This is a genomic window from Ruegeria sp. YTSC192 (assembly GCF_059609705.1).
Genome location: NZ_JBXWMG010000006.1, coordinates 1 through 56396 on the forward strand (window position 1 = coordinate 1; position 56396 = coordinate 56396).

Sequence of the window (56396 nt, forward strand, 5' to 3'; positions counted from 1 at the left end):
CGGTTGTAGCTCAGTTGGTTAGAGTACCGGCCTGTCACGCCGGGGGTCGCGGGTTCGAGCCCCGTCAACCGCGCCATCGCTGCCAGACTTGGTCCAGTTCAAAGGCCACGAAAATAGATGCGCGGTTGTAGCTCAGTTGGTTAGAGTACCGGCCTGTCACGCCGGGGGTCGCGGGTTCGAGCCCCGTCAACCGCGCCATTTTCCCTCGAATGTTCCGAAAATCATAGGTACTTGGCGCGAGGCCGGCGTTGTTTCGGGCTGATGTCAGTATCTGTCGGCAATAATCGGTACGTTCACAGTTTGTTCTAACTTTTCTGTTGGAGACTCAGCGCCGCTCGCCTATCTCTGAGGGACGTGTTTGTTGGGGGCCAGAATGGCTGAGCTGAAGAATATCGAGGTGCGCGGCGCGCGCGAGCATAACCTCAAGAGCATTGACGTGGATATCCCGCGTGACCAGCTGGTGGTGATCACCGGTCTGTCTGGCTCGGGTAAATCCTCGCTGGCCTTTGACACGATTTATGCCGAGGGCCAGCGCCGTTATGTCGAAAGCCTTTCAGCCTATGCGCGGCAGTTCCTGGATATGATGGAAAAGCCGGATGTGGATCACATCAGTGGGCTGTCTCCGGCAATCTCTATCGAACAGAAGACCACGTCCAAGAATCCGCGCTCGACCGTTGGAACGGTGACCGAGATTTACGACTATCTGCGTCTGCTGTTTGCCCGTGCAGGCACGCCCTACAGTCCCGCGACAGGTCAACCGATCGAAGCGCAACAAGTGCAGGACATGGTCGACCGGATCATGACGATGGAGGAGGGCACGCGCGGTTATCTGCTGGCGCCCATCGTGCGCGACCGGAAGGGTGAATATAAGAAAGAGTTCCTGGAACTGCGAAAGCAGGGTTTTCAGCGCGTAAAGGTGGATGGTGAGTTCCATGAACTGGATGAGCCGCCGACGCTAGACAAGAAATTCCGCCACGATATCGATGTGGTTGTGGATCGTCTCGTCGTTCGCGAAGGGATGGAGACGCGACTGGCCGATAGTTTGCGCACCGCTCTGGATCTGGCTGATGGCATCGCAATTCTGGAAACAGCTCCGCGCGAAGGAGATCCTGAGCGGATTACTTTCAGTGAGAATTTTGCCTGTCCGGTCAGCGGGTTTACGATCCCTGAGATCGAACCGCGGTTGTTTTCGTTCAACGCGCCGTTCGGGGCCTGCCCGGATTGTGATGGTCTGGGTGTTGAGCTGTTCTTTGATGAACGTCTTGTGGTGCCGGATCAGACGCTAAAGCTGTATGACGGGGCACTGGCGCCGTGGCGCAAGGGAAAATCTCCGTATTTCCTGCAAACCATCGAAGCCATCGCGCGCCACTATGAGTTCGACAAGAACACGCCTTGGAAAGACCTGCCCAAGAAGGTGCAACAGGTGTTTCTGCGCGGCTCTGGGGATGAGGAAATCCAGTTCCGCTATGATGAGGGCGGGCGTGTCTATCAGGTGACGCGCAACTTTGAGGGCGTCATTCCGAATATGGAGCGCCGCTATCGCGAGACTGACAGCGCCTGGATTCGGGAAGAGTTTGAGCGCTACCAGAACAACCGTCCGTGCGGCACCTGCGAAGGCTACCGTCTGCGCGCCGAGGCTCTGGCGGTGAAGATCGCTGGCCTGCATGTGGGGCAGGTGGTCAAGATGTCGATCCGTGAGGCTCTGGCCTGGGTTGAGGACGCGCCGAACCATCTGAGTGTTCAGAAGAACGAGATCGCGCGGGCGATTCTGAAGGAGATTCGAGAACGTCTTGGATTCCTGAATAACGTTGGTTTGGAGTACCTTACGCTGTCGCGTTCAAGTGGCACACTGTCCGGTGGTGAAAGCCAGCGTATCAGGCTTGCCAGCCAGATCGGATCTGGTTTGACGGGTGTTCTCTACGTGTTGGACGAGCCGTCAATCGGCCTGCACCAACGGGACAATGATCGCCTGTTGGGCACGCTGAAAAACCTGCGTGATCAGGGCAATACGGTGATCGTGGTTGAACACGATGAGGAAGCGATCCGTGAGGCCGACTATGTGTTCGATATCGGCCCCGGAGCGGGTGTTCACGGTGGGCAGGTTGTCAGCAAGGGAACGCCGGCTGAAATTACGGCCGACGCGGCCTCGGTCACCGGGCAATATCTGGCCGGTACGCGAGAGATTGCGGTGCCCGCGGAACGACGCAAAGGCAACAAGAAAAAGCTGACCGTGGTAAAAGCGACGGGCAACAACCTGAAGAACGTGACGGCTGAGTTCCCTCTGGGCAAGTTTGTCTGTGTCACGGGCGTATCGGGTGGGGGCAAGTCGACGTTGACGATCGAGACGCTGTTCAAAACGGCCTCGATGCGGTTGAACGGTGCGCGTCAAACACCTGCGCCCTGCGAGACGATCAAAGGTTTGGAGCATCTGGACAAGGTCATCGATATCGACCAACGCCCTATTGGTCGGACTCCGCGTTCGAATCCAGCGACTTACACCGGGGCGTTCACGCCGATCCGCGACTGGTTCGCAGGATTGCCCGAGGCCAAAGCGCGCGGCTACAAGCCGGGACGTTTCAGTTTCAACGTCAAGGGCGGCCGGTGTGAGGCGTGTCAGGGCGATGGTGTCATCAAGATCGAGATGCACTTTCTGCCCGATGTCTATGTCACCTGCGAGACCTGCAAGGGCGCACGGTACAATCGCGAGACGCTGGAGATTAAATTCAAAGGCAAGTCCATCGCCGATGTGCTTGATATGACGGTGGAAGACGCGCAGGAGTTCTTTAAGGCCGTGCCGTCGATCCGCGACAAGATGGATGCTCTGGCGCGTGTTGGGCTAGGCTATATTAAGGTCGGTCAGCAGGCGACCACGCTGTCCGGAGGTGAGGCGCAGCGGGTCAAATTGTCGAAAGAGCTGTCGAAACGCTCAACTGGGCGGACTCTGTATATTCTGGATGAGCCGACGACGGGTCTGCATTTCGAAGATGTGCGCAAGTTGTTGGAAGTTCTGCATGAACTGGTCGATCAGGGGAACACGGTTGTCGTGATCGAACACAATCTGGACGTTGTGAAAACTGCCGATCACATCATTGATATCGGCCCGGAAGGTGGCGATGGCGGGGGCGAGATTGTTGCGACCGGAACACCCGAGAAAGTGGCTGCGGCTGAGCGGAGCCACACCGGGCGTTACCTCAAGCCGATGCTTTCAGGCACCCGTGTCGCGGCTGAATAGGCTGCGACACGGATTTTGCGAGGCTCTGCCTCGCGCTCCGAGATATTTTTAGCCAGATGAATGAAGGATCCTTGCTCCTTATTCCCGGCTGCGTTTTTCAAATCTGGGCAGCATGGCTGAGAAATCCTGACCCAAGCCATCTTCGGTTTCGACGAATTGCTGATAGAGCGCGGTTGCGGCTTGCCCCATCGGGGTGTCCGCATCGGCGCTTTCCGCGGCTTGCTGACTGAGGCGAAGGTCTTTCAACATCAATTCGGCGGCGAAGCCCGGCTGATAGTCATTGTCTGCGGGGCTGGTGGGGCCAATCCCGGGGGCGGGGCAATAGGCGTTCATGGTCCAGCTATAGCCGGAGGACGTGCTGACCACGTCGAACATCTTTTGCCGGTCCAGACCCAGTTTGTCGGCCAGCGCGAAGGCTTCGCAGGTTGCGATCATGGTGACGCCGAGGATCATGTTATTGCAGATTTTTGCCGCCTGTCCGGCACCGGCCTCACCGCAATGCACGGCTTTTTGACCCATGATGTCGAACAGGGGCGCGGCTTTGGCGAAAGCATCGGATGATCCGCCTGCCATGAAGGTCAGGGTGCCGGCTGAGGCCCCTCCGATTCCGCCGGAAACTGGCGCGTCCACGGACAGAAGATGCGCAGCGATGGCTTGCTCTGCCACGGCTCGGGCGCTGTCTACGTCGACAGTCGAACAGTCTATCAACACCGCGCTTTGTTGCATGGCCGGGATGATCTGGTTTGCGACCGCGCGCAGGATGTCGCCATTCGGCAGCATGGTGATGACGGCATCGGCGCCCGAGGCGGCCTGCGTTGCGGATTGCGCTTGCGTCACGCCATCAACGGTAACGCCCGCCGTGTCAAAACCTGTCACCCGATGCCCGGCCTTCGCAAGGTTGGCCGCCATCGGCGCGCCCATATTGCCCAAGCCGATAAAACCGATTTGCATCTCTTAATCCTCCTGAAAAGTCAGTGCGTTCGCGCCAAGCGGTTGCAGCATTTTCGAGACCGCGACAGCGGGTACTTTCATATCCGGGTACTGCCAGCTTGGGCTACGATCCCTGTCTATGATCAGCGCGCGGATACCTTCGAGGAGATCTCCGTGTTCCTGCGCGCGATAGGTGAAGCGATACTCCATATCCAATGCACGATGCATGGTAAGGGACGGGCCGCGCAGGCGGTGGATCATCTCGACCGTGCAGGCCATGGAAAGCGGAGAATGCTGGCCCATCATTCCCAGCGCTTTCGACGTGAAATCAGTATCTTCCGAGCGAAGGGTAATGAGGATATCCTCGAGTGTCTCGCCTGCAAAATACTGGTCGATCTCGGTTTGCATCTGCAGCAGTTTCCCGTCGGGCGCGGCTTGGGCGTGGTCGGTGACAAGTTCGGCATTGCCCGACGCCTCGAGCAGTTCGATCAGGTCCGGCCACGTGGCCTGAGGGATGAAGTGATCGGCGAAACCGGCGTAGATGGCATCCGCCGGTCCCATCCGGAATGCGGTGAGGCCCAGATATTCGCCCAGCCGTCCCGATGCCAGTGCCAACATCAGCGAACCGCCGACATCCGGAACCAGCCCGATCGCGCATTCCGGCATCGAGATTTTCGACGTCTCTCCGACTACGCGATGGGTTCCGTGACAACCGATGCCGACACCGCCGCCCATGGTGAAACCCTGCAGAAAGCTGATGATGGGTTTGGGGTATGCGAAAATCAGCGCATTCAGGCGGTATTCATCGCGCCAGAAGGTTTGCCCATGCGAGAAATCCCCCGCGCGCCCTGTTTCATACAGTTTGGCAATGTCGCCGCCTGCGCAAAAGGCCTTGTCGCCTTGGGCGTCGAGGATGATCAGGTCGACCTCGTCGTCCTCGCGCCAGTTGCGCAAGGCGGTATCTATGGCCATGCACATCTCATAGCTCAGGGCGTTCAATGCCTTTGGGCGGGTCAGGGTGATGCGCCCGGCGCGACCGGTTGTGCGAATGTCGATGTCAGGCATGATCCCCTCAGGTTCCCGCCAAAAGGTGGCGCGCCACGATTACGCGCATGATTTCGTTTGTGCCTTCGAGTATTTGATGCACCCGCAGGTCACGCACAAGCTTTTCGATGCCATAGTCGGCCAGATAGCCATAGCCGCCATGCAGTTGCAGGCATTGGTCCACGACATTTGAGCCGGTCTCGGTCACGAATTTCTTGGCCATGGCGCAGAATTTCGATGCATCTGGCGCGCCTTGATCCAGTTTCCAGGCGGCCTGTCTCAGGAAGGTGCGCGCGGCCTGCAATTCGATCTCCATATCGGCCAGACGGAATTGCAGGGCCTGGAACTGGTCGATGGATTGGCCGAATGCTTTCCGTTCAGACATGTATTGCAAAGTCATGTCCAACCCGGCCTGTGCGGCCCCCAGCGAGCAGGAGGCGATGTTCAGACGCCCTCCATCAAGGCCCATCATGGCGTATTTGAAACCGTCGCCTTCGGTACCAACCAAGTTGCCCGAAGGGATGTTGCAATCGTCGAACTGGACCTGCGCCGTAGGTTGGCTTTTCCAGCCCATCTTCTTTTCCAGCGCGCCAAAGCTCAGCCCCGGCGTGCCGTCTTCGACATAGACGGTCGAAATCCCTTTGGGGCCATCCACACCCGTGCGGACCATGCAGACGTAAGCATCCGAATACCCGCCGCCCGAGATGAAGGCCTTGGTGCCATTCAGAGTGTAGCCCTCGTTCGTGCGCTCGGCCCGCGTCTTCAACGCGGCGGCGTCCGAGCCGGAGCCGGGTTCGGTCAGGCAGTAGCTCAGCACTGTGTTGAGGCTCAGCACATCCGGCATGACCCGCGATTTCAGGTCCTCACTGGCGAAACTGTCCAGCATCTTGGCGCACATATTGTGGATCGACAGGAACGCCGCGACCGAGGGGCAGGCCATGGACAGCGCCTCAAACACGAGGGTGGCGTCGAGACGGCTGAGGTCGGCCCCGCCGCTGTCTTCCGAGACGTAGAGCGCACCAAAGCCAAGCTCTCCGATGCGCGGCCAAAGCTCTTTGGGGATTGTGCCTTCTGCCTCCCACTGGCGGGCGAATGGGGCGATGTTGTCCTGCCCAAATCCGTAGGCCATATCGAAAATGGCTGTTTGTTCCTCGGTCAGCCCGAAATCCATTGCGCACCCTCCCACAGGCAAAGAATTGAACGATTGTTTATTTCGCAATCGTTACAGAACTATTTCAGGATGAGCAATCCTGAGAGCTGTTTGAGCATTGAGAACGCTAGAGGTCGGCGTGGAATTCTTCGATCAGGTGGCGGACAACGGCCTGTCCGGGGTCTTCGCCGTTTGCGACCGCTTCGGCATGGACACGCCGCTGGCGGGTGGCAGAGGTGCCCGTTTCAGCGATCTGACGCAGGCGGGCCAATTCGGTCATGGTCCCCAGCGCCTCGGCATCTTCGGCCAGCATCCCCATGAGTTCGCCGATCAGTTCGGCCATGGGTTTGATCGAGCGATCCCCGAAATCAATCAGCCCCTCGCCAACCCCATAGCGTTGCGCGCGCCAGCGGTTTTCACCAATCAGAAAACGATCATACTGCCGCCAGCGCAGATTCCGGGCCTTCAGACGGCACAGCATGCGGGTCAACGCCTGTACGAGGGCGGCCAGAGACAGGGTATGTTCAAGCCGCGGCTGGACATCCATGATGCGCGTCTCCAGCGTCGGGAAGCGATGTGAGGGGCGCAGGTCCCACCAAATCTTCGATGTGTCCTCGATCACGCCCAGCTCGACCAGCACACCAGTTGTACGCTCGTATTCAGACCAACTGTTGTAGTCTGGCGGCAAGCCCGTGCGCGGCAGATTGTCGAACACGGTCAACCGGTAGGAGGACAGCCCCGTATCCTCGCCCTTCCAGAAGGGGGACGAGGCAGAAAGCGCCAGAAGGTGTGGCAGGAAATAGCTGAGCTGCGGCATCAGGTCCGCGCGCAGGGCCGTGTCTTCGACGCCCACATGTACATGCATTCCACAGATCAGCATCCGCCGTGCAACGCCGCCCAAAGCGTGTTGAAGGGCATCGTATCGCTCTTTCCGTGTGTGGTGCTGTTTTTTCCAATCAGCGAACGGATGGCAGGACACGGCGATCGGGCTGAGGTTATATTCAGCGGCGCGTTTGGACACACAGGACCGCAGACGCCTGAGGTCTTCGCGCGCGCTTTTGACGGTCGTGTGTGGGCGGGTGCCAACCTCGATCTGACACTGTAGGAATTCGGGGCTGACCTGTCCTTCGAAATCGGCCTGACAGGCTTCCATCAATGCAGCGGGGGCCTCGGCCAGATGCAGGCTGTCGCGGTCGACCAGCAGGTATTCTTCTTCAATGCCGATCGTGAAATCTTGTTGCATGGGCCAACCTATAGTTCTGTGAATTGCATTCAGTGAATACGTAAATCAACGTTTTGCCAAGGGTTTGCCAGTGGTTTGTCGTGGGGCCGCTTGCAGAGCGACCACAAGCAGCGCTATGGAACGGGCAATAATGCGATAACGGAGCCGACCTCGTGAAACCCAGAAAATTCCCACAGATCAACGCTGCCCTGGATGAGCTGGGGGTAAAGCTGGTCGACAAGGTGACTGAGCAAGACGAACGCGCCCGGCTTGAGGCGTTCGAGCGGGCAGGCGGGCTGGAGCGCCCTGCTTACGCGCTGTCACCAGGGATGGAAGGCTTCGACATCGCGCAACTGGTCGCCGAATACGGCCAGCACAAGGATGCGCTGAAAGCCCTGAAAGATCCGGCCCGGAACCAGACGGGATACAAACTGGGCAATGGTTATTACGACAGCCCGGATGCCGACGCGCTATATCTGATGATCCGCAGGTTCAAACCGAAACGCGTGATCGAGGTGGGTTGCGGCAACTCAACCCGCGTGACGCGGCAGGCGATCCTTGACGGAGGGATTGATACACAGATCACAGCCATCGACCCGTATCCGCGCGCGGATATCGCTCATGTGGTCGATACGTTTGAACAAAAACGGCTGGAAGAGGTCGATCCGGCGCTATTCGAACAGCTTGAGGCCGGGGACGTTCTGTTCATCGACTCCAGCCATGTTGTTAGGATGAGCAATGACGTCGCGCATCTGTTCTGCCGCATCATCCCGACGCTGAAACCGGGTGTTGTCATCCACGTGCATGATGTTTTTTTACCTTACGAATATCCCAAGCGTTTCTTCTATGATTGCCCTGGTTGGGGTGAGCAGTACATGCTGCATGCCCTGCTACAATCCGGCGCGTTTTCAATGCTTTGGCCGGGGTATTACCTGCAACAGGACCGTCCCGACGCATGCGCCGCATTGCCGTTTCTGAATGATGGTCGGGCGCAGAGTATCTGGGTTCAGATCAACGAACAGTGATCCCAAAGTGATCCGGTGTGAAACTATCGCCGTACCCCTTTCCATAACAAGCTGGAGAGGAGAAGACAGCCATGTTTCGTCGCACATTGATGGGCGCTGCCGCCGCCGTTGCACTTGCCATGCCAATCAAGGCTCAGGCTGCTGACATCGTTGACACCGCCGTATCTGCGGGATCGTTCACCACATTGGTCGCAGCCGTTCAGGCCGCCGGTCTGGTCGACACGCTGAAAGGCAGCGGCCCGTTCACCGTTTTTGCACCGACGGATGAGGCGTTTGCTGCTCTGCCCGAAGGCACAGTGGAAAGCCTGCTGTTGCCTGAAAACAAAGACAAACTGGTTGAAATCCTGACCTACCACGTCGTGCCTGCCAAGGTCATGTCCGGTGATATCGCTGGTAAGCGTGCGAAGGTCCTGACCGTTCAGGGCGACCGTCTGAGCGTGAACGCCAAAAACGGTGTCCGCGTGAATGGCGCCGATGTGGTGCAGGCTGACATCGAAGCCAGCAACGGCGTTATCCATGTTGTAGACGAGGTTATTCTGCCCGAATAACGCTTGGCCTTACGCCAAACAAAAAGCCCCGGTCCTGATGGCCGGGGCTTTGCTGTTGTTGGGGTTTGAACCTTAGACCAAACGCACCTGCGTACCGATTTGGACCAGCGGATACAGCTCTTCCACATGCTGGTTGTAAAGGCCGATGCAGCCGGACGAACTCTGCCTTCCGATCTTGCGGGTGTCGTGGGTTCCGTGAACCAGATAAGCTGGCCAGTCCAGATACATGGCGCGGGTGCCCAACGGGTTGCCGGGGTCTCCGCCCTCCATCCGAACGGGCAGCGACGGATCACGTTCCCGCATCGAAGCGGTCGGAGTCCAAGTCGGGTATTCGGCCTTGCGCACCACCTTGGTGTAACCGCGCTTTGTCAGCTCTTCGCTCATCGGGACCGAGCTGGGATACAGTTTATACGCCCCGTCCGCCCCCCAATAGTGTACTGCGCGGCTGGTGATATCCGCCAGCAGGCAGCCGACGCCCAACTCATCAAAATGGTCCTGCCAGTTCTGCTGCGAGAAGGACGAGACGTTGCGGCGTACCGGCAGTTGCGTGCTGATCGCGTCTTCGGTTTGCGGGAACGCATCAGAACTTTGCGCGCGGACAAGGGCCGGGGTGGCCAGAACGGACGCGGCCCCCAAAAGGGCTGAACGGCGGGTCATGTTGGATTTGGACAAGTCGACCTCCGGGGTTTCGATCTGCTCGAATATATAGTTGCGCCGAAAATATTTGCCAGCCTTGGAAATTGCCAGCCTCTGCAGCTTGAATTTATCGTGAGAATCCGGGTTTTGGCGGGTACTGGCGAAACCCCGCCAACGAAAAACCCGGCCAGAGAGGCCGGGTTTGAAAGGATATGGCTTTGGATCAGTCCATCGCTTTGAAGTTGAATTCGCCACCTTCCTTGATGCCCGACGGCCAACGGGCCGTCACGGTCTTGGTGCGGGTGTAGAACTTGAAGCTGTCTGCGCCGTGCTGGTTCAGGTCTCCGAACATGGATTTCTTCCAACCGCCAAAGGTGTGATAGGCCAGCGGAACCGGGATCGGTACGTTGATACCGACCATGCCGATGTTGATCCGGCTGGCGAAATCACGCGCTGTATCGCCATCGCGCGTGAAGATCGCGGTGCCGTTGCCGTATTCGTGATCCATCGCCAGTTTCAGTGCTTCTTCATAGGACCCGGCGCGCACGGTTGACAGGACAGGGCCAAAGATTTCCTGCTTGTAGATGTCCATGTCAGGCGTCACGTTGTCGAACAGGTGCGGCCCGACAAAGAAGCCATCCTCATAGCCCTGCAGGCTGAAATCGCGGTTGTCGACGACCAGCTTCGCACCTTGCTCAACGCCCGAGTTAATCAGCCCTAGGATACGTTCTTTGGCAGCCGCGGTGACCACTGGGCCCATATCGACGTCATCTCCGGCGGTGTAGGGGCCGACTTTCAGCTTTTCGACGCGCGGGATCAGTTTCTCGATCAGACGGTCCGCTGTTTCTTCGCCTACGGGAACGGCGACCGAGATCGCCATGCAGCGTTCGCCCGCCGCACCGAAACCTGCACCGACCAGCGCATCAGCGGCTTGGTCCAGATCCGCGTCGGGCATGACGATCATGTGATTCTTGGCACCGCCGAAGCACTGCGCGCGTTTGCCGTTGGCCGTTGCGCGGCTGTAGATGTATTGCGCGATCGGGGTCGAGCCGACAAAGCTGACGCCCTGAATGATTTCGCTGTCCAGGATGGTGTCTACCGCCTCTTTGTCGCCGTTTACGACCTGGAAGACGCCCTTGGGCAGACCAGCCTCAACGAACAACTCGGCCAGCATCAATGGAACCGATGGGTCACGCTCGGACGGTTTCAGAACCACGGCGTTACCGCAGGCCAGTGCCGGACCGACATGCCACAGAGGCATCATCGCCGGAAAGTTGAACGGCATGATCGAACCGACAACGCCCAGAGGCTGGCGCATCGAGTACATGTCGATACCGGGGCCGGCGCTGTCGGTGAACTCACCCTTCAGCATTTGCGGTGCGCCGATGCAGTATTCGATCACTTCCAGACCGCGCTGCAGGTCGCCCTTGGCGTCGGGGATGGTTTTGCCGTGCTCGCGGCTCAGCGCTTCGGCCAGCTTGTCCATGTCGCGGTTCATCAGGCCGACCATGGCCATCATGACGCGCGCGCGTTTCTGCGGGTTGGTCGCGCCCCAGGCGGGTTGCGCTGCAGCGGCAGCTTCGATCGCGGCGGTGGTTTCGGCCGCGCTGGCCATTGGGCATTTGTATTGAACTTCGCCGGTCGCCGGGTTGAACACGTCATCGAAACGGCCCGAAGCTCCGGCCACGTTCTCGCCATTGATGAAATGAGTCAGATCTTGCATTGCAAACTCCTCCGATTTGTTTGCGCGCAGAATAGGCTTGCAGAAATAACCTGAACAGAGGCAATGTCTCAAAAGAGCTTTGCAAAAATGCAAAAGGTGCGAGATGACACCGAATTGGGATGATATGCGCGTTTTTCTGGCCGTCGCGCGCGAGGAAAGCCTGTCTTCGGCGGGGCGGATCCTCAAGATCGACCCGGCAACAGTCGGCCGGAGGATCGCCCGTTTAGAGGGCAGCCTGGACGCGCAGCTATTTACCAAATCGCAGCAAGGCTACGTCCTGACAACCGCAGGAGAACGCCTGCTGGATCACGGTCTGCAAGCTGAAGAAGCCATGCGCGCCGCCGCAGGTTCTTTGGTCGGGTCGACCAAATCGCTGAGCGGACAGATTCGGATCGGCGCGCCGGATGGATCGGCGAACTACCTTTTACCTCAGGTCTGCGCCAAGATCAGCGACGCCAATCCGGATCTGGACATTCAGATCCTCGCACTGCCAAGGATCATCAACCTGTCGCGGCGCGAGGCGGATATGGCTGTCGCGGTCAGCTCTCCGACCGCAGGCAAGCTGTTGGTGCAAAAGGTCAGCGACTACAAACTTCATCTGGTTGCGACACAGGACTATCTGGATCAACATGCTCCGATCCGCACGGTCGAGGATCTGAAAGGCCACCGATTGATCGGCTACATCCCCGATATGATCTTTGATCGCGAGTTGGACTACCTCAATGATCTGGGCGTAGACCGGGTGGCACTGGCATCGAATTCGGTGCCGGTTCAACTGCGTCAGGTGGCGCTTGGGGTGGGGATCTGCGTCGCGCATGACTTCACACTTCCGTTTCATCCGAACCTGCGCAGGCTACTGACGGATCAGGTCAGTCTGACCCGCAGTTTTCACCTGGTTCGGCATCAGGGTGATCAGCGAAATGAGCGTCTCAACCGCTTTGCGCAGGCATTGACTCGTGGGATTCGCGACGAAGTTGCACGGCTAGAGGCAGAAGCAGGAACTTGACAGGGTCGGCTATTCCGGCAACGCTTTGGAAAACAGTACGTTATTGCCGGAGGTTTTTTCATGATCGTTCAAGCCATTCTGACATCAAAAGCCACGGATGGGGTGGTGACCGTTGCCCCATCCGCAACGGTGTCCGAGGCGGCGAAGTTACTGGCTGAAAGACGCATCGGTACAGTCATTGTCTCAGAGGATGGCGGCAATACGGCCATTGGTATCCTGTCCGAACGCGACATCGTCCGAGAGCTGGCGGCCAGTGGCAGCGGGTGCCTGAACCATTCGGTCGAAAGCTATATGACCAAGGACCTGGTGACCGCGACGCGTCAGGAAACGGTCGAGGATATTCTGGCACGCATGACCGAAGGCCGGTTTCGCCACATGCCGATTGTCGAGGATGGCAAATTGGTCGGCATCGTAACCCTTGGCGATGCGGTCAAGGCGCAACTGACCGAGCTTGCCATGGAAAAGGACGCCCTTCAGGGCATGATCATGGGGCACTAAAAAGGTAGGTCATAACATGCCCTTGCACCTAAGGCTTGATTATGTTTGCTGTCGCCGAGTTTCTTGAATCCAGGAGAGCGTGATGCGGGTTGGCCTTTATCCCGGAACTTTTGACCCGATCACTCTGGGTCATATCGACATCATCCGTCGGGCCTCGGCGCTGGTGGACAAGCTGGTGATCGGCGTGGCCATCAACCGCGACAAGGGGCCTTTGTTTTCGCTGGAGCAACGCGTGGCCATGATCGAAGCGGAATGCGCGCATCTTTCGGAACAGACCGGCACCCAGATCGTGGCCCACCCGTTCGAAAACCTGCTGATCGATTGCGCGCGCGATGTTGGCGCGCAGGTTATCGTGCGCGGGCTACGTGCCGTGGCTGATTTCGAGTATGAATATCAGATGGTTGGCATGAACCGAGCGCTGGACGATTCAATCGAGACCATGTTCCTGATGGCCGAGGCACGACATCAGGCCATTGCTTCGAAACTGGTGAAAGAGATCGCGCGCCTGAACGGGGACGTGTCGAAATTCGTCACGCCCCGTGTCAGTGCGGCTCTGAAGGACCGGTTAGGATAACGCGCCCATTGCGGCGGCTGTGTCCAGCATCCGGTTCGAGAAGCCCCATTCGTTGTCATACCACGCCAGCACGCGCACCAGCGTGCCATCCGTAACCTTGGTTTCTGCCAGTGACACGGTCGAGCTATGGGCATCGTGGTTGAAGTCAATTGAGATCAGCGGGCGGTTTTCAGCAGCCAGAACGCCGGGGATTTTGGCTGCGGCCTCAACAAACAGGGCGTTGACCTCTTCCTCGGTTGTCGGGCGCGAGACTTCGGCCACCAGATCAACCACCGAGACATTCGGGGTCGGCACGCGGATCGCCTGTCCGGTCAGCTTGCCCGCCAGCTGCGGCAGAACCAACCCAACAGCAGCGGCGGCACCAGTGGTTGTCGGGATCATCGACAAGGCTGCCGCACGCGACAGGTAGGGGTCTTTGCCAGCGGTGTCATGCACAGGCTGGCTTGCGGTATAAGCGTGAACGGTGGTCATGTTGCCATGCACAATCCCCAACCCTGCATCTAGCGCCGCAGCAACCGGCGACAGGCAGTTGGTGGTGCATGAGGCATTCGAAACGATCGTGTCCTCAACGGTCAGCTCAGAGTCGTTCACCCCAAACACGATCGTCTTCACGCCGCCATCCCCACGGGCCGGGGCGGAGATCAGGACTTTCTTGGAGCCGTTCTTCAGGTGACGCTCAGCCGCTTCGCGGGTCCGGAAAACGCCTGTGCATTCCAGCACGACATCGACATCCGACCACTCCAGCGCTTCGGGATCGCGTTCGCTGGTCAGTCGGATCGGACCCGCCCCGACGTCGAGACCAGCCTCGGACAGAGTGACTGGTTTGGAGTAGCGGCCATGAACACTGTCAAATTCGAACAGATGGGCGTTCATTTCCGGCTTGGCCAGATCGTTGATCGCAACGATTTCCACATCAGTACGTCCCGACTCCATGACCGCGCGCAAAACGCCGCGCCCGATACGTCCAAATCCGTTAATGGCCAGTTTAAGTGTCATGTCCTGCTCCGTCAGAGTCTCTGCTCGAAATGAGTTAGCGCTAACAAAGCGAGATTGGTGAGAAAGTCAAGTAAAACCTTGTTCACCGCCAGAAGGCGAGCCAGTCCAGAAAGTCGTAGAGTTTTTTGCCGAGGAACAGAAAATGTTCAGTGCCGAACAGGGCATAGTCCAGCATGATCCCGCCAAGGATCAGCAGCGCCAGCCAGATGGCGATTTGATTTGTCATGACGGCCCCGAAGAAAAACGCCCGCCCAGATAACCTGAGCGGGCGAAGCTGTTCAAGCGATCATCGGGAAATCAGTTAAGCCGCCCCATGGCGACGGCGACATCGGCCATACGAACCGAGAAGCCCCATTCGTTGTCATACCACGTCAGAACGCGGACCATGCGGTTGTCGACCACGCGGGTCTGGTCCGGAGCAAAGATAGAACTTTCCTCGGTGTGATTGAAATCGGTTGAGACCAGCGGCGCGGGTTCATAGCCCAGAACGCGCTGCATTGGGCCTTTGGCGGCTTCTTCAACGATCGCGTTGATCTCTTCGACGGTCACGTCACGTGACGCGCGGAAGCTCAGGTCTACGGCCGAAACATTTGGGGTAGGGACGCGGATCGCCGAGCCGTCCAGACGTCCTTTCAGGTTGGGCAGAACTTCGCCTAAGGCAGACGCTGCACCGGTCGAGGTCGGGATCATCGACATCGCCGCCGCGCGGGCACGGTACAGGTCGCTATGACGACGGTCCAGTGTCGGCTGGTCGCCGGTATAGGCGTGGATGGTGGTCATGATACCGTGTTCGATGCCAACACCTTCGTCCAGAACCTTGGCAAGCGGAGCAAGGCAGTTCGTGGTGCAGGAGCCGTTCGAGACCATGTTGTCATTGGCGGTCAGGGTGTTGTGGTTCACGCCGAACACGATGGTCTTGTCGACATTCTTGCCGGGGGCCGACAGCAGAACCTTCTGCGCGCCACGCTCCAGATGGGTTTTTGCCTTGTTGCCGTCGTTGAACTTGCCGGTGCATTCCAGAACGACGTCGCAGCCTTCCCAATCCAGCTCGTTCATGTCGTAGGTCGAGAACATCTGCATCGGGCCGCGGCCCAGATCCATGGTGTTGCCTTCGATCGAAACTTCGCGCGGGAAACGGCCGTGAATGCTGTCATATTTCAGCAGATGCGCCGAGGTTTCCAGCGGGCCGGTGGCGTTGACCTTGATCACTTCGATGTCGTTGCGGCCCGAGGCGGCAATGTGCGACAGGGTGCAGCGGCCAATGCGGCCAAAACCATTGATACCGACCTTGATGGTCATGTGACGTCTCCAAATGCGCTTGCGTTACGGGCCATATAGCCTTGAAACCGGAATCTCAAAAGGGCAAAAGCGGCATATTTTTAAGGTGTTAGCGCAAACCTGGGCAGATTGCGCTAACGCTTGCGCTAGCTGTTGGATCGGGTAGGGTCCGGTTGCGACAGGTGACAGGAAAGGACACGCGATGAGCGGACTGTTGGCCCTTTTGGATGATGTGGCGGGGATCGCCAAGGTGGCTGCGGCCTCGGTTGATGATGTCGTCGCGGCTGCTGGCAAGGCCGGGGCCAAGACGGCCGGAGTGATTATTGACGACGCAGCGGTTACACCAAAATACGTTCAGGGCTTTGCCCCGGCCCGCGAGTTGCCGATCATCTGGCGCATTGCCCGCGGCTCGATTTTCAACAAGATCATTCTGCTGCTGCCGGTTGCCCTGTTGCTTGCGAATTTTGCGCCCTGGCTGATCACGCCTTTACTGATGCTGGGCGGCTCATATCTTTGTTTTGAAGGGGCCGAGAAGATATTCCATGTTTTGTTCCCCCATGGCAGCCATGCCATCGAACAGGATATGGATGTACGTGATCCGGGCCATCTTGAAGAACAGAAGGTCAAGGGCGCGATCAAGACAGATTTCATATTGTCCGCCGAGATCATGACCATTGCGCTGGCGGCGATTGAGGCTCCGAACCTGTGGATGCAGGCCGCGACACTTGCTGTCGTCGGGTTTGGGGTAACCGTGGCGGTATATGGCTCGGTGGCGCTGATCGTGAAGATGGACGACGTGGGGTTGTTTCTGGCTCAGAACGCGCCGACACCCATTGGGCGTGGGTTGGGCAGGGGGCTGGTCAAGGCGATGCCGGGGGTGATGAAGACCTTATCGATTGTTGGCACCGCCGCTATGCTTTGGGTTGGCGGCTCAATCATCATTCACGGGCTGGAGGTGCTGGGGTTCGGCTGGTTGCAACACCTGATCTACGATTGGGCCAAGGTCATAGCTTACTCGGTGCCCGAGCAATGGGCTGCTGCGGTGAAATGGTTGTCCAAAGCCACCATGGACGGGGTATTGGGGCTGGCCTGGGGGCTTGTCCTGATCCCGGTTGCAACCAAAGTGCTGATGCCACTGTTTGGAAAATCCGCACCGCATTGAGACAAAAACGAAAAGGGCGGCCATGGCCGCCCTTTGTTTGATCAACAAAGACTGCTTTACAGCCCCAGCAATTCCTTGACCTTGGCAACGGTCGCTTCGGCGGTAATGCCGAAATGATTGTAAAGCTCTCCGGCAGGTGCAGAGGCACCAAAGCTCGACATGCCGATAAAGCCTGCCTTGGCTTCACGGCCACGCTCACCCAACAACCAGCGATCCCAGCCTCCGGCGCGCACTGCGGCTTCGATACCGACGCGGACAGCACCGGCAGGCAGAACGCGCTTGCGGTAAGCCTCGTCCTGCTCGGCAAACAGTTCCATACAGGGCATAGAGACGACGCGGGTGCCGATGCCTTCGGCCTCAAGCAAGGCTTTGGCTTCCATCGCCAGCGAAACCTCGGAGCCGGTGGCGATCAGGATCGCCTGGCGCTTGCTCTCGGCATCGGCCAGCACATAGGCGCCCTGTGCGGACAGGTTCCGGGCCTTGTGATCCTTGCGCAGGGTCGGCACGCCCTGACGGGTCAGCGACAGGACCGAGGGGCTGTCTTTGAAGGTCAACGCCAGTTCCCAGGCCTCGGCCGTCTCAATCGTGTCGGCGGGGCGGAACACATAGGTGTTCGGCGTCGCGCGGCTGATCGCCAGATGTTCGACCGGCTGGTGGGTCGGGCCGTCTTCGCCCAGACCGATGGAATCGTGGGTCATCACGAAGACCGACGGGATTTTCATCAGCGCGGCCAGACGCATCGAAGGGCGGGCATAGTCGGTGAAGGCCATGAAGGTCCCGCCATAGGGGCGGATACCGCCATGCAGCGCCATGCCGTTCATCGCAGCGGCCATGCCGTGTTCGCGGATACCGTAGTGGATATAGCGACCTTTGCGGTTTTCCGGCAGGAAGACACCCATATCGGCCGATTTGGTGTTGTTCGATCCGGTCAGGTCGGCCGAGCCGCCAACGGTCTCGGTCATGATTGGGTTCACAACGTTCAGAACCTTCTCGGACGAGGCGCGGGTGGCCAGTTTGGGCTGGTCCTCGGACATCTGCTTTTTGAACGACCGGATCGCGCCGGCCAGTTTCTTGGGCGCTTCAAACGCATAGGCGCGGTTGAATTCTGCCTGTTTGCGTTCCGAGATTTGCGCGAAACGCTCTTCCCATTCTGCACGCGCGGCGGCACCGCGGGCACCGATGGCTTCCCAAGCGGATTTTACGTCGGCGGGGATTTCAAATGCGTCATGCGGCCAGCCATAGCCTTCCTTGGCAGCCTTCAGCTGTTCCTGATCTGTCAGTGCGCCATGACCTTTCGAGGTATCCTGCGCAGCGTGACCCAGAGCGATGTGGCTTTCACAGGCGATCATCGAAGGCTTGTTCGACTGTTTGGCCTTCGTGATTGCCGCATCGATGGCCTGAGGATCATGACCGTCGATCTCGATCACTTGCCAGCCCGAGGCCGCAAAACGGCGCACCTGATCGGTCCGGTCGGCGATATCCACGGTGCCGTCGATGGTGATGTTGTTGTTATCCCAGAAGACGATCAGCTTGCCCAGCTCATGACGGCCGGCCAGCGTGATCGCCTCTTGGCTGACGCCTTCCATCAGGCAGCCGTCGCCTGCAATCACATAGGTATAGTGATCAACGATCTTCTTGCCGTAGTGCGCGCGCTGGATTTCCTCGGCCATGGCAAAGCCCACAGCGTTCGAGATGCCCTGACCCAACGGGCCAGTTGTGGTTTCAATCCCGTTGACCAGGAAGTTTTCCGGGTGACCGGCAGTTTTCGCGCCCAGCTGACGGAAATTCTTGATCTCGTCCAGCGTCACATCCGAATTGCCCGTAAGATACAGCAGCGAATAGATCAGCATCGAGCCGTGGCCCGCCGACAGAATGAAACGGTCGCGATCCGGCCAGTTCGGGGCCGAGGCGTCAAATTTCAGGTGCTTTTCGAACAGGACGGTCGCAACATCGGCCATGCCCATCGGCATACCGGAATGGCCGGAATTTGCGGCGGCGACGGCGTCAAGGGTCAGAGTGCGGATCGCCGCAGCTTTGTCCCAGTGTTCGGGGTTTGCATTGCGCAGCGCAGTCAGGTCCACGGGCGTTGTTCCTTTGGGTTTGAAGCAGATTGCGCGCTCAATAGCATTCAGCCCTCAAAGTGCAAGCATAACCGGGCGAAACAAGGTCACATCGCTTGAAGAGAGCAGTCCAAGCCTTTGAAACCAAACAGTGGGTATTTTCCGTCACATTCCGCTAAACTGGGGCCAAGCGGGACCGATTCTTGATTCGGACGGTTCGGTAACAGAATGAACCTTGGTTAAGAGGTGACAGGGGCATGAGCCAGATTGAAGAGTTACAGCAACGCATCCTTGCAGCGATGGACCGTATCGGCACGGGCGTGACAGCCCTGCAAAACGCGCCATCAGGCATTGCAGATGATGGGTTGCAGGCGGCGCTGGATGATGAACGCGTTGCCAACGCGCAGCTGCAAGAGCGTCTGACGTCGCTGAAAGACCGCCATGAGCAGGAAGTCGACGGCATGCGCGCGGATATGGAAGCGTTGCGCGCAGCTCCGGCCCCCACGGCCGATGTGGACGCGCTGCGCGCTGAGCTGGCCGAAGCGGCAACCAAGCTTTCCACGGTTGAGGCCGCTCGTGCGGAACTGGCCGAGGCTAAGGCCGCATTGGAAAACACCGAAGAGCTGGATGCCCTGAAAGCCGAGAACGCGCAATTGCGGGCGAATCTGGAAGGTCAGGAAGACCCCGCCACTCTGCGGGCCGAGATCGAAGAGATGCGGGCCGCGATTTTGCAGGCCGGTGATATCGAGGCTGAAAACAGCCGTTTGCGGGCCGAATTGGCCGATAGCGAACGCGTGGCTGAGCTGAATTCCGAGCTGGAGATGCTAAGGGCCGAGCGCGCCAGCCATGGGGCGGCCATGTCGCGTCTGGATGACGATCTGCAACGGATGCGGCAGGCAAATGAACAATTGCGCAGCTCGGTCGATGCCCTGCGCGCCGCTGCGCAAGAGGGGGTTCAGGACGCAGAGCTGTTGAATCAGGTCACCGTGGCGGAACTGGAAGCAACACGCGCAGCGCAAGCGACCGATGCGGCCGAGGCACGGGCCGTTCTGGCGCGGCTGGAGCCTTTGCTGTCTGAGGCGAAACTGGCAGAAGGTGAGGTTGAGTGATGCCCGAAGTAACCATTCATATCGGCGGTCGCGGGTTTGAAGTGTCCTGTCAGGACGGCGAAGAGAGCTTTCTGCAGGCCGCCGCGAAAATGTTGGATGACGAAGCGCAGGTGCTTTCGGATCAGATCGGGCGGATGCCTGAATCCCGCATGTTGTTGATGGCTGGTCTGATGTTGGCAGACAAGACCGCCGCGACAGAAGACAAGGCCAAGGCGCTTGAGGCAAAACTGGCCGAAGCCCTGGCAGAACTTCAAACGCTGCGCAGTTCGCCTGCACCTGAACCCGAACGGATCGAGGTCGCTGTCGTGCCGCCTTCGGTTACGGATACACTGGCCGAATTGGCCGCACGGGCCGAAGCCCTAGCATCAGATATTGAGGAAAAAGCAAAATGAAACGAGCATGCGGCTTGATCTGCGGGGCCGTGGCCCTTGTGTGCGCATCCAAGGCTATGGCCGAGATCGACATACTGACGGTGACGTTCAACTGCGAGAACGGTATTCCGCTGCCAGTGACCTATTTCAACGCCTCTGACGGCTCGGGCGCCGCGGCGACGATGGTCGACAATTCTCTGGTCGCGATGCGTCAGGTCGAGAGCGGCTCGGGCATTCGGTACGAATCCGTGGATACGAGCGGAACCTATATCCTGCGATCCAAAGGGTGGAATGCCACGGTGAGCTTTCTGGCGACAAACGCCGCCAGTGAGCAGGTCATTTTTCAGGATTGCTCCAGCCGCTAAGGCCGGATCAGGCGTTGGCCTCACGGATTTTGTCGGCTGCTTCCTTGTTGTAGCCGACACCGTTTTCGTCAAGCAGCGTATCCAATTCACCCGACAGGGTCATTTCGGTGATGATATCACAGCCACCGACAAACTCGCCTTTGACAAAAAGCTGCGGCACGGTCGGCCAGTCCGAATAGTCCTTGATGCCCTGACGAACTTCCTCGTCGGCCAGAACATTCACATCAGCGTAGTCGACGCCCATGTAGTTCAGCACACCTGCCACACGGGATGAGAAACCGCACTGAGGCATCTCTTTGGTGCCTTTCATATACAGCACCACGTCATTGGCTTTAACGGTTTCGTCGATCTGGGTTTTCACATCGGTCATTTCGCGTTTCCTTTAGAGATCGCGTCTATGGCTGTCGTTTATTCCTTGCCGCCACGCGTTTTCGTCGTTTGTTTTCTTAACTTGACTTAGGTCGGTCGCTTCCATTCCCAACGGAGGCTTTCCATTGGGATCAGGCGGCTTCCAACCGTCCATTGATTTAAGCACTTCCCAAAGGAATTTGATCATTCGGGCACTTTGGTCGTCAGCGCCAGTGCGTGCAGGTCTCCGTCCGGGCCGTCCATCTTGCCTTTCAGGGCCGCGTAAACAGCGCGCTGTTGCTGGACGCGGTTTTTGCCGCGAAAGCTCTCGTCCACGACCATGGCGGACATGTGAACGCCATCGCTGCCGCCAACCTGAATATCCGCGTTGGGAAAGCTCTCGCGCAGCAGGGTTTCAATCTCGTGGGCGCTCATTGGCATGTAGGCTTACTCCTGAAGGTCTTTCCCAAGATGTAGAACTCTGTCGTGCAGCGTGCAAGAACACAAGGCAAGATAGGCTTCTTCAAAAACCGTATTTTCGTCGAATCTTGGAGCTGAGCGGTTTCGCCAAAGGCGTTTCTGATCCGTTCAAGGCGCGAAAAACCCAGCGATAGGCAAGAATTGGCAACCAGCTCATGTTCAACGTCACAAAGGCAACGTCCCGGCCGCTACGTGTTCCAACAATGCGCCCGTTTTTGAGGCGAATGTCTTTGACGAACATGTCTTTGTTATAGTTCGCGGTCTCAAAACCCTGAGCTTGCCGTAACACGTCATCGAAGACCTCATCTTCGGAGAATTGCATCAAATGGAGGCCTTTGGCGTCAGAGTTCGATATGAATTCATGGAACGCCCGCATTTCCGAGAAGGCAAATTCAGGGTGATGTTCGTCAAACTCGCGTTGTTGTTGTTCAAGAAATTCTGCGTCCTTGAACAATGAAATTGTGTGGTCGTTGTATTGGGTAAGGAGGTCGGTTTTCACATACCCGTTGAGGCAGGTTGCGTTGCAATGAGTCGTGTAGTCATACGGCTGCAAAGGGGCCTCGTATTCGTCCAAATTGCGCAGCACCATCGTGTCGCTGTCGAAATGCCAGAACCTGTCATAAGAGTGCGCTTTTGCGAAACCTTCGACGTGATACCAGCGTTCGAAAACGAACTTCAGCCAGTCTTTGCCGCCTCGTATATTGTGCTTTTCCCGGAACGCTTTGCCCTGTACCGGCGAAAATACCTGGTCAAATTCGTCCTGATTTTCCGACCTGAATTCTCGATAGTCAAAATGATCCCATCCCTCATCAAGGGCAGTTTTCCTATTGGTGTCATCCCCCAATAGAACCAGACGCCTGTCGGGGTTGGTCCGTCGCGCGCAACGAAAGGTGAACTTCAGGTACGGAGCATTCCCATAGTGGCAGAATATTAGAGGTGATGTCATTTTAAGCTCTGCTCGAAATCTCGTGCCTGCCTCAGTGCTGACTAAGCGACAACTGCCTCCAATCCGGTTCGATAGGCATGCGCAAGATCCGCAAGCGGTGCTTCACTCGTACCGATCTTCACAGTTTCACCCGTAAAGCGACCGACTGAAGCCAGCGGGACGCCAGCCTGACCGGCTGCGATCATCAGTGCTTCCGCCTGATCAAAGTTGCAGGCAACCAGATAGCGGGCTTGGTCTTCGCCAAACAGAACTTCGGTCGAGGCATCGTCGAGACAGACACCTACACCCGCCGTTTCGGCCAGTTCAAACGCAGCCAACGCCAGGCCGCCGTCGCTGAGGTCGGTACAGGCCTTGATCATCTCGCGGTTGGCGCGGATGAAGTCGCCGTTGCGTTTTTCGGCCTCAAGATCGACGTGGGGCGCATCGCCTTCTTCACGGTTGAAGACCTCGGCCAGAAGGGCGGATTGCCCCAGATGGCCCCTGGTTTCACCGATCACGAGGGCTACGTGACCTTCACGCACCTCGTTGCCGATGATCTCGTCAGTGTTGTTCAGCAGGCCAACGGCGCCAATGGTCGGGGTTGGCAGGATCGCCTGACCGTCGGTCTCGTTGTAGAGCGAGACGTTGCCGGACACGATGGGCACATCCAGCGCGCCAACGGCGGCGCCGATGCCTTGGATGGCGCCGACGAACTGGCCCATGATCTCGGGTTTTTCGGGGTTACCGAAGTTCAGGTTGTCGGTTGTGGCCAGCGGTTTGGCCCCGACAGCGGTCAGGTTGCGATAAGCCTCGGCCACCGCTTGTTTGCCGCCTTCGACCGGGTTGGCGCGGACATAGCGCGGTGTCACGTCCGACGTGAAGGCCAGCACCTTTTCGGTGCCGTGAACACGCACCATACCGGCACCCAGTCCCGGTGTACGGGCGCTGTCAGCCATGACCATGGTGTCATACTGCTCATAAACCCACTGCTTGCCCGCGTAATTGGGCGAAGAGAGCAGGGCGCGAAGACCATCAATCGGGTCGATCTGCGGGACGTCGGCCAGTTCCTCAGCCTCGGGTGTCGCAACCCAAGGGCGGTCATATTCCGGTGCAGTCGAGGAAAGCTTCGACAGAACCAGATCTGCTTTCACCTCACCATTGTGCATGATCAGGAAGCGGTCTTCGGCGATGGTTTCGCCGACGATGGCGAAATCCAGGTCCCATTTTTCGAATACGGCACGGGCTTCGGCCTCAAGCTCGGGCTTCAGAACCATCAGCATGCGTTCCTGAGACTCGGACAGCATCATCTCATAAGCTGTCATGTTCTCTTCGCGCTGCGGGACGTTTTCGAGGTCCAAACGAACGCCCAGACCACCCTTGTCGCCCATCTCAACGGCCGAGCAGGTCAGGCCTGCCGCGCCCATATCCTGGATCGAGATCACGGCCCCGGTTTTCATCAACTCCAGCGTCGCCTCCATCAGGCGCTTTTCGGTGAAGGGGTCGCCGACCTGAACGGTGGGGCGTTTCTCTTCGATCGTGTCGTCGAACTCGGCCGAGGCCATGGTCGCACCGCCCACGCCGTCACGTCCGGTTTTGGCACCGAGGTAAACGACGGGCATGCCGACGCCAGAGGCCGCCGAGTAGAAGATTTTGTCGCTATCAGCCAAACCTGCAGCGAAGGCATTCACAAGACAGTTGCCGTTATAGGCCGGATGGAAACGGACCTCGCCACCGACACAAGGCACGCCAAAGCAGTTGCCGTAACCGCCGATACCTTCGACCACGCCGTTGACCAACTGGCGGGTCTTGTGGTGGCCGGGCTCACCAAAGGACAGAGCGTTCATCGAGGCGATGGGGCGCGCGCCCATGGTGAAGACGTCGCGCAGAATGCCGCCAACACCGGTTGCCGCACCCTGATAGGGTTCGATGTAAGACGGGTGATTGTGGCTTTCCATTTTGAAAACGACAGCTTGGCCATCACCGATATCCACGACGCCCGCATTCTCACCCGGTCCGCAAATGACCTGAGGACCAGATGTCGGCAGGGTGCGCAGCCATTTTTTGGAGGATTTGTACGAACAATGCTCGTTCCACATCGCCGAGAAGATGCCAAGCTCGGTAAAGCTCGGTTCGCGCCCGATGATCCCCAGGATCATGTCGTATTCATCGGGTTTCAACCCGTGGGCGGCAATCAGATCAGATGTGATGGCTGGCTCTTGCATCCTGTTTCGGTCCCCGAGATGGCAGTGTTTGGCGCCTTTTAGGGGAAGGGGCCGCTGGGGGGAAGAGAAAAGGCACTTTCTGCGTATTGTCCTGTTGCAAACCGGACGAATGGACAAATCGTGCGGATCGGGCAGAGCTTGAATTAGGGTGTCGGCACGCGACCAAGACAGCCGCGTGCCGGATTGAGTTTACTTCTGTTGGTCCTGTTGGTCCTGTTGTTGCGCCTGCTGTGCCACTGCACCTGCGGCGGCCCCAACGGCTGCCTTCTGGTCGTCATTCAGGTTTTCAGTATCATCCAGACCGGGGATGGCGACACGCACTTCGCGGCGGGCAAAGTCGATGCCGTTCTCCTTGAAGGAGGCTTTGACCCGGTTGAATATCTCTTTGCGCAGGGTGAACTGCTTGCCGGGTTTGGCCATGAATTTGCCCCGGATGATCATGCCGACATCGTCAAAGTCGAACACGCCCTGAGATTTGAACGGCTGCAAGAAGCCATCCTTGTGGATCTCGTCCTCCATCATCTCGGCGCCGATTTTCTTGAAGATCTTCTTGACCTTGTTGGGGTCGGTGTCGAAGGGCACGGTGAATTTCAGCTTCATGATGACCCAGTCACGGCTGTAATTGGTCAACTTCTGAATCTCACCATAGGGGATGGTGTGGACCGGACCGCGATGGTGGCGCAGCTGCATGGAGCGGATCGAGATCTTTTCCACCGTGCCGGTGGTGCCGCCCACATCGACATATTCACCCACGCGGAAGGCGTCATCGATCAAGAAGAAGATTCCACCGACAATGTCGGAGACCAGCTTTTGCGCGCCGAAACCGATGGCCAGACCCAGGATACCGGCACCTGCCAGAAGCGGCGTGATGTCGAGCCCCAAGGCACCTAAAGCCAACAGGACGAAGATCACTGCTATCGTGACCTGAGCCGTCACGCGCAGCAGCGGCAGAACTGTTGCCAAACGTGAACCACCTGCACCGCCGCCTTCGCCGGCCTCTTCATCCGGACTTTGCGCTGCCGTCATCTCTTTCGCCAGACGGCGGTTGATCCAGAGCGAGACGACCTCATTCAGGATATAGCCCACGGCGATGATGATGAAGAACTGGATCAGCTTGCTGCCCGAATCCGCGTCTCCGCCAGCGATTTCCTGAAGGTCGAGGTCCCAGGCACGGGCAATCATCAGGATCACCAGAATACCGGCCAGAACCCGTCCGATGCGGATATAGCTGCGCTTGGTCGACTTGTAGGCGCGTTCGGCGATGGTGCCTTCGCCCTGCATCGGCGGTTGCAGATGGCGTACAAGCCCTCGGATCAGTGTGTCGAGCGCCGGGGCGATCAACAGCCAGAACATGGTGATGAAATGCGCGCCCTGAGACAGAAGTGCCAGCGACACGGGGTTGCGCTGTGCGACCAGAAACTCAACCAGAAGCCAGGTCGCGGCCGAGACCGCAATGGCGAAATAGGGGTAGTATTTTGCCACTTCCTCGTCGAACTTGGTGTGGTCCGGGTCGGTCCCAAGCATCATCTGCGACAGACCTTCGCGCGCATTCCAAGCGATCAGGCCGATATAGATGTGGATGCCTGCGTTCAGCCAGAAGCCAATGCGCGTATCTTCTGCCGTGATGCCGTTCAGATTGTTGAAGCGCAGCAGGAACAGTGTAAAGCCGACCAAGGTCAACAGGCCGATCAGGTTTCGGTGCAGGTACTTGGCCCAATGATCGTCAATATTGACCAGGCGGTAGTGCGGCTTGTTCGGCGCCAACACAAAACGCGAGACGGCGGCACCGAGCCGCGGTATCCAGATCAAATAGAACACAAAGGGCGCCGCATAGGTGATTTGCTCAGTCGTGAGCAATCCACGACCAATTGCGCGGATAACCACGTAAAACACCACAAGCCCGGCGAGCTCCCGGCAGAAGCGACCAAAAAGATAGCGGACCGCTCCTCTGAGATCGCCCTCGGCTTCGGCCTCGGTCTCGACGTGCCAGCGGCGCGTCAGAAGTTCGAACAGTTTTTCCGCGACAAAGCCCACGACCAAAACGCTGGCCACCAGCCCCAGCAGAACCAATGCGCCGGATGACGTGAAAGTGGCCACGAAATTCTTGAAAGCGGTTGCCTGAGCGCTGAAAAGATTGGGCACGGTCGTTATGACTTGCGTCCACGATGTGACCATCTCGGTCCAGATTTCATTCAGTTCGGTAATCGGATCTTCGCGGTCCGCTGCTGCTGCTGCGTTTTTCTCGGCCACCGCGTCCAGACGCTCTAGCAGGATCGAGCGGACCTGATCGTCGGACATACGAGCGACTAGACCGTCCACCTGCTCGGGCGTCAGGTCTTCGGGGATGTTAACGGTGGCAGGTGCGCTGGACGTCGACGTACCCGCAATCTGGGCATGCAAAGGGGTGACCAGCAGCAATAATGAAAAAATCGCCGCCAGAAGACGGAGGGGGCTTATCATGGTTCTGTCCTCGAACACAAAATTTTGAACGTTTTGTTCGGATCATAGGCAGGTATGGGGAATTTTCCCAGAAATTTCATCACTCTGGCCGGGGAGTTTGAGGAAAACTAACAAATGAATCTGGGAGAAGCCAAAAAAAAGGCCGAGCACTAAGCTCGGCCATAGTCCAACAGGGAGGTATGAAGATGATGAGCGTTTCAGCATCACCGCCTTCGAGTGCTCATTTAGGGGTCGGTTTGTGAACGTTCAAGAAGTTTTAGTCAGATCGTTCGACATTGCCGCTATGACCCGAGTGCATAGCTAAAGTTTGCCCATCATTTTCAATTGTTTACGTTGTGCGATGATCTCGTCTTGAACGAAGTCCCGGAAGGCTCCGACCCGCTTGGAATGGCGCAATTCCTCGGGGTAGGCAAGGTATACGGGAACGTCGGCATGTTCGATCTCGGACAGGATCGGCACGAGGTGTGGAAAATCCTGCGTCACATAGTTGGGCAGGACGCCAATTCCCAGGTTGTGAAGCACGCTCTGAAGCACGCCAAAATAGTTATTCACTGTCAGCAGGGAACCCGGATTGAAGGTCATCAGGTGGCGCACCATCGCCGCACTTGCTCCGACCTGCGGGGCCGAAGGGGTCTGGCAGATCAGGCGATGTTCCTTGATCTCGTCCAGTGATGTCAGCATCCCGCCATGCGATTCCAGATATTCCTGCGTGGCATAGAGCTTCATTTGAACGGTCATCAGGCGTTTGCGGATCAGATCGGCCTGACTGGGTTCTTTCATTCGGATGGCAACGTCGGCCTCACGCATTGGAAGGTCGAGAACACGCTCTTCCAGCATCAGGTCGATGTTCAGATCGGGGTATTGCTCGTATAGTTTGGGCAGGCGCGGGGCCAGCCACAAGGTGCCAAAGCCGAATGTGGTCGTCACGCGCAGGACGCCGAACACTTCCTCTTCGCTGTCGCGGATGCGCGCGGCGGCGGCGTCCAGACGTTTGGACATGGCCGAGGTCGCATCAAACAGCAACTCACCCTGTTCGGTCAGAATCAGACCGCGGGCGTGGCGGTGGAACAGGGTCGCGTCGAGCGATTCTTCCAGCGCGCGGATCTGACGGCTCACGGCGGATTGAGATAAATTGAGCTTATCCCCCGCATGGGTCAGGCTGCCCGCATCGGCCACTGCGTGAAATATTCTAAGCTTGTCCCAATCCATCGCCGCAACTTTCGTTATCCTCGTGCAGCCCTATATGAAATAGGTAACAAGTTCCACAATCAAACCATGAAATCCTTGAGTTTCAGGGGACAAAGTCTATACAGGTCAATAATTATGACCTAAAATGCGTGAAAATAAAGCACACTGATCTGACGAGGGGAGACGTCTGATGAGTCAGCCACACATAACGCTGAACGACCGGTTCGATCTTGAGAAATCACCCGTTCTGTTGAACGGGACGCAGGCGCTGGTGCGTTTGATGTTGATGCAAAAGGCTCGTGATCAACAGGCCGGTTTGAACACTGCCGGGCTGGTGACGGGATATCGCGGCTCACCTCTGGGTGCAGTGGACCAGCAGATGATGCGCGCCCAGCGCTATCTGGCTGAAAGCGATGTGACCTTTCAATACGGATTGAACGAGGATCTGGCCGCCACCGCGCTTTGGGGCAGCCAGCAGGCGGGGCTGCGCGGCGATGGCCGGTATGACGGCGTGTTTGGTCTTTGGTACGGAAAAGGGCCGGGGGTTGATCGGTCTGGCGATGTGATGCGCCACGCCAATATGGCGGGTACCGCGCAACATGGCGGTGTGCTGATGGCGATGGGCGATGACCACACCGGCGAAAGTTCGACCGTGTTGCACCAATCAGAATGGTCTTTGGTCGATATGTATATGCCCGTGGTCAGCCCCGCAGGCGTGCAGGAGATTTTGGACTACGGCATTTACGGATTTGCGCTTAGCCGGTTTGCAGGTGTCTGGGTTGGTCTGAAAACGATGAAAGACACGATCGAGGTGACATCGGTCGTGGATGGCAGCCCGGACCGGATGGGCGTCGTGATCCCCGAATTCGACATGCCCGAGGGTGGGTTAAACATCCGCCTTGGCGATACGCCCCATCTGCAAGAGGCGCGCGTGATCGACTACAAGCGTTTCGCGGCCGAGACGTTTTCGCATGCCAACAAGCTGGACAAACGTGTCTGGGGCAAGCCGGGTGCCAAGATCGGCTTCGTTGCGGCAGGCAAGAACTGGCTGGACCTGACCCATGCGCTGTCTTTGTTGAACATTGATGAGGCTGAGGCCGAACGGCTGGGCATCACAACTTACAAGATCGGACAGACCTTCCCGCTGGATATGGCCGGGTTCCATGATTGGGCCGAAGGTCTGGATCTGATTGTAATCGTAGAAGAAAAGCGCAAGCTGATCGAGGTGCAGGTCAAAGAGGCGATCTTTGACGATCGCCGGGGCCGCCGCGTTTATGGCTGGTACAAGGGCGGCGCAGGTACGCTGCATCGTGAGGAATTGTTCCCCACACGCGGCGCATTGGACCCGATCATGATTGCCGAAAAGCTGGGTGACATCCTGATCGAAGAGGGGCGCGATACGGATGGTGTCCGCGCAGGCCTCGTCAAACTGTCCGAGGCGCGGCGTGCTGACAACGCGCAGGAAATCGCGACGCGTTTGCCGTATTTCTGCTCGGGCTGTCCGCATAACAGCTCAACCAAAGTGCCCGAGGGCAGCCGCGCCTATGCGGGTATCGGCTGCCACTACATGGTGCAGTGGATGGACCGTGAGACGACCGGCTTCACCCAGATGGGCGGCGAGGGCGCGAACTGGATCGGTGAGGCTCCGTTCTCGACTACCAACCACGTGTTCCAGAACCTGGGCGACGGGACGTATAACCACTCGGGCGTGCAGGCGATCCGGGCGGCGCTGTCGGCGGGTACAAACATGACCTTCAAGATCCTGTTCAATGACGCGGTTGCCATGACTGGCGGGCAGGGGAACGAAGGCGATCTGACGGCTGAACGGATCGTGGCCGAAGTGAAGGCCATGGGCGTGCAGCATGTGGCTCTGGTCTATGATGAAAAGGAAGACGTTAACCTTGGGGCTCTGCCTTCGGGTGTAGAGAGCTTTGAACGCGCTGAGTTGATGAAGGTGCAGGATCGCTTCCGCGAGATCGAGGGCGTCTCGGTCATCGTCTATGTCCAGACCTGCGCGGCCGAAAAACGCCGTCGCCGCAAGCGTGGTGAGTTTCCGGACCCGGACAAGCGTGTCTTCATCAATACCGATATTTGCGAAGGCTGCGGTGATTGCGGGGTGCAGTCGAATTGCGTCTCGATCGTGCCGAAGGAAACCGAACTGGGCCGCAAACGCGCGATTGATCAATCCAGCTGCAACAAGGATTTCTCGTGCCTGAATGGGTTCTGTCCGTCCTTTGTCACTCTGGAAGGGGCAAAAATCCGCAAGGAGGCGACGAAACAGCTTGATCTGCCCGATCTGCCGATGCCCGATCTGCCACAGATCAAAGGCACGCATAATGTAGTCATCACCGGGGTCGGTGGCACAGGTGTTGTGACCCTCGGGGCGATTTTGGCGCAGGCGGCACAGATCGACGGCAAGGGAGCGGGTATGATGGAGATGGCCGGCCTCGCCCAAAAGGGTGGCGCGGTTCACATCCATTGCCGTCTGGCGAACAAGCCCGAAGATATCAGCGCCATTCGTGTCGCAACCGGCGAGGCGCATGCCCTGATCGGCGGTGACCTTGTGGTCTCGGCCGGGGCCAAAACACTGGGCCTGACACGGGCCGGACAGACCGGTGCGGTGGTCAACAACCACAGCACGGTCACTGGCGATTTCACCCGCGATACCGAATTCCGCATTCCGGGCGACCAGTTAGAGCTGGCACTGCAGGCGCGGCTGAAAAACGGGGTGAGCCTGTTCGATGCGACCGATTTGGCCAAGATCGTGATGGGCGATTCGATCTATTCTAACATGATGGTCTTTGGCGCGGCGTGGCAGCGCGGTACTCTGCCTGTCAGTCTTGAGGCGATCATGACTGCGATAGAGCTGAACGGAACCGCCGTTGAACGCAACAAGCGGGCTTTTGACGTGGGTCGCTGGGCTGTTCTGCACCCGGAGGAGGCGCAGGCGATGCTGGCCCCTTCCGTCTCGGAATTGCCGAAGACCCTGGATCAAATGATAGACTTCCGGGCGCAGCACCTGACGGACTACCAGTCGACCCGACTGGCGAAACGCTACCGCAAGCTGGTGGACGGTATTGCAGATGAAGCGCTGCGCGAGGCTGTGGCGAAAGGCTACCACAAGCTGTTGTCCTACAAGGATGAATACGAGGTCGCGCGCCTGTTGCTGACCAGCCGGGAAAAGGCTGCTGCCGAGTTCGACGGCGATTTCAACATGACCTTCCATCTGGCTCCGCCGATTTTTGGCGGAGCAGGCGGCAATGGCAGACCGCGAAAGCGCGCCTTTGGGGAATGGATGCTTGGGCCTCTCAAGCTGTTGGCCAGGTTGAAGAGTTTGCGCGGCACGCCTTTGGACGTTTTCGGTTACTCGGCCGAGCGGCGGATGGAACGCGCGCTGATCAAACAGTATGAGCGGGACATGAAAGAGGTACTGCCTCTGGCAACGGAAGATACGCAGGAGGCGATTGTTGCACTGGCCCGTTTGCCGCTCGACATACGTGGGTTTGGCCCCGTTTTGATGCAAAACGAAGCCAAAGCTGCCAAACGGCGCGAGGAGCTGCTGGCGACGATCCGCAGCGGCGGACCCGAGATGCGCGCTGCGGCGGAATGAGGTGTCACAAACCTGTCACCTTCGCTAGGCAAAATCTCGGATTAACGTATAATGCAGGCAGATAGTTCGGAGTCCTCAGATGCCCTCGCGCCGTCATGTCGTTCGAGACATTTCTTATTCCCATTCCGCCGAAACCAAGGGCGGTCGGATGGTCATCAAGCTGATGGAAAATACGACAGGCCGCATGCGCCTGATCAAGCGTGCGGACGGGTATGAACAAGACGTTGCCAAGGGGCGCGATTTTTGGGGTGTCATGGTCGAACGCTACGGTCTGACGCTGGATGTTGTGGGCGGGGCGCTGTCGAATATCCCGAAGGATGGCCCTCTGATCCTGATTGCCAATCACCCTTACGGCATTCTGGACGGTTTGATGATGGGGCATATCCTGTCTGAAACACGTGGCGATTTCCGGATTCTGGCCCATCGCGTGTTCCGCAAGGCGGAAGATCTGAACCGCATCATTCTGCCAATCTCATTTGATGAGACGAAAGAGGCGATGAAGCTGAACCTTGAAACCCGCAAGACTGCCTTGAATTATCTCGGCGAAGGCGGAGCGATCGGGATTTTTCCGGGTGGAACCGTCAGCACGGCCCTTACGCCATTCGACCACCCAATGGACCCCGGTTGGCGGGGCTTTACCGCTCGTATGGTTGCCAAATCGAACGCCACCGTGGTGCCGGTTTTCTTTGACGGCCACACCTCTCGTCTGTTCCAGATCGCCAGTCATTTGCACAACACCTTGCGGATGGGGTTGCTGATCAAGGAGTTCAAGAAACGCGTCGATACACCTGTGAGAGTTGTGATCGGTGAGCCGATTGGCCGTGATGTTCTGGACCCACTCAGCAAGGATACGCGCAAGATGATGGATTTCCTGCGCAAAGCCACGTATGAGCTGTCTCCGACACCGCTGAAGTCTTATGACTACGGCTATGAATTTGAGGAACGGCATCGCGCCTGAAGGGGCTAATGGCAGTAGGTATCTTTGATTCCGGTTTGGGCGGTTTGACCGTTCTGAACGCAGCGCAGCAACGGCTGCCCGACGTGGATTTCCTGTACTATGCGGACAGTGCGCATGCGCCTTATGGCGTGCGCGATGCCGAAGATATCTATCAGCTGACCCGCAAGGCAGTTAACGACCTGTGGGATCGCGGCTGCAATCTGGTGATTCTGGCCTGCAACACTGCCAGCGCAGCAGCCCTGCGCCGGATGCAGGAAGAGGGCGTGCCTGAAGGTAAGCGGGTTCTGGGCGTCTTTGTCCCTCTGATCGAGGCGCTGACCGAGCGGCAATGGGGCGACAACTCTCCTCCGCGCGAAGTGGCCGTCAAGCATGTGGCCTTGTTTGCAACGCCCGCTACTGTCTCCAGCCGCGCCTTCCAGCGGGAACTGGCGTTTCGCGCGATTGGTGTGGATGTCGAGGCGCAGGCCTGCGGCGGCGTGGTAGATGCCATTGAAGACGGTGATTTGATTCTGGCCGAAGCTCTGGTGCGCAGCCATGTGGATGCGTTGAAGCGCAAGATGCCTGAACCTCAGGCGGCCATTCTGGGCTGCACGCACTACCCGTTGATGGCAGAGACGTTTCAGGCTGCTCTGGGCGCGGATGTTCAGGTGTTCAGCCAGGGTGATCTGGTGGCCGAAAGCCTGGCCGATTATCTGCAACGCCACCCGACCATGCTCGGTGAGGGGGAAGGCGGCTATCTGACCACCGGCAAGCCCGGTTTTGTCAGCGATCGGGCGACGCAATTCCTCCGACGACAAATCTCGTTTGAGGCGGCCTGATTTAGGTCAAGGACGCCTCCCTTCCGATTTTCTAAATCCAAGACCGTCACAGTGGCGGTCATGATATGTGACACATGCAAAGAAGAGGTCTGATATGACCCATAAAATCGCAATTCTGGGCGCCTCGGGCTATACTGGCGCTGAACTGGTGCGGCTGATCGCCGAACACCCGAACATGGAGATCGTGGCGCTGGCGGCGGAACGCAAGGCGGGCCTGTCGATGGCGCAGGTCTTCCCGCATCTGCGCCATATGAACCTGCCGGATCTGTGCAAAATTTCTGAAATCGACTTTTCCCAGATCGACCTGTGTTTCTGCGCGTTGCCGCATAAAACCAGTCAGGAAGTGATCCGCGACCTGCCGAAGAACCTGAAAATCATCGACCTTTCCGCTGACTTCCGTTTGCAGGACGCGGATGAATACGAAAAATGGTACGGCAACCCGCATAGCGCGTTGGAGCAGCAGGAAGAGGCGGTCTATGGCCTGACCGAGTTCTATCGTGACGACATCCGGACTGCACGGCTTGTGGCCGGTACGGGCTGTAACGCGGCGACCGGTCAATATGTGCTGCGGCCGCTGATTTCAGCCGGTGTCATTGATCTGGATGACATCATCCTCGACCTGAAATGCGCCGTGTCGGGCGCTGGCCGGTCGTTGAAAGAAAACCTGCTGCATGCGGAACTGAGCGAAGGTGCCAATGCCTATGCCATCGGTGGTACGCATCGCCATCTGGGTGAGTTCGATCAGGAGTTCTCGAAACTCGCCGGGCGCACGGTGCATATCCAATTCACGCCGCATCTGATCCCGGCGAACCGGGGTATTCTGGCAACCTCCTACGTGAAGGGCGACCCGCAGAGCGTCTATGAAACGTTGGCAAAAGCCTATGCAGATGAGCCGTTCATCGAGGTGCTGCCGATGGGGGAGGCACCCTCGACCCACCATGTGCGGGGATCGAACTTCTGCCATATCGGCGTTGTTGCGGACCGGATAGAACGGCGCGCGATTGTCGTCGCGGCGCTAGATAACCTGACAAAAGGTAGCAGCGGGCAAGCCTTGCAGAACGCCAACCTGATGTTAGGTGAGGATGAAACCCGAGGGCTGATGATGGCCCCCTTGTTCCCGTGAGGACGGTATGAAAACGCTCAAGAAACGTCGTCGAGTTCAGATTATTCTGGTGGCTGTTGTTGCCTTGGTCGTGTCGACGGCGTTGATTGGGTTTGCGATGCGTGATGGCATCAACTTCTTCCGCTCGCCCAGCCAGGTGATCGCCGAGCCGCCCGCACCGACCGAGGTGTTTCGGATTGGTGGTCTGGTCGAAGAGGGTTCGATCGTCCGGGGGCAGGGTGAGACGGTGCGCTTTGTGGTCACTGATGGCGGAGAAAGTGTTCCGGTGGCTTTTACTGGGGTTCTGCCGGATCTGTTCTCGGAGAATGAGGGTATGGTCGGGACAGGTCGCTACGTCAACGGTGTATTCGAAGCGACTGAAATCCTTGCTAAACATGATGAAACCTATATGCCGAAAGAGGTCATGGACGCGTTGAAGGAACAGGGTGTTTACAAGAACCCTGGCGAAAGCTGAACGCAGCTGCGCTGCGTGCCTCCGGCGGAGGTATTTTTGAACAGAAGAAGCAGGGGCGTTGCGTGCGTATGGCAGGCGGCGCTCTGTTTCGTTTGGAGGTGTTAAGAATTTTGCAGGATCGTTCCCTCGACTGATGAAGGCGGGGTGCGTGATGCAGACGGTTCGACAGATTGCCGAAGAGATTGTGCGTCGGGAAGGCGGGTTTGTGGATGATCCGGATGATCCGGGAGGAGCCACTAATTTCGGCGTCACCATTCACACGATGCGGCGTTTGGGATTGGACTTGACACGGGACGGGGTGGTTGATGCCGCCGATGTGCGGGCGCTTGGCCGGGGGCAGGCGGTCGATATCTTTGTGCAGCATTATTTTGAGAAACCCGGGATTGCCGCTTTGCCTGAGGCGCTGCAGGCCAGTGTTTTCGACATGCACGTAAATGCAGGTGCGCAGGCCGTGCGTATTTTGCAATCGCTGTTGGGGAAGATGGGGTTTGGTGTTGAGGTGGACGGGGTCATCGGCCCTCAGACCTTACGCGCCAGTCAGGATGCCGCACGCCCGAGCCCGGTTCAGTTGCGAGACGCTTATGGGGTGGCGCGGCGGAACTACTACTTTCGGCTCGCGGATCGGCGACCCGCTTCGCGAAAATATGCGCGAACGCGTGCGGGTGGGAAAGGCGGCTGGATCAGGCGGGCGGAAGAGTTCCTGTCTGATCGCTATCACCTGAGCGATGAGGCGTTTCAGAGGAGGGTTGCGGGATGGGATTGATCTCGGGCGTTTTGGGTTTCTTGTTCGGTGGAGGGCGCAACGTGGTGCGCGAAACCGCAGAGGTCTTTCGGGAGAACGCAGATGCCGGTGCCCAGCGCCGGATGGTGGCGCAAACTCAGGCTATGACCCAGTTCGGGGCCGAGTTTCAAAGGCCCGCCAAAGGCATGTTCGACCGGTTCATGGACGGATTGAACCGCCTTCCGCGTCCGGCTTTGGCGCTGGGAACGTTGGGCTTGTTTGCGGCTGCCATGATCGATCCGATCTGGTTTTCAGCGCGGATGCAGGGGGTTGCACTGGTACCCGAGCCTTTGTGGTGGTTGCTGGGCGTGATTGTCTCGTTCTATTTCGGAGCGCGGCATCAGGCGAAATCGCAGGATTTGCAACGCGAGATCTCAGCCGTGATGGCGCGTACTCCGACCGTTCTGGCCAATCTGGATGCGCTAGGAAATATGCGCAGTGACCGACCGGGTGTGGCAGATACGGGGCCGGATGCGCGTTTGTCGCGTGAGGTTCTGGTGACCGATGCGAACCCGGCGTTGGAAGATTGGCGACGCGAACGGGGCTGAGTTGCGACACTATGTGCCCCGAAATCAAACGAAAGTGGTTGGCGATTGCCGCGCCCCCGACGTATATCCTGCCCTATGGTTACAGAGCTAGGTCACTTCGCGCTAATCCTCGCCTTTTTCGTCGCTATCGTGCAAAGCGTGGTGCCCCTGATCGGGGCGTCGAAACGCTGGGCCGGATGGATGGCTTTTGCGGAACCGGCGGCAATCTCACAATTCCTGCTGACGGCGTTTTCCTTCGGAGCGCTGGTCTGGGCGTTCACCACCTCTGATTTCTCACTGAGGATCGTGGTTGAGAACAGCCATTCGGCGAAACCGATGCTCTATAAGGTTAGTGGAACCTGGGGGAACCACGAAGGCTCGATGCTGTTGTGGGTGCTGATCGTGACCCTGTTCGGCGCGATGGCCGCGTTTTTTGGCGCTGGCCTACCGCCCACGCTGAAAGCGCGCGTGTTGGCTGTGCAGTCGGCGGTGGCCGTGGCGTTTTTTGCCTTTATTCTTTTTACTTCGAACCCGTTTGATCGGCTGGCTATTGCCCCGTTCGATGGCCAAGACCTGAACCCGCTGCTGCAGGATCCGGGCTTGGCGTTTCACCCGCCGTTTCTATACCTTGGTTATGTGGGCCTGAGCATGGCGTTCAGCTTTGCCGTGGCCGCGTTGATCGAGGGGCGCATTGATGCCGCCTGGGGCCGGTGGGTGCGGCCGTGGACGCTTGCCGCCTGGGTGTTTCTGACCATCGGGATCGCGCTGGGGTCGTGGTGGGCCTATTATGAGCTGGGCTGGGGCGGCTTCTGGTTCTGGGATCCGGTCGAGAATGCCTCGTTCATGCCGTGGCTGCTGGCGGCGGCGCTATTGCACTCGGCCATCGTGGTGGAGAAGCGCGAGGCTTTGAAGAGCTGGACAATCCTGCTGGCGATCATTGCCTTTGGGTTCTCGCTGATCGGGACATTCATTGTGCGATCGGGGCTTCTGACCTCGGTCCATGCCTTTGCGACAGATCCAGAGCGGGGCGTGTTTATTCTGTTGATCCTTGTGTTCTTTATCGGCGGCGCGCTGACCCTGTTTGCGGCGCGGGCGCAGGCGATGGAGGCGAAGGGCGTCTTTGGTATGGTCAGCCGGGAAAGCGCGCTGATCGTGAACAACGTGCTTTTGGCCGTCAGCTGTTTCGTGGTGTTCGTGGGCACCATGTGGCCGATGGTGGCCGAGATGATGTTTGACCGGAAACTCTCGGTCGGGCCACCGTTCTTTAACGCGGCCTTCACGCCGTTCATGGTGTTATTGGGGCTGGTCCTGCCGGTTGGCGCGATGTTGCCGTGGAAGCGCGGCAAACTGGGCAAGACAGCGTGGTCGTTGCGCTATGCGTTTGTGCTGGCCGTCGCCCTTGGCGTGCTGGTCTGGGCGATGCAGACAGGGCGCAGTGCTTTGGGCCCCGTGGGTCTGTTTCTGGGCGCATGGATCACCTTTGGTGCCGTTCTTGATTTATGGAGCCGGACAGGGCGAAACGGCAGCCTGAAACGCCTGTTCCGGCTGCCGGGGGCCGATTGGGGCAAGGCGGTTGCCCACACGGGTCTGGGTGTGACCATCTTCGCCATCGCCGGTCTGACCGCGTGGGAGGTTGAGGATATCCGCGTCGCCCAGCCGGGTCAGCCCTTCGAGGTCGGCCAATTCACCCTCACACTTGAGGATGTCAATCGCGTGCAAGGGCCGAATTACTTTTCGACCATGGCGGATGTGAAGGTGGAGACCAACGGCCGCAAGATCGGTACGCTGCATCCCGAAAAACGCGACTATCCGGTTGCGCGTATGCCCACCACCGAGGCCGCGATTGACTACCGGGTCATGCGCGATCTCTATGTGGTGATCGGGGACCAGCAGGCGGATGGGGGCTGGGTCTTGCGGACCTATATCAAACCCTTTGCCAACTGGATCTGGGCCGGATGCCTCATGATGGCGTTGGGCGGCGTCCTCAGCCTCTGCGATCGTCGGTTCCGAGTGGCCGCTGGTGCACGCAAAGCGCCTTCGGCCGGAGTACCCGCAGAATGAAACGTCTGATCCTGATCCTCATGCTGTTGGCGGCACCGGGTTTTGCGGTGCAACCCGACGAAGTGCTTGACGATCCGTTGCTGGAACAACGGGCCCGCGACCTCAGCACCGGGTTGCGCTGTCTGGTCTGCCGAAACGAGAGCATCGATGAAAGCAACGCCGATCTGGCGCGCGACCTGCGCTTGCTGGTACGCGAAAGGCTGGTGGCCGGGGATACGGATGAAGAGGCGATTGCCTTCATCGTTGACCGTTATGGTGAATATGTGCTGCTGAAGCCGACGGTTACGGGCTCGAACCTGATGCTGTGGCTGGCCGGGCCGATCATGTTGCTTATTGCCGTCGGTGTCGGTTTGGTCTTTCTGCGCAACCGGGCCAAGGCGCAAGAGCAGGGTGACAGCGACGGGCTGAGCGACTCTGAAAAAGAGCGCCTGCGCCAAATTCTGGAAGACTGACGCGTGGTTCCGCTTTTCCTCGGCCTGTGAATGCGGCAGTGTCCGCGCACGCATAGGCGCGAGGGAGAGCTTTAATGGACTATGAAACGATCCTGCTGGACATCACGGACGGGCTGGCGGTTTTGACTTTGAACCGCCCCGACAAGATGAACGCGCTGACCACGCAGATGCGGGCCGAGATCACGCATGCGATGAAGCATGCGGCCCGAAATGCGCGGTGCATCGTGTTGACCGGGGCCGGGCCTGCCTTTTGTTCCGGGCAGGATCTTGGTGATGCGTCCTCAACCGGTAAGATCGATCTGGAACGCTCGTTGCGCGATGAATACGAGCCGATGCTCGAGACCATCCATGACAGCCCGGTTCCCACGATTGCTGCGGTCAACGGACCGGCAGCCGGGGCAGGGGCCAATCTTGCGCTCTGTGCCGATGTGGTGATCGCAACCGACAGCGCCTATTTCCTTCAGGCTTTTTCGCGTATCGGCTTGCTGCCGGATGCTGGTGGCACATGGTTCATGCCGCGTCAGATGGGGCTGGCCAAAGCCATGGGGGCCGCGTTGTTTGCTGACAAGATCACCGCGCGTCAGGCGGATGACTGGGGGCTGATCTGGGAAGCGGTCGCCGATGATGCGTTTGATGCCCAATGGCGCAGCCGGGCCGCGCATCTGGCCCAAGGTCCGACGGCGGCCTATGGCGCGATCAAACAGGCGCTCCGGGGTACTTATGAAAAGACCTTGCCGCAGCAATTGGCGACCGAGGCGCATCTGCAAGGCGAATGTGGACGCTCACGCGACTTTTCCGAAGGCGTCGTGGCCTTCATGCAAAAGCGCCCCCCGAAATTCGAGGGGCGCTAACTCAGGCGCGGCGACGGCGTCTGGTGCGTCGCTCGGGCGCGGCCTCGTCGCCGGTGCCGTCCGAGGCGGATGAGAACGGCCCAAGCGCATCTGTGATCTGATCCAGCGTCGGGCGCGCGCCACGTTCCGTGCTGTCCAGTGCGGCGCGCATTTTCTCAAGATGCGCGGGCATGGTGCCACAGCAGCCACCGATGATCTTTGCACCTGCATTGCGGGCCATCACGGCATAGTCAGCCATCAGCTCGGGCGTGCCGTCATAGTGGATGTGGCCGTCGACATATTTCGGGATCCCTGCATTGCCTTTCGAGATCAAAGGCCGCTCGGTCCCTTGGGCGGTGAACCCAAGTACGGTGCGCAGGATGTCCGACGCTCCGGTGCCGCAATTCGCGCCAAACGCAATCGGAGGGTTGGGCAGCGTTTCCACCAGAAGGGCCAGATCAGCCGAGGTGACACCCATCATGGTGCGCCCGGCAGTGTCAAAGCTCATGGTGCCGCACCAGGGCATATCGGCCAGCGCGAAAGCCTCGGCTGCGGCGCGGAATTCCTCGGGGGCGCTGATCGTCTCGACCCAAAGAACATCGACGCCGCCCTCTTTGAGGGCCTCGGCCTGTTCATGAAACATCTCTACCGCCTCGGAATGCGACAGGCTTCCGACCGGCTCCATGATCTCACCGGTGGGACCGACCGAACCAGCAACCACGATGGTGCGTCCGGATTTGTCCGCAACTTCGCGCCCCAGTTCAGCGCCGATGCGGTTCAGTTCACCCACGCGGTTTTGCGCGTCATGCAGCTTGAGCCGGGCCGAGGTGCCGCCGAACGTGTTGGTCAGGAACAGATCGCTGCCCGCATTGACCGAACCCTGATACAACGCGCGGATCTTGTCCGGCGCATCCACATTCCACAGCTCAGGCGCGTCACCCGATTGCAGCCCCATGTTGAACAGATTGGTTCCGGTCGCTCCATCGGCCAGAATGGCATCCTTGGTCTCTAGAAGCTGGGTCAGCGCGTTTGTCATGGGCGTGGTCCGAGTAATTGGCGCAATGCGCCTTTATGAATATGAGACGCCCCGTGTCTCATGACCGGGGCGTCAAATCAAATTCATAATACTCATGAAGATCATGAGGTGGCCGCTGGTTTAGTCGGCCTCGCTCATGACCTGAGCTTTGGCTTCGGGCAGAAGCTCGGCCATTTTGGCGCGGATTTCATCATCCGAGGACAGACCGCCCAGATCGGCCGAGACCTTGCGCACGACATCTTCGTGGCCTGCCTCTTCCATGTCAGCGACTACGACGGTTTTGGCATAATCATCAGCGTCAGAGCCGGTTTTCCCCAGCTTTTCTGCCGCCCACAGACCCAGCAATTTGTTGCAGCGGGCCTGTGCCCTGAACTGCATTTCTTCGTCATGGGCAAACTTGGCTTCAAAGGCGTTTTCGCGTTCGTCGAACGTGGTCATTTTATTGGGACCTCATAGCGTGGACATTCCCGAACTAGATAGGAAACGAAAACCGGAATGTATAGCGAAAATGGCCCTTGCGCGACCAAATGCGCTGTGCAACCAAGGGTTGTTGCTAGGATTTTGTTACCAATTTTGATCAGTGGAGGTTTGATGGCACGGTTTTCCGATCTCAGGGCTGCTATGAAGCATGAGCCAGCGTTTGACGCGACTATTCCCCGGGCCTTGCTGACGCCTGCCGTGATCGCAATCACCGCAGATGGCGAGATTGATGAGGCGGAGGTTCTGCAACTCAGAAATCTGATCGTGTTCAACCCGACCTTCCACGGCATGTCCGAGCAGGACCTGGACGCGCTGACCAATTCCATTGTGGACGATCTGATGATGGAAGGACGCGAGGCCGTTCTCAAGACATGCGTCAAGACGCTGCCTGGTGCACTATATCAAACGGCTTTCAGCTTTGCCGTTTTCGTTGTCATGGCCGACGGGGTGCTGGCGAACCGCGAGGAAACTGTTCTGGCCGAAATCGCGGGGGCGATGAAGCTGCGTCCGCAAGCCGTTGAGCGCATCTGCCACGTGATCCGCACGATGCAATACACCGCAGAGATTTGAAGGCCCCGTTATGAGCAAGACCAAAACCCCAAGCAAGCCGGAAGGGTTTGCCGCATATATCCTGCTGTCCGAACCGCTTCAGTTCTCGACGACCGAGATCGAAGAAGCGTTGCTGGAGGACTATCCCGATCTGGACCTGCGCGCCGAAACCGCCTTGAGCATGCCGCAGAACTGCGACACGGCTGATTTCATAACGGCCCCCATCCTGTTTGGTGCCGGTGGCGCTGACGCAGGCATTGCAAGCCTGATACGGTTGCCGGGTTACGGGACATGGGATCCGGTGCAATTGACACCGTCGCAGCGCTTGCCCTTCATCGACGTGGACTTGGTATTACCGTCTAACGCCTCGTATATCTGCGTATCGGTGGGCGGAAAGGACGAGGATGAAACCTCGCAATTCCGGGCGGCGCGGCTGTGTTCCTGCCTGACGGCCCTTTTCGCCAAACTGCCCATCGCGCTGGCTGTCTATTGGGAATCAGCGGATCATTTCCTGCGCCCCGAGGATGCCGTCGCTATGGCAGACAGGGCCCTGAAGGATGAATATCCGATCGAGCAATGGGTTGGCATGCGGCTTGTCCGGCCCGAAGACACCCCGGATGGGCCGGTCATCGGGGTCACGAAGGGCCTCAACAGGTTCAAAGGGGTCGAGCTGGCCTATGCAAAGGCGCCGGTTGATCTGAACACGGTTGCCGCAACGCTGATGACCACTTCGGCCATGCTGACCGGTTATGGCCACAGATTCTCCGACGGAGATACAATAGGGTCCGAGGACCAGTCGCCCGAGGATGCTATCAGAATTCGCTTTGCCCCCAAGGCCAAGCTTGGGGCCGCTGACGACTATTGGCTTATGGTGCCGCCAGAAAGTTCGGTCGATCATGTGAAATTGCTCGGTAAGATCAAACGTCGGGCGGGGCCGAAGAATGAGAAGGTTCAGGTCAGATCGCGTCTGAACTTTTTCAGATGGATCATGCGGGGCAGCAAAGCGTCGTGATAACTTGCGGGTTGGGGCGGGCTGCTCTATGAGGGCCGCAGCCGCGCGATCTGCGCGTATTGCCGATATGGAAGGGGCCCCGATGGCGCGTCGCAAGAAAATCTACGAAGGCAAAGCCAAGATTCTGTATGAAGGCCCCGAGCCGGGCACAATCGTGCAGTACTTCAAGGATGACGCCACCGCGTTCAATGCGGAAAAGAAAGATGTGATCGACGGCAAAGGTGTTCTGAACAACCGCCTGTCCGAGTTCTTCATGAACGGCCTGACCCAGATCGGTGTTCCAAACCACTTCATCCGCCGCCTGAACATGCGCGAGCAGTTGGTGCGGAATTGCGAGATCGTCCCATTGGAAGTGATCGTGCGCAACTATGCCGCCGGTACGATGTCCAAACGTCTGGGCATTGCCGAAGGCACGCAGCTGCCGCGTCCGATCGTCGAGTACTGCTATAAGGACGACTCTCTGGGTGATCCGCTGGTCACCGAGGAACATATCGCGGCCTTTGGCTGGGCCAGCCAGCAGGACATGGATGATATCCTCAGCCTCGCGCTGCGCGTGAATGACTTCATGAGCGGCGTCATGCTGGCGGTCGGCATTCGCCTGGTTGATTTCAAGATCGAGATCGGTCGCGTGTTCGACGGTGACTATCAGCGTCTGATCGTCGCTGATGAGATCAGCCCCGACAGCTGCCGCCTGTGGGATATCGAGACCGGCCAGAAGCTGGACAAGGATGTGTTCCGCCGTGATCTGGGCAATCTGGCCGACGCTTATTCCGAGGTCGCGCGCCGCTTGGGTGTTTTGCCGCAAAGCAACGTGACCAAACCGACGCTGATCAACTGATCCCGATTTTTGTCTGACAGCAATGCAAAGCGCCGCCTGACTCCGGGCGGCGTTTTCGTATCGGGGGCAGGGCAAGCAGCCCGGCCCGAAACACCCACGCGGCCCGTTTTGGGACACGCCCTTTCATACCTTTGCAATCTTCGCCGCAAACAGGGTTGTCCCAAGTGCGCAACCGCGCTATCCCCCGCGCAACGAAATGGGCTTGCGATCATGGCCCTCAGGTGGAGTTGCGAAGATGAAGGCACGGGTGCATGTGATGCTCAAGAACGGGGTGCTGGACCCTCAGGGTGAGGCGGTCCGCCACGCATTGGGTGCCATGGGCTTTAATCAGGTCGAAGGTGTACGTCAGGGCAAGGTCATTGATCTGGAACTGGCCGAAGGCGCAACCGAGGCCGACGTGACCGAGATGTGCGAAAAGCTGTTGGCCAACACCGTCATCGAACGCTACGAGATCGAACTGGTCTGAGTTTACCCATCAAGGAGGGTCCGCCATGCGCGCAGCCGTCATCGTTTTCCCCGGATCGAACTGCGACCGGGACCTTGCCGTTGCCTTTGAACAGGCCGGGTTTGCCGTTGACATGGTCTGGCACAAGGACGCCGCGCTGCCCGAGGGGGTCGATATTGTCGGCGTTCCCGGTGGCTTCTCTTATGGCGACTACCTGCGCTGTGGGGCCATCGCGGCGCAATCTCCGATCTGCAAGGCGGTGGTCGAGCATACTGAACGCGGCGGCTATGCGGTTGGTATCTGCAACGGCTTCCAGATCCTGACAGAGACCGGAATTCTGCCCGGTGCGCTGCTGCGCAATGCCGGTTTGAAATACATCTGCAAAACGGTTGGCCTGAAGGTCGAAACCAGCGACAGCGCCTTTACCCAAGGTTACAATGCGGGCGATGTGATTGGCATTCCGATTGCACACCATGACGGAAACTATTTTGCCGATGACGCCGTATTGTCCACGCTAAAGGACCAGGACAGGATCGCGTTCTCCTATACCGAGAATCCAAATGGCTCGGTCGGTGATATCGCGGGCATCCTGTCGGAAAACCGTCGCGTTCTTGGCATGATGCCACACCCTGAACGGGCCGCGGATGAGGGGCATGGTGGCACCGACGGGACGGCATTGTTCCGCGCATTGTCAGGTGTTCTGACCCCGGCGTGACTTGAGGTCGTCGCTCAGCCCGCGTAACTTCCGGGGATGAGTTCAAGGCTTTTTTCGATCAAGGGCAAGATGACACGTCCATTTCGCGGCGCGCCACTGGGGTGGCGGCTTCGGGTTGCCGTTACTCTGGTGCTTTTGACGGCCGTTGCGACGATCTGGGTCACGAATCGGCTGTTGACCGACCGCTTCACCGAATCGACCCGCAACCGCGCCGAGTTGCGCCTTGCCCTGTATTCCGGCAACCTTCTCAGCGAATTGCGGCGCAACGCGATTGTGCCGCAACTTCTGTCACGGGATCCGACGCTGATCTCGGCGTTGCAATCCAGTGATTATCTATTGTCCAGCCAAAGGCTGATCTCATTTGTCGAAGAAATCGGGGCCGCGTCCCTGATGCTGATGGACGGGGATGGTATCACGGTGGCGGCCACCGACCGCAACCGTCTGCTGGAAGGACATCGCAACGCGCCTTACTTTGTGGACGCAATCCGCTCGAATGCGACGATTTTCACGGTCAGCCCACGCGAAACCGGCGACTACAGCTTTGTCTATTCCCGCCGGATCGAAGCGAATTCCGAGATCCTCGGCGTGATCATGGTTGAGGTCGACCTGCAGAAATTCGAACGCGCCTGGGCCGGGATTTCCGACGCCGTCTTGGTGCGGGACAGCACCGGCAACATCATCCTGTCGACCGAGCCGCGATGGCGCGGGCTTGACGAAAGCTCGGCCATGCTGCGGCAGACGCCGGAAGGCGCAATCCAGCGTGCATTGCGGGCGACGGCGGATTGGTCCTCATTACCGCCGGATGGCTATCTGGAAGGCGAGGCCGTGATGCGGTTGGAGACGCGCATTCCGTTTCGCGGCTGGCAGATGGCGTCTTTTACCACCTATGCCTCGATCCGTGAAAAGGTGAACAGCGTGCTGGCGCTGGAAATCATGGGCTTTGCGATTCTCCTGGCAGCGGCGTTCTATCTGCTCAGCCGTCGTGCGGCCTCGCGCGTGGTTCTGTTCCAACGCGAGTCGGCAGAGCTTCGCGCATTGAACGCAAGGCTACAGCGGGAAATCGCTGAGCGCGAACGGGTTGAAAAGACGTTGGATTTGGCCGAGCAGACGCTTGCGCAAAGCTCGAAGCTGGCCGCCTTGGGTGAGATGTCGGCGGCGGTAAGTCACGAGCTAAATCAACCTCTGGCTGCAATGAAAACCTACCTTGCCGGGGCGCGTCTGCTGCTGCGCAGAAACAGACCCGAAGAGGCGCTGGCCAGCTTTGGTCGCATTGATGGCCTGATCGAGCGGATGGGTGCCATTACCCGGCAGCTAAAGTCTTACGCGCGCAAGGGGGCGGACGCGTTTTCGCCTGTAAACCTTGGCGAAGCGCTGGCCTCGTCGCTGTCGATGATGGAGCCTCAGCTGCGGCAGCGCCATGTGAAGATCACTCAGATCCTGCCCGAAGACCCCGTCTTTGTGATGGGCGACCGGATGCGGATCGAACAGGTGATGGTGAACCTCTTGCGCAATGCGCTGGACGCCACCAAATCTGTAGCAGAGCCGGATGTCGAGATCATCCTGGCGGCGGGCGACATGGCGGTGCTGACCGTGCGCGACAATGGGTATGGTATCAAGGATATCGAGAGCCTGTTTGAGCCCTTCTATACGACCAAACAAGCCGGTGACGGGGTCGGGCTGGGGCTTGCTATCTCGTCCGGGATCGTGAACGACCATGGTGGACGGCTAACCGCACGCAACGGCCAGAAGGGTGGCGCTGTCTTCGAGATGCAACTGCCACTGGGAAGCGACGGCCTGCAGGCCGCTGAATAACACGAGGGAATACTATGGCACAGGCCATGAAAATCGCCATTGTCGATGACGAACAGGACATGCGCCAGTCGATCAGCCAATGGCTGGCGCTGTCGGGATATGACACCGAAACCTTTGCCAGCGCCGAGGATGCGCTCAAGGTTCTGGGGCCGGACTATCCGGGGATCGTGATCTCGGACATCAAGATGCCAGGTATGGATGGCATTCAGTTGCTGAAGAAACTGATGGGGGCCGATAGCACGCTGCCGGTGATCATGATTACCGGTCACGGCGATGTACCGATGGCGGTTGAGGCGATGCGCGTTGGCGCGTTTGATTTCCTTGAAAAGCCCTTCAACCCCGACCGTATGTCCGAGCTGGCCAAACGCGCCAGCAATGCGCGGCGGCTGACGCTGGACAACCGCGCCCTGCGGCGCGAGCTTTCGGGTGGCACCCAGATCATGAACAAACTGATCGGCGCCAGCCCGGTGATGGAGCGTCTGCGCGAAGATATCCTCGATCTGGGGCAGGCGGATGGCCATGTCCTGATTGACGGCGAGACCGGCACCGGCAAGACACTTGTCGCGCATGCTCTGCACGCTGTCGGCAGCCGCGCGGGCAAGAAATTCGTACTGGTGTCCTGCGCGGCGCTGGAAGAGGAGGTGCTGTCCAAACGTCTCTTCGGCCCCATGTTACCCGAAGATGCGCAGCTTCCCGCGATAGAAGAGGCCCGTGGCGGCACTCTGGTGCTGGAAGATGTCGAGGCGCTGAGCGACACGTTGCAGGCGCGCTTGCTGAGCGTGATGAACGAGCAGGGGACACCTGCAGAAACACGCATCGTCGCGATCTCGAATCTGCAAGAAGCTGGCAAGACCTCCGAGGACGTGCTGCGCCCGGACCTGTTCTACCGTCTGGCCGCGCTTCGCATCACCATGCCGCCGCTGCGTCAGCGGGGTGAAGATATCCTGACCCTGTTCACCCGCCTAAGCGAGCAATTCGCCGAGGAATATGGCTGCGACGCCCCTCAGGTGAGCGCGCAGGAAGCGGCGCAGCTGTTGCAGGCTCCGTGGCCTGGCAATGTGCGGCAACTGATCAACATCGCCGAGCGCGCGGTGCTGCAATCGCGGCGTGGTTCCGGGACGATTGCATCCTTGCTGATGTCCGATCACGAGGAAATGCAGCCTGTGATGACCACAGAGGGCAAACCGCTGAAGGAATATGTGGAAGCGTTCGAGCGGATGCTGATCGACAACACCATGCGCCGCCACAAAGGGTCGATCGCGTCGGTGATGGATGAGCTTTGCCTGCCGCGCCGGACGTTGAACGAGAAGATGGCCAAATACGGCCTGCAGCGGTCTGATTATCTTTAAGAGCTACGTAGGTGCTTTTTTGGCGCTCCGATCACGCAGGTGTTCGGGGCGTTTTTTATGGTGAAAAGGCCCGCGCTGGGTTTTTGCGCGTATCTTAAAGAGATTTTAACCCGCTATAGGGGAAATCTGTTATACTGCATTCACTTATCGTTGATGTGGATTTGAATTTGGCAATGGCAATTCTAGGTTAAACACTCAAATACGCGGGTGTTTGGCCCGCAAAGAACCGGCGATGCGCCTGTTTTGGAGACGTGTATGAAGCCCCTTTCGCCCCTCATTGTTGCTGCGACAATGGCGATGACCAGCACGGCCTCGGCCGAGGACTGGACGGGGGCCTATGCGGGGTTCAGCTTTGGCTATGCGGATGCGGACGGGTCCGGTGGCGCGGGTGGCAACGATACCGTTTTCGGACCTCATGTCGGGTATGACCGCGATTTCGGCGCCTTCGTTCTGGGCGGTGAGCTGGAGTATAACCGGCTGTCCCTCAACCTTGGTGAGGATCAGGGCAGTGTCGACAGTATCACGCGGCTGAAGTTTCGGGGCGGGTATGATTTCGGCGCGGCACTGGGCTATGTCGTGGTCGGCGCTGCGCGTGTTGAAACCTCGGAAGAGAATGACACAGCGGCGGTTTATGGCATCGGCATCGCCTATCCCATCGGCGAAAACTTCGTGATCAGTGGCGAGGCGTTGCGGCAGGATTTTGACGATGTCACCCGCTCGGGCGGCGGGCTCGACACGAATATATTCAATCTGCGTACAACATTCCGGTTCTAAGGGCCCTCACTCGGCGGCTTGCTGACCCGCCATCTCGGACGCGAAGGCACAGATCGTCTTCAGAGCCGTTTCGAAACACGCGTCATCGACGGTCATGGCAACGCGGACGTGACCTGCAGCGGCTGAACCGAAACTCTCTCCGGGCATGACGGCGATTGCGTGTTTATCGAGAAGAGCGTTTGCAAATCCCTCACCAGTCAGCCCGGTCGCACGGATATCCAACATCAGGTACATCGCGCCATCTGCCGGGACGAGGCCTATTGTATTCTGTTCAGCCAGCACTTCTATCGCGCGGGCGCGGCGACGGCGGAAGGGGGCGGCGATGTCATTTTCGAGCGTTGTGCCCGCGCTCAGGGCAAAGTTCGCGGCATCCTGAATGAAGCCCGGAACGCCATAGGTGGTGTGGGTGGCAAGGTTGATGAGGTGGCTGATGACCTCTTCCGGACCAATGATCCAGCCGCAGCGTGATCCGGTCATCGCGTGGGATTTGGACATGGAGCCGACGACCAGTGTACGATCGACCATGCCGGGCAGGGCGCGCGGAGACAGATGCGCGCCGTTCCATATTTGAGTGTCGTAAACCTCATCCGAGATCAGCCACAGGTCGCGCCTCTGGCACAGGTCAGCGATGGCTTTCAGCGTTTCGGGTGAATAAACCACTCCGGTCGGGTTGTTCGGCGTGTTGATCAGCAAGGAAACCGCGCCATCGGCCTTGGCCTCGATCCGCTCAGCGCGAGGTTGAAACGCATCTTCGGCCATGGTCTGGACTGCCCGCGCCACAGCCCCGGTTCCGCGAATGGTGCCGGGGTAGGTGGCGTAGTAGGGGTCAAGGAACAGCCCGACATCTCCGGGATTACATACGGCCATATGAGCGGCAAACAACGCCGCCTGCCCGCCCGGAGTGATCAGGACGTTTTTGCGGGTGGTCGGCACTCCGGTCCGGGTCTGAACCCGTGCAGCGACCGTGTCGCGCAGCAGATCGGTGCCGGGCACCATGGCGTAACCGGTATGACCATCGCGGGCCGAGCGGTCCATTGCGGCCAGTATCGAAACATCGGTGCCGATGTCATGTTCACCGATCGTCAGCTCGGTCACCGCGTTTCCTTCGGCGACCATGCGGCGCGCACGGTAGAACACATCCCATCCGTCGCTGCCGCCTTCGGTGATCTGCGTGATACGATCTGACAGTTTCATGATCTTGCCTCGGTTTGTATTTGTGGCGACAGGGGCAGAGCGATCCGAAATTGTCAATCAGCTTCGCGCAGGAAGGGTGGCCTGAACCTTTTTTGTGAGCGATGCACGCACCAGATCGTAAGAGGCGGCAAGGCGGTACCGCATCTCGTCCTCATCCGCGTCAAAGGGCAGGCGAACCCAGCTGCGGTGGAAATACGGGGCTTTCACACCGACACCTGCTTCAATCAGCATCTGCGCGGTTTCGATATCCGGTGTTTTGACCGAAACGCCATCATTCGCGGTCCCGATGCAGGCGAACATCTTGTCGCCGACCTTCCACGCATCATGCCCACCACCCCAGGGGTCCGACCATTCGGCCCCCGGCAGGTCGCGGCAGATAGAATTGACGAAATCCCGGCTCATGAGCGCAGAGTGCTGGAGAAGACGCGCGAACTCAAGCCTTGGCTTGCCGCGTGACGCATGTTATGCCGAGCGCATGAACCGGATGACCTGCATCACTATCTGCTGCATTACCTGCTGAATTCTCAAGCGGGCCGGTTTCTTTCGTTTTCATCCCTGAGACAAGTTGCTAAGCCCGCGCCAACGCGCAAGCTTTAGGAGCCCGAGTGATGACGACAATCAAGCTGCACAATACGCGGACGCGGACGAAAGAGGATTTCGTGCCGATCGACCCTGAAAATGTGCGGATGTATGTCTGTGGACCTACTGTCTATGACCGGGCTCATCTGGGCAATGCGCGGCCTGTGGTGGTTTTCGACGTACTGTATCGGTTGCTGCGCCATGTTTACGGCGCGGATCACGTGACCTATGTGCGCAATTTCACCGACGTGGATGACAAGATCAACGCCACAGCGCTGAAGCGCAAACAGGCCGGGGCCGAGGGATCGTTGGAGCAGTTGGTGCAGGAACGATCCGATGAAACCATCGGCTGGTATCTGCATGATATGGGTGCGCTAGGGGCGCTGGAGCCGAACGCGATGCCGCGTGCGACCGAATATATCGCGCAGATGATCGCGATGATCGAAGGACTGATCGCGAAGGGTCATGCCTATGCCGCGGAAGGTCATGTGCTGTTTGCTGTCGATAGCTGGAAATCGGGGTATGGCAAGCTTTCTGGTCGGTCGGTCGATGACATGATCGCCGGCGCGCGGGTCGAGGTTGCGCCATACAAGAAGAACCCGATGGATTTTGTGTTGTGGAAGCCCTCGACCGATGATCTTCCCGGTTGGGATTCGCCGTGGGGTCGGGGCCGTCCGGGCTGGCATATCGAGTGCTCGGCCATGAGCTATGAGTTGCTGGGCGACAGTTTCGATATCCACGGCGGCGGCAACGACCTGATGTTCCCGCACCATGAGAATGAGATCGCCCAAAGCTGCTGCGCCCATCCGGAGGGTGAGTTTGCGCGCGTCTGGCTGCATAACGAGATGCTGCAGGTCGAAGGCAAGAAGATGTCCAAATCTCTGGGCAATTTCTTCACTGTGCATGACTTGCTGGAACAGGGCGTGCCGGGTGAGGTGATCCGGTTTGTGTTCCTGCAAACGCATTACCGCAAGCCGATGGACTGGACCGAGAAAAAGGCGCGTGAGGCTGAGGCCACCTTGCGCAAGTGGCGGGCGCTGACAGCGGGCATCGAGCCCGCCACCAGCGCGGCCCCCTCAGTCATCGAGGCGCTGGCGGATGACCTGAACACAGCGGGTGCCATCGCCGAACTGCACCGTTTGGCTGCGGATGGAGATGCGGCGGCTTTGCTGGCCAGCGCGCGGGTTCTTGGCCTTTTGGGCGAAGATATGGGCGCTTGGGCTGAAGCGGTGGATTTGAGCACTTTCGCTGCCAGATTGGCAGAGGCACGTGCCGAAGCGATGCAAAGCAAGGACTTCTCGGAAGTGGATCGTTTGAAATCCGCTTTTGTCGCTGCAGGTCTGGAAGTGCGCATGAGCAAAGAAGGCGTTGAACTGGTTCCGGCTACGGGATTTGATGCGTCGAAACTGGATGATGTTTGAAGGAAATCCGCGCGCCACGTGGAAAGATCGCCTACTCTGGGCCAGCGGGAGCAAGCCATGACCAAGGAACGCCTCTATCTCTATGACACGACCCTGCGTGACGGGCAGCAGACGCAGGGTGTGCAGTTCTCGACGGCTGAGAAAGTGCAGATCGCGCAGGCTCTGGACGCGCTGGGGGTGGACTATATCGAAGGTGGTTGGCCCGGGGCGAACCCCACGGACAGCGCGTTCTTCGAGGTCGCTCCAAAGACCTCGGCCCGGTTGACGGCTTTTGGGATGACCAAACGTTCCGGACGGTCGGCCGAGAATGACGATGTGCTGGCGGCGGTTATGAATGCCGGGACGCAGGCCGTCTGTTTGGTGGGCAAATCGCATGACTACCACGTGACCCATGCGCTTAGCATTTCGCTGGAGGAGAATGTCGAGAACGTCCGCGCCTCGGTCGCGCATATTGTGGCACAGGGGCGCGAGGCGCTGTTTGATGCCGAGCATTTCTTTGACGGCTACAAAGACAACCCGGCCTACGCGACCGAGGTATGCCGGGCCGCTTTGGACGCGGGCGCGCGTTGGGTGGTGTTGTGTGACACCAATGGCGGCGCTTTGCCGTCCGAGGTCGGGCGCATTGTCTCCGAGTTGATCGCCGCAGGCCTGCCGGGGGATCGGTTGGGCATTCACACCCATAACGACACCGAAAACGCCGTGGCGTGTTCACTAGCGGCTGTCGACGCAGGCGCACGCCAGATCCAAGGCACTCTGAACGGGTTGGGAGAGCGCTGCGGCAATGCAAACCTGACGGCTCTGATCCCGACCTTGCTGTTGAAAGAGCCCTATGCCTCGAGGTTCGAGATCGGTGTCGATCCGCAGGCGCTGGCCGGTCTGACGCGGGTGAGCCGGATGTTGGATGATATCCTGAACCGGGTGCCCAGTAAGCAATCAGCCTATGTTGGGGCCTCGGCCTTTGCGCACAAGGCGGGGCTGCATGCGAGTGCGATCCTCAAGGATCCATCGACCTATGAACACATCGACCCGGCGACGGTGGGGAACACGCGGATTATCCCGATGTCGAACCAGGCCGGGCAATCGAACCTGCGCAAACGGCTGACTGACGCAGGCCTGATGGTGGAAAAGGGGGACCCCGCCCTTGGCCGTATTCTCGATCGGATCAAACAACGCGAGGCTGAGGGGTATTCCTACGATACCGCTCAGGCGAGTTTCGAACTGCTGGCGCGCGATGAACTGGGGCAGATGCCCGAGTTCTTTGAGGTCAAGCGCTACAAGGTCACCGTTGAACGCCGCAAGAACAAGTACAACAAGATGGTCAGCCTGTCCGAGGCCGTGGTTGTGGTGAAAGTGGACGGTGAAAAGAAGCTTTCGGTCAGTGAATCGGTGGATGATCAAGGCAGCGACCGGGGGCCGGTGAACGCGCTCTCCAAAGCGCTGGCAAAGGATCTGGGGCAGTATTCGCAGGTGCTGTCGGATATGCGATTGGTCGACTTCAAGGTTAGGATCACCCAGGGCGGGACCGAGGCTGTGACCCGCGTTATCATCGACAGCGAAGACGGGCAGGGGCGGCATTGGTCGACCGTGGGTGTCAGTGCCAACATAGTTGACGCTTCGTTCGAGGCTCTGCTGGAGGCGATCCAGTGGAAACTGGTCCGCGACAGCGGGCATCGGAAAGCAGCGGCCGAGTGACTGCCGTCTTTGACGATGACGTAAAGGCTTGCGCGGCCCTTGTGCAAAAGGCCGATCCGGACCGGTTTCTTGCCACCATGGCCTCGCCAGTCGAAGCGCGGGCCGTTCTGTTTCCGATCTACGCGTTGAATGCCGAAATCGCGCGGGCACCGTGGGTTACGCAAGAAGCGATGATTGCCGAAATGCGCCTGCAATGGTGGCGTGATGCGCTACAGGAGATCGCCGAAGGACAGCAGGTGCGACGGCATGAGGTGGTGACCCCTCTGTCCCGTGTTCTGTCGCCACATCTTGCCGGTTTACTGGATGAATACGTGGCCGTCAGGCGGTGGGATATCTACCGCGATCCGTTTGAAGACACCGAGCATTTCGAGAACTATATCGACCAAAGCGCTGGCACGTTGACGGTGGTTACTGCCCAGTCCCTCGGGGCAGCGGATGAGGGCGTTTTGCGCGATTTCGGTTATGCGGTCGGCGTCGCGAACTGGTTTCGGGCCATTCCGGAGCTGGAAGCCCGAGGCCGGATTCCGTTGCTCGATGGCACTGAAGCCGGAGTGCGTGCGTTAGCAGATACTGCGCTGAGGCGGTTGAAATCGGCGCGCAGCAGGCGATCTGAGGTTTCCCGCGCCGCTCGACCGGCGTTCTATGCCGGGTGGCAGGCCGAGTGGGTTTTGCGAAAGGTTCTAGCCAATCCTGCGCGGGTCGCGCGCGGGGAGCTGACTCAGGGGGGGGTCGGGCGCAAAGTCTCTCTGATGTGGACGGCCAGCACAGGCCGCTGGTGATCAGGCGGTGTCCGGCTCGGCCGGGCGCATGACCAGCCACAACAGCGCGCCTCCGGCCAGTGTAAGCAGGGGGACCATGGCCAGGTTCACAGCCGTCCACCCCTCGACCGGGGACCCACCGGAACAGTTCATCAACCCGCCCGAGGCCAGCGAGGCAAAAGTGACGCCGCCAAACACCAGAAGGTCGTTCATGCCCTGCATGCGGCCACGCTCGCTGACGTCATGGGAATCGGCCAGCATCGAGGTCGCGCCAATGAAGCCGAAGTTCCAACCGATCCCCAACAGGATTAGGGCTAGGAAAAAGTTGCCAAGCTCCACCCCTTGCAGGGCGACAACGCCTGCGGCACCCAGAATGGCAAGGCCGAGAGCCACGATCTTTTCAACGCCGAAACGGGCGATCAGGTGGCCGGTGAAGAAGCTGGGGATATACATGGCCAGCACGTGGCCAGTCACCACATCTGCCGCATCATTTGCCGTGTATCCGCACCCAACCACAGCCAGCGGGGTTGAGGTCATCACAAGGTTCATCAGCGCGTAGGACACCATGGCGCAAATAATGGCGACGGCGATCCGAGGGGTCTTCAACATCTCGATCCGCGACCGGCCTTTGGGGCTGTCTTCGCTCGCGCGTGGGGGTGTGGGGATGTCGAGAAAGTAGAACAGCGCCGAGCCGATGACGTTGATGCCGATCACTGCCAGATAGGTGCCCAGGAACGGAATGACATAGGCCGTTGAGGTCAGTTTGACGATCTGTGGGCCAATAATGGCCGCCGCCAACCCGCCTGCCATCACATAGGAAATCGCCTTGGGCCGAAACGTGTCCGAGGCCGTGTCCGCCGCCGCAAAACGGTAGAACCCGTGCGCGCTCATGTAGATGCCGGTTAACAGGCTGCCGATCAGGAAGATCGGGAAAGAGCCCAGATACAGACCATATGCTCCGATTAAACCGCCAAGCGCACCGGCGGTTGTTCCGACCAGAAACCCGGCGCGGCGGCCCCAGCGTTGCATGATCGCAGAGATAGGCGTGGCCGCCAGCATCGACCCCAGAACGATCAGGGATATCGGCAGCGTCGCAAGGCAGGCGTTTGTGGCCAGCGATTGGCCTGCCAGCCCGCCGACAATGAACATCATCGGCATTTGCGCGCCAAGAACAGCTTGTGCCGCCACAAGTACGGCAACGTTGCGCTTGGCCTGATAGTCGTTCGGAGTCTCGGAAATCACAGTCATGACGCCATGCGTATCGGCGATCTGTCGCGCGCACAAGCGGGTTGCATACGGGGCAAACCGCCCTAACGTGCAAGTGACCCAAAATGCCGGAGCGCACATGTCCGTCGGACGCATCATCGAAACCAACGCCTGTGTGTCCGAAGGGGCCGAGTGGCTGGCCAAATCCTGTCCACGTATGGCCTATGCGATGGAACAGACGGGGCCGCTGCCTCTGCGGCGCAAACCGGATGGTTTTGCGCAATTGTTGAGCGCAATCGTCAGTCAGCAGGTCAGCGTGGCCTCGGCCAATGCGATCTGGAAACGGTTGCAGGACGCGAAACTGACCGGC

Annotated in this window: 53 protein-coding genes and 1 tRNA gene (1 of these 54 running past the window's edge); 33 read left to right on the forward strand and 21 right to left on the reverse strand. The window is 58.8% G+C overall.

Annotation, left to right across the window (positions count from 1 at the left end; genetic code table 11):
* The first annotated feature begins 121 nt into the window (after positions 1–121).
* Together AC2FD8_RS10135 and uvrA are read left to right on the forward strand one after the other, a co-directional pair.
* Positions 122–198, forward strand: a tRNA-Asp gene (locus AC2FD8_RS10135).
* A 175-nt stretch (positions 199–373) separates the two neighbouring features.
* Positions 374–3232, forward strand: coding sequence for an excinuclease ABC subunit UvrA (gene uvrA, locus AC2FD8_RS10140; protein WP_496855789.1), 2859 nt, complete (start codon positions 374–376; stop codon positions 3230–3232).
* Between the two features lie 78 nt (positions 3233–3310).
* Here uvrA and mmsB read toward each other — a convergent pair whose 3' ends face one another.
* The 4 genes from mmsB to AC2FD8_RS10160 form a co-directional block, all read right to left on the reverse strand.
* Positions 3311–4183, reverse strand: coding sequence for a 3-hydroxyisobutyrate dehydrogenase (gene mmsB, locus AC2FD8_RS10145; protein WP_496855790.1), 873 nt, complete (start codon positions 4181–4183; stop codon positions 3311–3313).
* A gap of 3 nt (positions 4184–4186) precedes the next feature.
* Complete coding sequence (locus tag AC2FD8_RS10150; RefSeq protein ID WP_496855791.1) at positions 4187–5227, reverse strand: enoyl-CoA hydratase/isomerase family protein; 1041 nt, start codon at positions 5225–5227, stop codon at positions 4187–4189.
* A gap of 7 nt (positions 5228–5234) precedes the next feature.
* Complete coding sequence (locus tag AC2FD8_RS10155) at positions 5235–6377, reverse strand: acyl-CoA dehydrogenase family protein (protein WP_496855792.1); 1143 nt, start codon at positions 6375–6377, stop codon at positions 5235–5237.
* Positions 6378–6483: 106 nt separating this feature from the next.
* On the reverse strand, positions 6484–7599 hold the full coding sequence (locus AC2FD8_RS10160; protein WP_496855793.1) for a carboxylate-amine ligase: 1116 nt from the start codon (positions 7597–7599) through the stop codon (positions 6484–6486).
* 152 nt (positions 7600–7751) lie between these two features.
* Here AC2FD8_RS10160 and AC2FD8_RS10165 point away from each other — a divergent pair, with 152 nt between their 5' ends.
* Together AC2FD8_RS10165 and AC2FD8_RS10170 are read left to right on the forward strand one after the other, a co-directional pair.
* Positions 7752–8603 (forward strand): class I SAM-dependent methyltransferase, encoded by an 852-nt coding sequence (locus AC2FD8_RS10165; RefSeq protein ID WP_496855794.1) that lies wholly within the window; start codon positions 7752–7754, stop codon positions 8601–8603.
* A 71-nt stretch (positions 8604–8674) separates the two neighbouring features.
* Positions 8675–9151 (forward strand): fasciclin domain-containing protein, encoded by a 477-nt coding sequence (locus tag AC2FD8_RS10170; protein WP_480523799.1) that lies wholly within the window; start codon positions 8675–8677, stop codon positions 9149–9151.
* 72 nt (positions 9152–9223) lie between these two features.
* Here AC2FD8_RS10170 and AC2FD8_RS10175 read toward each other — a convergent pair whose 3' ends face one another.
* A complete protein-coding gene (locus tag AC2FD8_RS10175) occupies positions 9224–9808 on the reverse strand; it encodes a L,D-transpeptidase (protein WP_496856198.1) in 585 nt (194 codons plus the stop codon).
* Positions 9809–10010: 202 nt separating this feature from the next.
* Positions 10011–11510 carry a CoA-acylating methylmalonate-semialdehyde dehydrogenase gene (locus AC2FD8_RS10180; RefSeq protein ID WP_496855795.1) on the reverse strand — a complete coding sequence of 500 codons (1500 nt, stop codon included), beginning with the start codon at positions 11508–11510 and terminating at the stop codon, positions 10011–10013.
* A 103-nt stretch (positions 11511–11613) separates the two neighbouring features.
* Here AC2FD8_RS10180 and AC2FD8_RS10185 point away from each other — a divergent pair, with 103 nt between their 5' ends.
* From AC2FD8_RS10185 to coaD, 3 genes are all read left to right on the forward strand, one after another.
* Positions 11614–12516, forward strand: coding sequence for a LysR family transcriptional regulator (locus tag AC2FD8_RS10185; protein WP_496855796.1), 903 nt, complete (start codon positions 11614–11616; stop codon positions 12514–12516).
* 60 nt (positions 12517–12576) lie between these two features.
* Positions 12577–13014: a CBS domain-containing protein gene (locus tag AC2FD8_RS10190; protein ID WP_496855797.1), complete on the forward strand. Its 438-nt coding sequence runs from the start codon at positions 12577–12579 to the stop codon at positions 13012–13014.
* A gap of 82 nt (positions 13015–13096) precedes the next feature.
* Entirely contained in the window at positions 13097–13588 is a 492-nt protein-coding gene (gene coaD, locus AC2FD8_RS10195; protein WP_496855798.1) for a pantetheine-phosphate adenylyltransferase, read from the forward strand.
* Here coaD and gap (AC2FD8_RS10200) read toward each other — a convergent pair.
* The 3 genes from gap (AC2FD8_RS10200) to gap (AC2FD8_RS10210) all read right to left on the reverse strand — a co-directional run bounded on the left by gap (AC2FD8_RS10200) (position 13580) and on the right by gap (AC2FD8_RS10210) (position 15883).
* Positions 13580–14584 carry a type I glyceraldehyde-3-phosphate dehydrogenase gene (gene gap / locus AC2FD8_RS10200; RefSeq protein WP_496855799.1) on the reverse strand — a complete coding sequence of 335 codons (1005 nt, stop codon included), beginning with the start codon at positions 14582–14584 and terminating at the stop codon, positions 13580–13582. The two genes, coaD and gap (AC2FD8_RS10200), sit on opposite strands and share 9 nt — an antisense overlap.
* A gap of 82 nt (positions 14585–14666) precedes the next feature.
* Positions 14667–14810, reverse strand: coding sequence for a hypothetical protein (locus tag AC2FD8_RS10205; protein ID WP_496855800.1), 144 nt, complete (start codon positions 14808–14810; stop codon positions 14667–14669).
* A 71-nt stretch (positions 14811–14881) separates the two neighbouring features.
* Complete coding sequence (gene gap / locus AC2FD8_RS10210; RefSeq protein WP_496855801.1) at positions 14882–15883, reverse strand: type I glyceraldehyde-3-phosphate dehydrogenase; 1002 nt, start codon at positions 15881–15883, stop codon at positions 14882–14884.
* Positions 15884–16064: 181 nt separating this feature from the next.
* Here gap (AC2FD8_RS10210) and AC2FD8_RS10215 point away from each other — a divergent pair, with 181 nt between their 5' ends.
* Positions 16065–17024 (forward strand): DUF808 domain-containing protein, encoded by a 960-nt coding sequence (locus AC2FD8_RS10215; RefSeq protein ID WP_496855802.1) that lies wholly within the window; start codon positions 16065–16067, stop codon positions 17022–17024.
* Positions 17025–17080: 56 nt separating this feature from the next.
* Here the strand turns inward: AC2FD8_RS10215 and tkt are convergent, their stop codons facing one another.
* Positions 17081–19105, reverse strand: coding sequence for a transketolase (tkt, locus tag AC2FD8_RS10220; protein WP_496855803.1), 2025 nt, complete (start codon positions 19103–19105; stop codon positions 17081–17083).
* 236 nt (positions 19106–19341) lie between these two features.
* On the opposite strand from tkt, the gene AC2FD8_RS10225 reads away from it, so the two are divergent.
* From AC2FD8_RS10225 to AC2FD8_RS10235, 3 genes are read left to right on the forward strand one after another with little or no spacing between them, the layout of a single operon-like run.
* Positions 19342–20193, forward strand: coding sequence for a hypothetical protein (locus AC2FD8_RS10225; protein ID WP_496855804.1), 852 nt, complete (start codon positions 19342–19344; stop codon positions 20191–20193).
* The gene (locus AC2FD8_RS10230; protein ID WP_496855805.1) at positions 20193–20585 is read left to right on the forward strand and encodes a cell division protein ZapA; all 393 of its coding nucleotides are present in this window, start codon (positions 20193–20195) and stop codon (positions 20583–20585) included. The genes AC2FD8_RS10225 and AC2FD8_RS10230 overlap by 1 nt, the downstream gene beginning before the upstream one ends.
* The gene (locus tag AC2FD8_RS10235) at positions 20582–20929 is read left to right on the forward strand and encodes an MliC family protein (protein WP_496855806.1); all 348 of its coding nucleotides are present in this window, start codon (positions 20582–20584) and stop codon (positions 20927–20929) included. The genes AC2FD8_RS10230 and AC2FD8_RS10235 overlap by 4 nt, the downstream gene beginning before the upstream one ends.
* Before the next feature lie 7 nt (positions 20930–20936).
* On the opposite strand, the gene grxD is transcribed toward AC2FD8_RS10235, so the two are convergent.
* From grxD to AC2FD8_RS10265, 6 genes are all read right to left on the reverse strand, one after another.
* A complete protein-coding gene (grxD, locus tag AC2FD8_RS10240) occupies positions 20937–21299 on the reverse strand; it encodes a Grx4 family monothiol glutaredoxin (protein WP_496855807.1) in 363 nt (120 codons plus the stop codon).
* Between the two features lie 182 nt (positions 21300–21481).
* Positions 21482–21718, reverse strand: a complete 237-nt coding sequence (locus AC2FD8_RS10245) for a BolA/IbaG family iron-sulfur metabolism protein (protein WP_496855808.1) — start codon at positions 21716–21718, stop codon at positions 21482–21484.
* Positions 21719–21800: 82 nt separating this feature from the next.
* A complete protein-coding gene (locus AC2FD8_RS10250) occupies positions 21801–22601 on the reverse strand; it encodes a hypothetical protein (RefSeq protein WP_496855809.1) in 801 nt (266 codons plus the stop codon).
* Positions 22602–22744: 143 nt separating this feature from the next.
* Positions 22745–24904 (reverse strand): phosphoribosylformylglycinamidine synthase subunit PurL, encoded by a 2160-nt coding sequence (gene purL, locus AC2FD8_RS10255; protein ID WP_496855810.1) that lies wholly within the window; start codon positions 24902–24904, stop codon positions 22745–22747.
* 189 nt (positions 24905–25093) lie between these two features.
* A complete protein-coding gene (locus AC2FD8_RS10260) occupies positions 25094–27364 on the reverse strand; it encodes a mechanosensitive ion channel family protein (RefSeq protein WP_496855811.1) in 2271 nt (756 codons plus the stop codon).
* 300 nt (positions 27365–27664) lie between these two features.
* The gene (locus AC2FD8_RS10265; RefSeq protein ID WP_496855812.1) at positions 27665–28573 is read right to left on the reverse strand and encodes a LysR family transcriptional regulator; all 909 of its coding nucleotides are present in this window, start codon (positions 28571–28573) and stop codon (positions 27665–27667) included.
* A 169-nt stretch (positions 28574–28742) separates the two neighbouring features.
* Here AC2FD8_RS10265 and AC2FD8_RS10270 point away from each other — a divergent pair, with 169 nt between their 5' ends.
* From AC2FD8_RS10270 to AC2FD8_RS10315, 10 genes are all read left to right on the forward strand, one after another.
* A complete protein-coding gene (locus AC2FD8_RS10270; RefSeq protein WP_496855813.1) occupies positions 28743–32162 on the forward strand; it encodes an indolepyruvate ferredoxin oxidoreductase family protein in 3420 nt (1139 codons plus the stop codon).
* 79 nt (positions 32163–32241) lie between these two features.
* Positions 32242–33120 carry a lysophospholipid acyltransferase family protein gene (locus tag AC2FD8_RS10275; protein WP_496855814.1) on the forward strand — a complete coding sequence of 293 codons (879 nt, stop codon included), beginning with the start codon at positions 32242–32244 and terminating at the stop codon, positions 33118–33120.
* A gap of 8 nt (positions 33121–33128) precedes the next feature.
* Positions 33129–33938, forward strand: a complete 810-nt coding sequence (locus AC2FD8_RS10280) for a glutamate racemase (protein ID WP_496855815.1) — start codon at positions 33129–33131, stop codon at positions 33936–33938.
* 94 nt (positions 33939–34032) lie between these two features.
* A complete protein-coding gene (gene argC, locus AC2FD8_RS10285) occupies positions 34033–35061 on the forward strand; it encodes an N-acetyl-gamma-glutamyl-phosphate reductase (RefSeq protein WP_496855816.1) in 1029 nt (342 codons plus the stop codon).
* A 7-nt stretch (positions 35062–35068) separates the two neighbouring features.
* Entirely contained in the window at positions 35069–35515 is a 447-nt protein-coding gene (gene ccmE, locus AC2FD8_RS10290; protein WP_496855817.1) for a cytochrome c maturation protein CcmE, read from the forward strand.
* A gap of 151 nt (positions 35516–35666) precedes the next feature.
* On the forward strand, positions 35667–36278 hold the full coding sequence (locus AC2FD8_RS10295; RefSeq protein ID WP_496855818.1) for a holin-associated N-acetylmuramidase: 612 nt from the start codon (positions 35667–35669) through the stop codon (positions 36276–36278).
* Positions 36269–36844 (forward strand): holin family protein, encoded by a 576-nt coding sequence (locus AC2FD8_RS10300; RefSeq protein WP_496855819.1) that lies wholly within the window; start codon positions 36269–36271, stop codon positions 36842–36844. The genes AC2FD8_RS10295 and AC2FD8_RS10300 overlap by 10 nt, the downstream gene beginning before the upstream one ends.
* Before the next feature lie 75 nt (positions 36845–36919).
* Complete coding sequence (locus AC2FD8_RS10305; protein ID WP_496855820.1) at positions 36920–38884, forward strand: heme lyase CcmF/NrfE family subunit; 1965 nt, start codon at positions 36920–36922, stop codon at positions 38882–38884.
* Positions 38881–39336: a cytochrome c-type biogenesis protein gene (locus AC2FD8_RS10310; protein ID WP_496855821.1), complete on the forward strand. Its 456-nt coding sequence runs from the start codon at positions 38881–38883 to the stop codon at positions 39334–39336. Before AC2FD8_RS10305 ends, AC2FD8_RS10310 begins: the two co-directional genes overlap by 4 nt.
* Before the next feature lie 74 nt (positions 39337–39410).
* On the forward strand, positions 39411–40187 hold the full coding sequence (locus AC2FD8_RS10315) for an enoyl-CoA hydratase-related protein (RefSeq protein ID WP_496855822.1): 777 nt from the start codon (positions 39411–39413) through the stop codon (positions 40185–40187).
* Position 40188: 1 nt separating this feature from the next.
* Here the strand turns inward: AC2FD8_RS10315 and bmt are convergent, their stop codons facing one another.
* On the reverse strand, positions 40189–41202 hold the full coding sequence (gene bmt, locus AC2FD8_RS10320) for a betaine--homocysteine S-methyltransferase (RefSeq protein ID WP_496855823.1): 1014 nt from the start codon (positions 41200–41202) through the stop codon (positions 40189–40191).
* Between the two features lie 120 nt (positions 41203–41322).
* Positions 41323–41640, reverse strand: a complete 318-nt coding sequence (locus AC2FD8_RS10325; protein WP_496855824.1) for a DUF1476 domain-containing protein — start codon at positions 41638–41640, stop codon at positions 41323–41325.
* A 153-nt stretch (positions 41641–41793) separates the two neighbouring features.
* Here AC2FD8_RS10325 and AC2FD8_RS10330 point away from each other — a divergent pair, with 153 nt between their 5' ends.
* The 8 genes from AC2FD8_RS10330 to AC2FD8_RS10365 all read left to right on the forward strand — a co-directional run bounded on the left by AC2FD8_RS10330 (position 41794) and on the right by AC2FD8_RS10365 (position 49176).
* A complete protein-coding gene (locus AC2FD8_RS10330) occupies positions 41794–42252 on the forward strand; it encodes a tellurite resistance TerB family protein (RefSeq protein WP_496855825.1) in 459 nt (152 codons plus the stop codon).
* Positions 42253–42262: 10 nt separating this feature from the next.
* Positions 42263–43243, forward strand: coding sequence for a hypothetical protein (locus AC2FD8_RS10335; protein ID WP_496855826.1), 981 nt, complete (start codon positions 42263–42265; stop codon positions 43241–43243).
* Between the two features lie 82 nt (positions 43244–43325).
* Positions 43326–44081, forward strand: coding sequence for a phosphoribosylaminoimidazolesuccinocarboxamide synthase (gene purC, locus AC2FD8_RS10340; RefSeq protein ID WP_496856200.1), 756 nt, complete (start codon positions 43326–43328; stop codon positions 44079–44081).
* A 235-nt stretch (positions 44082–44316) separates the two neighbouring features.
* Complete coding sequence (purS, locus tag AC2FD8_RS10345) at positions 44317–44547, forward strand: phosphoribosylformylglycinamidine synthase subunit PurS (RefSeq protein ID WP_496855828.1); 231 nt, start codon at positions 44317–44319, stop codon at positions 44545–44547.
* Positions 44548–44572: 25 nt separating this feature from the next.
* Complete coding sequence (gene purQ, locus AC2FD8_RS10350; RefSeq protein WP_496855830.1) at positions 44573–45241, forward strand: phosphoribosylformylglycinamidine synthase subunit PurQ; 669 nt, start codon at positions 44573–44575, stop codon at positions 45239–45241.
* A 69-nt stretch (positions 45242–45310) separates the two neighbouring features.
* Positions 45311–47053: a sensor histidine kinase gene (locus AC2FD8_RS10355; RefSeq protein WP_496855832.1), complete on the forward strand. Its 1743-nt coding sequence runs from the start codon at positions 45311–45313 to the stop codon at positions 47051–47053.
* A gap of 14 nt (positions 47054–47067) precedes the next feature.
* Positions 47068–48402 carry a sigma-54-dependent transcriptional regulator gene (locus AC2FD8_RS10360; protein WP_496855834.1) on the forward strand — a complete coding sequence of 445 codons (1335 nt, stop codon included), beginning with the start codon at positions 47068–47070 and terminating at the stop codon, positions 48400–48402.
* 255 nt (positions 48403–48657) lie between these two features.
* Positions 48658–49176: an outer membrane protein gene (locus AC2FD8_RS10365; RefSeq protein WP_496855836.1), complete on the forward strand. Its 519-nt coding sequence runs from the start codon at positions 48658–48660 to the stop codon at positions 49174–49176.
* A 6-nt stretch (positions 49177–49182) separates the two neighbouring features.
* Here the strand turns inward: AC2FD8_RS10365 and AC2FD8_RS10370 are convergent, their stop codons facing one another.
* Positions 49183–50370, reverse strand: a complete 1188-nt coding sequence (locus AC2FD8_RS10370) for a pyridoxal phosphate-dependent aminotransferase (protein ID WP_496855837.1) — start codon at positions 50368–50370, stop codon at positions 49183–49185.
* 57 nt (positions 50371–50427) lie between these two features.
* Entirely contained in the window at positions 50428–50772 is a 345-nt protein-coding gene (locus tag AC2FD8_RS10375) for an MmcQ/YjbR family DNA-binding protein (protein WP_496855839.1), read from the reverse strand.
* A 206-nt stretch (positions 50773–50978) separates the two neighbouring features.
* Here AC2FD8_RS10375 and cysS point away from each other — a divergent pair, with 206 nt between their 5' ends.
* From cysS to AC2FD8_RS10390, 3 genes are read left to right on the forward strand one after another with little or no spacing between them, the layout of a single operon-like run.
* Positions 50979–52370, forward strand: a complete 1392-nt coding sequence (gene cysS, locus AC2FD8_RS10380; RefSeq protein WP_496855840.1) for a cysteine--tRNA ligase — start codon at positions 50979–50981, stop codon at positions 52368–52370.
* Between the two features lie 57 nt (positions 52371–52427).
* The gene (gene cimA / locus AC2FD8_RS10385) at positions 52428–54062 is read left to right on the forward strand and encodes a citramalate synthase (protein ID WP_496855842.1); all 1635 of its coding nucleotides are present in this window, start codon (positions 52428–52430) and stop codon (positions 54060–54062) included.
* A complete protein-coding gene (locus AC2FD8_RS10390; RefSeq protein WP_496855844.1) occupies positions 54059–54841 on the forward strand; it encodes a phytoene/squalene synthase family protein in 783 nt (260 codons plus the stop codon). The genes cimA and AC2FD8_RS10390 overlap by 4 nt, the downstream gene beginning before the upstream one ends.
* On the opposite strand, the gene AC2FD8_RS10395 is transcribed toward AC2FD8_RS10390, so the two are convergent.
* Positions 54842–56068: an MFS transporter gene (locus AC2FD8_RS10395; RefSeq protein WP_496855845.1), complete on the reverse strand. Its 1227-nt coding sequence runs from the start codon at positions 56066–56068 to the stop codon at positions 54842–54844.
* A 97-nt stretch (positions 56069–56165) separates the two neighbouring features.
* On the opposite strand from AC2FD8_RS10395, the gene AC2FD8_RS10400 reads away from it, so the two are divergent.
* Positions 56166–56396, forward strand: the 5' end (the start) of a protein-coding gene (locus tag AC2FD8_RS10400) for a DNA-3-methyladenine glycosylase family protein (RefSeq protein ID WP_496855847.1). It continues 402 nt past the right edge of the window; only the first 231 of its 633 coding nucleotides appear in the window; it begins with the start codon at positions 56166–56168; its stop codon lies beyond the right edge, outside the window.

Coding starts and splice junctions, on each gene's coding strand:
- AC2FD8_RS10190 (WP_496855797.1), top strand. CDS start 12,577: ATGATCGTTCAAGCCATTCTGACATCAAAAGCCACGGATGGGGTGGTG.
- AC2FD8_RS10155 (WP_496855792.1), bottom strand. CDS start 6,377: ATGGATTTCGGGCTGACCGAGGAACAAACAGCCATTTTCGATATGGCC.
- purL (WP_496855810.1), bottom strand. CDS start 24,904: ATGCAAGAGCCAGCCATCACATCTGATCTGATTGCCGCCCACGGGTTG.
- AC2FD8_RS10230 (WP_496855805.1), top strand. CDS start 20,193: ATGCCCGAAGTAACCATTCATATCGGCGGTCGCGGGTTTGAAGTGTCC.
- AC2FD8_RS10365 (WP_496855836.1), top strand. CDS start 48,658: ATGAAGCCCCTTTCGCCCCTCATTGTTGCTGCGACAATGGCGATGACC.
- AC2FD8_RS10265 (WP_496855812.1), bottom strand. CDS start 28,573: ATGGATTGGGACAAGCTTAGAATATTTCACGCAGTGGCCGATGCGGGC.
- AC2FD8_RS10235 (WP_496855806.1), top strand. CDS start 20,582: ATGAAACGAGCATGCGGCTTGATCTGCGGGGCCGTGGCCCTTGTGTGC.
- AC2FD8_RS10150 (WP_496855791.1), bottom strand. CDS start 5,227: ATGCCTGACATCGACATTCGCACAACCGGTCGCGCCGGGCGCATCACC.
- purQ (WP_496855830.1), top strand. CDS start 44,573: ATGCGCGCAGCCGTCATCGTTTTCCCCGGATCGAACTGCGACCGGGAC.
- AC2FD8_RS10360 (WP_496855834.1), top strand. CDS start 47,068: ATGGCACAGGCCATGAAAATCGCCATTGTCGATGACGAACAGGACATG.
- coaD (WP_496855798.1), top strand. CDS start 13,097: ATGCGGGTTGGCCTTTATCCCGGAACTTTTGACCCGATCACTCTGGGT.
- AC2FD8_RS10270 (WP_496855813.1), top strand. CDS start 28,743: ATGAGTCAGCCACACATAACGCTGAACGACCGGTTCGATCTTGAGAAA.
- AC2FD8_RS10335 (WP_496855826.1), top strand. CDS start 42,263: ATGAGCAAGACCAAAACCCCAAGCAAGCCGGAAGGGTTTGCCGCATAT.
- AC2FD8_RS10160 (WP_496855793.1), bottom strand. CDS start 7,599: ATGCAACAAGATTTCACGATCGGCATTGAAGAAGAATACCTGCTGGTC.
- AC2FD8_RS10280 (WP_496855815.1), top strand. CDS start 33,129: ATGGCAGTAGGTATCTTTGATTCCGGTTTGGGCGGTTTGACCGTTCTG.
- AC2FD8_RS10300 (WP_496855819.1), top strand. CDS start 36,269: ATGGGATTGATCTCGGGCGTTTTGGGTTTCTTGTTCGGTGGAGGGCGC.
- AC2FD8_RS10215 (WP_496855802.1), top strand. CDS start 16,065: ATGAGCGGACTGTTGGCCCTTTTGGATGATGTGGCGGGGATCGCCAAG.
- AC2FD8_RS10260 (WP_496855811.1), bottom strand. CDS start 27,364: ATGATAAGCCCCCTCCGTCTTCTGGCGGCGATTTTTTCATTATTGCTG.
- ccmE (WP_496855817.1), top strand. CDS start 35,069: ATGAAAACGCTCAAGAAACGTCGTCGAGTTCAGATTATTCTGGTGGCT.
- gap (WP_496855799.1), bottom strand. CDS start 14,584: ATGACACTTAAACTGGCCATTAACGGATTTGGACGTATCGGGCGCGGC.
- purS (WP_496855828.1), top strand. CDS start 44,317: ATGAAGGCACGGGTGCATGTGATGCTCAAGAACGGGGTGCTGGACCCT.
- AC2FD8_RS10275 (WP_496855814.1), top strand. CDS start 32,242: ATGCCCTCGCGCCGTCATGTCGTTCGAGACATTTCTTATTCCCATTCC.
- AC2FD8_RS10315 (WP_496855822.1), top strand. CDS start 39,411: ATGGACTATGAAACGATCCTGCTGGACATCACGGACGGGCTGGCGGTT.
- AC2FD8_RS10395 (WP_496855845.1), bottom strand. CDS start 56,068: ATGACTGTGATTTCCGAGACTCCGAACGACTATCAGGCCAAGCGCAAC.
- AC2FD8_RS10355 (WP_496855832.1), top strand. CDS start 45,311: ATGACACGTCCATTTCGCGGCGCGCCACTGGGGTGGCGGCTTCGGGTT.
- AC2FD8_RS10175 (WP_496856198.1), bottom strand. CDS start 9,808: ATGACCCGCCGTTCAGCCCTTTTGGGGGCCGCGTCCGTTCTGGCCACC.
- bmt (WP_496855823.1), bottom strand. CDS start 41,202: ATGACAAACGCGCTGACCCAGCTTCTAGAGACCAAGGATGCCATTCTG.
- gap (WP_496855801.1), bottom strand. CDS start 15,883: ATGACCATCAAGGTCGGTATCAATGGTTTTGGCCGCATTGGCCGCTGC.
- AC2FD8_RS10205 (WP_496855800.1), bottom strand. CDS start 14,810: ATGACAAATCAAATCGCCATCTGGCTGGCGCTGCTGATCCTTGGCGGG.
- AC2FD8_RS10180 (WP_496855795.1), bottom strand. CDS start 11,510: ATGCAAGATCTGACTCATTTCATCAATGGCGAGAACGTGGCCGGAGCT.
- AC2FD8_RS10185 (WP_496855796.1), top strand. CDS start 11,614: ATGACACCGAATTGGGATGATATGCGCGTTTTTCTGGCCGTCGCGCGC.
- AC2FD8_RS10310 (WP_496855821.1), top strand. CDS start 38,881: ATGAAACGTCTGATCCTGATCCTCATGCTGTTGGCGGCACCGGGTTTT.
- AC2FD8_RS10325 (WP_496855824.1), bottom strand. CDS start 41,640: ATGACCACGTTCGACGAACGCGAAAACGCCTTTGAAGCCAAGTTTGCC.
- grxD (WP_496855807.1), bottom strand. CDS start 21,299: ATGACCGATGTGAAAACCCAGATCGACGAAACCGTTAAAGCCAATGAC.
- AC2FD8_RS10330 (WP_496855825.1), top strand. CDS start 41,794: ATGGCACGGTTTTCCGATCTCAGGGCTGCTATGAAGCATGAGCCAGCG.
- cimA (WP_496855842.1), top strand. CDS start 52,428: ATGACCAAGGAACGCCTCTATCTCTATGACACGACCCTGCGTGACGGG.
- mmsB (WP_496855790.1), bottom strand. CDS start 4,183: ATGCAAATCGGTTTTATCGGCTTGGGCAATATGGGCGCGCCGATGGCG.
- AC2FD8_RS10170 (WP_480523799.1), top strand. CDS start 8,675: ATGTTTCGTCGCACATTGATGGGCGCTGCCGCCGCCGTTGCACTTGCC.
- argC (WP_496855816.1), top strand. CDS start 34,033: ATGACCCATAAAATCGCAATTCTGGGCGCCTCGGGCTATACTGGCGCT.
- uvrA (WP_496855789.1), top strand. CDS start 374: ATGGCTGAGCTGAAGAATATCGAGGTGCGCGGCGCGCGCGAGCATAAC.
- AC2FD8_RS10305 (WP_496855820.1), top strand. CDS start 36,920: ATGGTTACAGAGCTAGGTCACTTCGCGCTAATCCTCGCCTTTTTCGTC.
- cysS (WP_496855840.1), top strand. CDS start 50,979: ATGACGACAATCAAGCTGCACAATACGCGGACGCGGACGAAAGAGGAT.
- AC2FD8_RS10225 (WP_496855804.1), top strand. CDS start 19,342: ATGAGCCAGATTGAAGAGTTACAGCAACGCATCCTTGCAGCGATGGAC.
- AC2FD8_RS10245 (WP_496855808.1), bottom strand. CDS start 21,718: ATGCCAATGAGCGCCCACGAGATTGAAACCCTGCTGCGCGAGAGCTTT.
- AC2FD8_RS10370 (WP_496855837.1), bottom strand. CDS start 50,370: ATGAAACTGTCAGATCGTATCACGCAGATCACCGAAGGCGGCAGCGAC.
- purC (WP_496856200.1), top strand. CDS start 43,326: ATGGCGCGTCGCAAGAAAATCTACGAAGGCAAAGCCAAGATTCTGTAT.
- AC2FD8_RS10295 (WP_496855818.1), top strand. CDS start 35,667: ATGCAGACGGTTCGACAGATTGCCGAAGAGATTGTGCGTCGGGAAGGC.
- AC2FD8_RS10375 (WP_496855839.1), bottom strand. CDS start 50,772: ATGAGCCGGGATTTCGTCAATTCTATCTGCCGCGACCTGCCGGGGGCC.